Annotated in this window: 46 protein-coding genes, 2 tRNA genes, 1 other RNA gene and 1 pseudogene (1 of these 50 running past the window's edge); 19 read left to right on the plus strand and 31 right to left on the minus strand. The window is 69.7% G+C overall.

Annotation, left to right across the window (positions count from 1 at the left end):
- The 3 genes from OO69_RS38430 to OO69_RS52650 all read right to left on the minus strand — a co-directional run.
- Positions 1-139, minus strand: the 5' portion of a protein-coding gene (locus tag OO69_RS38430; RefSeq protein ID WP_033285559.1) for an RNA polymerase sigma factor SigF. It extends 710 nt beyond the left edge of the window; the window shows 139 of its 849 coding nt (coding positions 1-139); the start codon lies at positions 137-139; its stop codon lies off the left edge, out of view.
- Positions 140-301: 162 nt separating this feature from the next.
- On the minus strand, positions 302-595 hold the full coding sequence (locus tag OO69_RS38435) for a Dabb family protein (RefSeq protein WP_033285560.1): 294 nt from the start codon (positions 593-595) through the stop codon (positions 302-304).
- Between the two features lie 25 nt (positions 596-620).
- On the minus strand, positions 621-797 hold the full coding sequence (locus OO69_RS52650) for a hypothetical protein (RefSeq protein WP_033285561.1): 177 nt from the start codon (positions 795-797) through the stop codon (positions 621-623).
- A gap of 381 nt (positions 798-1,178) precedes the next feature.
- Here OO69_RS52650 and OO69_RS38445 point away from each other — a divergent pair, with 381 nt between their 5' ends.
- Positions 1,179-1,751: a Uma2 family endonuclease gene (locus OO69_RS38445; RefSeq protein WP_033285562.1), complete on the plus strand. Its 573-nt coding sequence runs from the start codon at positions 1,179-1,181 to the stop codon at positions 1,749-1,751.
- Between the two features lie 125 nt (positions 1,752-1,876).
- A pseudogene (locus OO69_RS49060) lies at positions 1,877-2,464 on the plus strand (site-specific integrase); the annotation flags it as partial.
- A 59-nt stretch (positions 2,465-2,523) separates the two neighbouring features.
- Here the strand turns inward: OO69_RS49060 and OO69_RS52180 are convergent.
- The 5 genes from OO69_RS52180 to OO69_RS38470 all read right to left on the minus strand — a co-directional run bounded on the left by OO69_RS52180 (position 2,524) and on the right by OO69_RS38470 (position 4,958).
- Complete coding sequence (locus OO69_RS52180) at positions 2,524-3,333, minus strand: DUF6082 family protein (RefSeq protein WP_158713474.1); 810 nt, start codon at positions 3,331-3,333, stop codon at positions 2,524-2,526.
- A 7-nt stretch (positions 3,334-3,340) separates the two neighbouring features.
- Positions 3,341-3,425 (minus strand) — tRNA-Ser (locus OO69_RS38455).
- A 67-nt stretch (positions 3,426-3,492) separates the two neighbouring features.
- A complete protein-coding gene (tadA, locus tag OO69_RS38460; RefSeq protein ID WP_033285563.1) occupies positions 3,493-3,924 on the minus strand; it encodes a tRNA adenosine(34) deaminase TadA in 432 nt (143 codons plus the stop codon).
- A gap of 56 nt (positions 3,925-3,980) precedes the next feature.
- Positions 3,981-4,520, minus strand: a complete 540-nt coding sequence (locus OO69_RS38465) for a hypothetical protein (RefSeq protein ID WP_033285564.1) — start codon at positions 4,518-4,520, stop codon at positions 3,981-3,983.
- A 243-nt stretch (positions 4,521-4,763) separates the two neighbouring features.
- Positions 4,764-4,958 carry a hypothetical protein gene (locus OO69_RS38470; protein ID WP_033285565.1) on the minus strand — a complete coding sequence of 65 codons (195 nt, stop codon included), beginning with the start codon at positions 4,956-4,958 and terminating at the stop codon, positions 4,764-4,766.
- 96 nt (positions 4,959-5,054) lie between these two features.
- On the opposite strand from OO69_RS38470, the gene upp reads away from it, so the two are divergent.
- Positions 5,055-5,690 (plus strand): uracil phosphoribosyltransferase, encoded by a 636-nt coding sequence (gene upp / locus OO69_RS38475; RefSeq protein ID WP_033285566.1) that lies wholly within the window; start codon positions 5,055-5,057, stop codon positions 5,688-5,690.
- A 113-nt stretch (positions 5,691-5,803) separates the two neighbouring features.
- Here upp and OO69_RS38480 read toward each other — a convergent pair whose 3' ends face one another.
- Both OO69_RS38480 and OO69_RS38485 read right to left on the minus strand, forming a co-directional pair.
- Positions 5,804-6,436: a LytR C-terminal domain-containing protein gene (locus tag OO69_RS38480; protein ID WP_033285567.1), complete on the minus strand. Its 633-nt coding sequence runs from the start codon at positions 6,434-6,436 to the stop codon at positions 5,804-5,806.
- A 124-nt stretch (positions 6,437-6,560) separates the two neighbouring features.
- Positions 6,561-6,857: a type II toxin-antitoxin system VapB family antitoxin gene (locus OO69_RS38485; protein ID WP_003999914.1), complete on the minus strand. Its 297-nt coding sequence runs from the start codon at positions 6,855-6,857 to the stop codon at positions 6,561-6,563.
- Between the two features lie 105 nt (positions 6,858-6,962).
- Here OO69_RS38485 and OO69_RS38490 point away from each other — a divergent pair, with 105 nt between their 5' ends.
- Complete coding sequence (locus OO69_RS38490) at positions 6,963-8,471, plus strand: helicase HerA-like domain-containing protein (protein WP_033285568.1); 1,509 nt, start codon at positions 6,963-6,965, stop codon at positions 8,469-8,471.
- 21 nt (positions 8,472-8,492) lie between these two features.
- On the opposite strand, the gene OO69_RS53640 is transcribed toward OO69_RS38490, so the two are convergent.
- From OO69_RS53640 to OO69_RS38510, 5 genes are all read right to left on the minus strand, one after another.
- Positions 8,493-8,615 (minus strand): hypothetical protein, encoded by a 123-nt coding sequence (locus OO69_RS53640; RefSeq protein WP_267885236.1) that lies wholly within the window; start codon positions 8,613-8,615, stop codon positions 8,493-8,495.
- Positions 8,616-8,667: 52 nt separating this feature from the next.
- Positions 8,668-9,003: a hypothetical protein gene (locus OO69_RS38495; RefSeq protein WP_033285569.1), complete on the minus strand. Its 336-nt coding sequence runs from the start codon at positions 9,001-9,003 to the stop codon at positions 8,668-8,670.
- A 78-nt stretch (positions 9,004-9,081) separates the two neighbouring features.
- On the minus strand, positions 9,082-9,741 hold the full coding sequence (locus OO69_RS38500; RefSeq protein ID WP_033285570.1) for an HdeD family acid-resistance protein: 660 nt from the start codon (positions 9,739-9,741) through the stop codon (positions 9,082-9,084).
- Positions 9,742-9,924: 183 nt separating this feature from the next.
- Positions 9,925-10,521, minus strand: coding sequence for an HhH-GPD-type base excision DNA repair protein (locus OO69_RS38505; protein WP_033285605.1), 597 nt, complete (start codon positions 10,519-10,521; stop codon positions 9,925-9,927).
- Between the two features lie 53 nt (positions 10,522-10,574).
- A complete protein-coding gene (locus tag OO69_RS38510; RefSeq protein WP_234444639.1) occupies positions 10,575-11,156 on the minus strand; it encodes an ATP-binding protein in 582 nt (193 codons plus the stop codon).
- A 595-nt stretch (positions 11,157-11,751) separates the two neighbouring features.
- On the opposite strand from OO69_RS38510, the gene OO69_RS38515 reads away from it, so the two are divergent.
- Both OO69_RS38515 and OO69_RS38520 read left to right on the plus strand, forming a co-directional pair.
- Positions 11,752-12,621, plus strand: a complete 870-nt coding sequence (locus OO69_RS38515; RefSeq protein ID WP_033285571.1) for a helix-turn-helix domain-containing protein — start codon at positions 11,752-11,754, stop codon at positions 12,619-12,621.
- Positions 12,618-12,842 (plus strand): DUF397 domain-containing protein, encoded by a 225-nt coding sequence (locus OO69_RS38520; RefSeq protein WP_033285572.1) that lies wholly within the window; start codon positions 12,618-12,620, stop codon positions 12,840-12,842. The genes OO69_RS38515 and OO69_RS38520 overlap by 4 nt, the downstream gene beginning before the upstream one ends.
- A gap of 538 nt (positions 12,843-13,380) precedes the next feature.
- Here OO69_RS38520 and OO69_RS38525 read toward each other — a convergent pair.
- The gene (locus OO69_RS38525; protein WP_033285573.1) at positions 13,381-14,094 is read right to left on the minus strand and encodes a siderophore-interacting protein; all 714 of its coding nucleotides are present in this window, start codon (positions 14,092-14,094) and stop codon (positions 13,381-13,383) included.
- An 88-nt stretch (positions 14,095-14,182) separates the two neighbouring features.
- Here OO69_RS38525 and OO69_RS38530 point away from each other — a divergent pair, with 88 nt between their 5' ends.
- The 4 genes from OO69_RS38530 (at position 14,183) to OO69_RS38545 (ending at position 20,058) form a co-directional block, all read left to right on the plus strand.
- The gene (locus OO69_RS38530; RefSeq protein WP_033285574.1) at positions 14,183-16,867 is read left to right on the plus strand and encodes a GNAT family N-acetyltransferase; all 2,685 of its coding nucleotides are present in this window, start codon (positions 14,183-14,185) and stop codon (positions 16,865-16,867) included.
- 18 nt (positions 16,868-16,885) lie between these two features.
- A complete protein-coding gene (locus OO69_RS38535) occupies positions 16,886-17,359 on the plus strand; it encodes a cupin domain-containing protein (RefSeq protein ID WP_199811112.1) in 474 nt (157 codons plus the stop codon).
- A complete protein-coding gene (locus OO69_RS38540; protein ID WP_033285576.1) occupies positions 17,347-18,126 on the plus strand; it encodes an SDR family NAD(P)-dependent oxidoreductase in 780 nt (259 codons plus the stop codon). The genes OO69_RS38535 and OO69_RS38540 overlap by 13 nt, the downstream gene beginning before the upstream one ends.
- 147 nt (positions 18,127-18,273) lie before the next feature.
- Positions 18,274-20,058 carry a copper resistance CopC/CopD family protein gene (locus OO69_RS38545; RefSeq protein WP_033285577.1) on the plus strand — a complete coding sequence of 595 codons (1,785 nt, stop codon included), beginning with the start codon at positions 18,274-18,276 and terminating at the stop codon, positions 20,056-20,058.
- 5 nt (positions 20,059-20,063) lie between these two features.
- Here OO69_RS38545 and OO69_RS38550 read toward each other — a convergent pair whose 3' ends face one another.
- Genes OO69_RS38550 through OO69_RS38560 form a run of 3 tightly spaced genes read right to left on the minus strand, consistent with a single transcriptional unit; the run spans position 20,064 to position 23,442 of the window.
- On the minus strand, positions 20,064-21,650 hold the full coding sequence (locus OO69_RS38550; RefSeq protein WP_033285578.1) for a DUF4041 domain-containing protein: 1,587 nt from the start codon (positions 21,648-21,650) through the stop codon (positions 20,064-20,066).
- A gap of 59 nt (positions 21,651-21,709) precedes the next feature.
- The gene (locus OO69_RS38555; RefSeq protein ID WP_267885237.1) at positions 21,710-22,624 is read right to left on the minus strand and encodes a haloalkane dehalogenase; all 915 of its coding nucleotides are present in this window, start codon (positions 22,622-22,624) and stop codon (positions 21,710-21,712) included.
- Positions 22,621-23,442: an SDR family oxidoreductase gene (locus tag OO69_RS38560; protein ID WP_033285579.1), complete on the minus strand. Its 822-nt coding sequence runs from the start codon at positions 23,440-23,442 to the stop codon at positions 22,621-22,623. The genes OO69_RS38555 and OO69_RS38560 overlap by 4 nt, the downstream gene beginning before the upstream one ends.
- A gap of 95 nt (positions 23,443-23,537) precedes the next feature.
- Between OO69_RS38560 and OO69_RS38565 the strand changes: the two genes are divergently transcribed.
- Positions 23,538-24,128, plus strand: a complete 591-nt coding sequence (locus OO69_RS38565; protein ID WP_033285580.1) for a TetR/AcrR family transcriptional regulator — start codon at positions 23,538-23,540, stop codon at positions 24,126-24,128.
- Positions 24,129-24,135: 7 nt separating this feature from the next.
- Here OO69_RS38565 and OO69_RS38570 read toward each other — a convergent pair whose 3' ends face one another.
- The 3 genes from OO69_RS38570 to OO69_RS38580 form a co-directional block, all read right to left on the minus strand.
- Positions 24,136-25,140, minus strand: coding sequence for a cytochrome c oxidase assembly protein (locus OO69_RS38570; RefSeq protein ID WP_033285581.1), 1,005 nt, complete (start codon positions 25,138-25,140; stop codon positions 24,136-24,138).
- A 112-nt stretch (positions 25,141-25,252) separates the two neighbouring features.
- Complete coding sequence (locus tag OO69_RS38575) at positions 25,253-26,656, minus strand: alpha/beta hydrolase-fold protein (RefSeq protein ID WP_063744487.1); 1,404 nt, start codon at positions 26,654-26,656, stop codon at positions 25,253-25,255.
- A 264-nt stretch (positions 26,657-26,920) separates the two neighbouring features.
- Positions 26,921-28,357, minus strand: a complete 1,437-nt coding sequence (locus tag OO69_RS38580) for an alpha/beta hydrolase-fold protein (protein ID WP_033285583.1) — start codon at positions 28,355-28,357, stop codon at positions 26,921-26,923.
- A gap of 158 nt (positions 28,358-28,515) precedes the next feature.
- Here OO69_RS38580 and OO69_RS38585 point away from each other — a divergent pair, with 158 nt between their 5' ends.
- Positions 28,516-29,166 carry an O-methyltransferase gene (locus OO69_RS38585; RefSeq protein ID WP_033285584.1) on the plus strand — a complete coding sequence of 217 codons (651 nt, stop codon included), beginning with the start codon at positions 28,516-28,518 and terminating at the stop codon, positions 29,164-29,166.
- A 54-nt stretch (positions 29,167-29,220) separates the two neighbouring features.
- On the opposite strand, the gene OO69_RS38590 is transcribed toward OO69_RS38585, so the two are convergent.
- The 6 genes from OO69_RS38590 to OO69_RS38615 all read right to left on the minus strand — a co-directional run bounded on the left by OO69_RS38590 (position 29,221) and on the right by OO69_RS38615 (position 35,164).
- Positions 29,221-30,480: an ABC transporter permease gene (locus OO69_RS38590; RefSeq protein WP_199811109.1), complete on the minus strand. Its 1,260-nt coding sequence runs from the start codon at positions 30,478-30,480 to the stop codon at positions 29,221-29,223.
- Entirely contained in the window at positions 30,477-31,205 is a 729-nt protein-coding gene (locus OO69_RS38595) for an ABC transporter ATP-binding protein (RefSeq protein ID WP_234444640.1), read from the minus strand. The genes OO69_RS38590 and OO69_RS38595 overlap by 4 nt, the downstream gene beginning before the upstream one ends.
- The gene (locus OO69_RS38600; protein ID WP_234444641.1) at positions 31,202-32,659 is read right to left on the minus strand and encodes a peptidoglycan-binding protein; all 1,458 of its coding nucleotides are present in this window, start codon (positions 32,657-32,659) and stop codon (positions 31,202-31,204) included. Before OO69_RS38600 ends, OO69_RS38595 begins: the two co-directional genes overlap by 4 nt.
- On the minus strand, positions 32,656-33,603 hold the full coding sequence (locus OO69_RS38605; RefSeq protein WP_033285585.1) for a hypothetical protein: 948 nt from the start codon (positions 33,601-33,603) through the stop codon (positions 32,656-32,658). Before OO69_RS38605 ends, OO69_RS38600 begins: the two co-directional genes overlap by 4 nt.
- Positions 33,604-33,674: 71 nt before the next feature.
- Entirely contained in the window at positions 33,675-34,562 is an 888-nt protein-coding gene (locus OO69_RS38610) for a hypothetical protein (RefSeq protein WP_234444642.1), read from the minus strand.
- A gap of 2 nt (positions 34,563-34,564) precedes the next feature.
- Positions 34,565-35,164, minus strand: a complete 600-nt coding sequence (locus OO69_RS38615; RefSeq protein WP_033285587.1) for a SigE family RNA polymerase sigma factor — start codon at positions 35,162-35,164, stop codon at positions 34,565-34,567.
- Between the two features lie 242 nt (positions 35,165-35,406).
- Here OO69_RS38615 and OO69_RS38620 point away from each other — a divergent pair, with 242 nt between their 5' ends.
- Positions 35,407-35,949: a hypothetical protein gene (locus tag OO69_RS38620; RefSeq protein ID WP_234444643.1), complete on the plus strand. Its 543-nt coding sequence runs from the start codon at positions 35,407-35,409 to the stop codon at positions 35,947-35,949.
- A 72-nt stretch (positions 35,950-36,021) separates the two neighbouring features.
- Complete coding sequence (locus tag OO69_RS38625; RefSeq protein WP_234444644.1) at positions 36,022-36,483, plus strand: PH domain-containing protein; 462 nt, start codon at positions 36,022-36,024, stop codon at positions 36,481-36,483.
- Positions 36,484-36,515: 32 nt separating this feature from the next.
- On the opposite strand, the gene OO69_RS38630 is transcribed toward OO69_RS38625, so the two are convergent.
- A complete protein-coding gene (locus tag OO69_RS38630) occupies positions 36,516-36,800 on the minus strand; it encodes a glutaredoxin domain-containing protein (RefSeq protein ID WP_033285588.1) in 285 nt (94 codons plus the stop codon).
- The gene (locus OO69_RS38635) at positions 36,793-37,743 is read right to left on the minus strand and encodes a LysR family transcriptional regulator (protein ID WP_051801524.1); all 951 of its coding nucleotides are present in this window, start codon (positions 37,741-37,743) and stop codon (positions 36,793-36,795) included. The genes OO69_RS38630 and OO69_RS38635 overlap by 8 nt, the downstream gene beginning before the upstream one ends.
- Before the next feature lie 81 nt (positions 37,744-37,824).
- On the opposite strand from OO69_RS38635, the gene OO69_RS38640 reads away from it, so the two are divergent.
- Genes OO69_RS38640 through OO69_RS38650 form a run of 3 tightly spaced genes read left to right on the plus strand, consistent with a single transcriptional unit; the run spans position 37,825 to position 41,097 of the window.
- Positions 37,825-39,246, plus strand: a complete 1,422-nt coding sequence (locus OO69_RS38640; RefSeq protein ID WP_051801526.1) for an acyclic terpene utilization AtuA family protein — start codon at positions 37,825-37,827, stop codon at positions 39,244-39,246.
- Positions 39,243-39,575, plus strand: coding sequence for a hypothetical protein (locus OO69_RS38645; protein WP_033285589.1), 333 nt, complete (start codon positions 39,243-39,245; stop codon positions 39,573-39,575). Before OO69_RS38640 ends, OO69_RS38645 begins: the two co-directional genes overlap by 4 nt.
- Before the next feature lie 4 nt (positions 39,576-39,579).
- Positions 39,580-41,097 (plus strand): carboxylesterase/lipase family protein, encoded by a 1,518-nt coding sequence (locus tag OO69_RS38650; RefSeq protein ID WP_033285590.1) that lies wholly within the window; start codon positions 39,580-39,582, stop codon positions 41,095-41,097.
- Between the two features lie 417 nt (positions 41,098-41,514).
- Here the strand turns inward: OO69_RS38650 and OO69_RS38655 are convergent.
- Positions 41,515-41,602 (minus strand) — tRNA-Ser (locus OO69_RS38655).
- Between the two features lie 71 nt (positions 41,603-41,673).
- Here OO69_RS38655 and ffs point away from each other — a divergent pair.
- Together ffs and OO69_RS38660 are read left to right on the plus strand one after the other, a co-directional pair.
- Positions 41,674-41,772, plus strand: an RNA gene (ffs, locus tag OO69_RS49835) — signal recognition particle sRNA small type.
- 93 nt (positions 41,773-41,865) lie between these two features.
- Positions 41,866-43,317, plus strand: a 1,452-nt coding sequence (locus OO69_RS38660) for a DNA polymerase III subunit gamma and tau (protein ID WP_033285615.1), incomplete at its 3' end; no start/stop codon positions are given.

Here is a 43,317-nt window from a genome sequence, read left to right on the forward strand (position 1 = left end):
CCTTGAGCTGGCCGAAGAGCACCTGCGTGAGGGCCCGGGTGTCCGCGCCGCGGCTGCGCGGCGGAGCGGCCGCCACCGGGGGCTGGGCGGGCGCCTCGTCCTGGGGCGGCGCTGTACTGGCCGACACGGTCAACGCCACACCTCTTCAATAGGTCAACTCATCCGTCAAAAGCGGTCATAGCATCACAAGACATGTGCACTGTGTGCAAGCACCGCCTAATACCGTGTTATGCCGTGTTGAGCAACAAAAGCCCCTTGCCGTGACGGCAAGGGGCTCTGCAAAAGGCTGTTGGGGGTGGGCTCAGAACTCGTAGTCGGCGACGATCCACGTCGCGAACTCGCGCCACAGCGCGACACCGGCCTGGTGCGCGGGGTGTTCGATGTACCGCTTCAGGGCGTCGGGGTCGTCGACCGCCGAGTTGATCGCGAAGTCGTAGGCGATGGGGCGGTCGCTGATGTTCCAGCCCAGCTCCCAGAAGCGCAGTTCCTCGACCAGGTCGCCGAGCGGGCGGAAGGCCTCGACGCCGGCCACGACGCGCGGGTCGTCGCGCTCGACATCCTCGTCGAGCTTGAAGAGGACGAGGTGGCGGATCATCTGCGCGCTCCTGATGGGTAGTCGGCTACTTCGCCCCGTCGGCCAGCCAGGTCATGAAGTCGCCGATGGCCTTCGCGGCGTCCGATATGCCCTCGAAGCCTATCTGGACGTAGTCGGCCGCCTTGGACGGGTCCGTGATGATCACGTACAGCGCGAAGACCACGAGCAAGTAGACGACGATCTTCTTGGCGTTAACCGCCATCGCGGCCTCCCCTGTGACTCCGTGCCCGTGGGCCCCCTGTTGCCGGCGGTGAGTGTAACCTTCACGGCCCCTTTTTGGATCAATCAGGGATCAACCAGAGATCAACCAGGGACCCAACGGCCCGCAGGTGAAGGGCTGTTGGGTCCCGTCGCGCAATCCTGACCGAGCCGGCTTCAGCCGAGGGACTGTCCTTGATCACCGGGGTCGAGGCCGGAGACGCCCTGACGCGCTGCGTGTCCGGGGGCTCCCGCCCGTGACGAGGCACTACATGCCGCTCGCCGAGGAGGGGTGTCAACTACGCTGAGGTCAGGTACATGGCCCGTGTCCGTGATCCGGGATCAAGGCCCCTGATCGCTTCTTACGCAGCGCTTGGAGGAAGCTGTGACCGCCGAACTCCCCGACTGGATGATCCCGCCCAGGCCCAGCGGCTGGGAAGCCGATGACCTCGATCACCTCCCCCAGGCACCGCGGCACACCGAACTGATCGACGGAGCCCTGATCTTCATGATGTCGCCGCAGCGGTCCTGGCACTCCCGGCTCGTGGAGAACATGACGTTCGCGCTGCGTCAGGCGGCTCCCGCGGGGTTCGAGGTCGAGCGGGAGATGACCGTCCGCCTCGACAAGAAGAGTCGTCCCGAGCCCGACATCCTGGTCACCACCGCTGCGTATGAACCCGACCGCACCTGGTACGCACCCGACGACGTCACTCTCGTCATCGAAGTCGTCTCGGAGGAATCAGCCGACCGGGACCGATCCCTGAAGCCCTTCAAGTACGCCCAGGCCAAGATCGCCCACTTCTGGCGCATCGAGGACGAGGGCGGAGCGCCCGCCGTCCACACCTACGAACTCGATCTCATGACCAGTACCTACGTGCCCACCGGCATCCACCGAAACCGCCTGAAGATCTCCACCCCGTTCGACCTCGACATGAGCCTCACCGGCCTCGTGCCCTGACGGGGAACACTGGAGGCGAGCCGGGCAATGAGCCAGGCCGGACCAGTCATCTGGCGGCGGGCCGATACGGGTGCCGTCGGCAGGCTTCAGGAACGGTCAGTCTGAGTTTCGGGTACCGCAGGCCCCGTCGGAACTCCGCACGCCGAGCCGTGGTGCTCGCCCTCGGACTTCGCCAGGGCGAGGTGCTCGGACTCAAGTGGTCGGACGTGGACCTTGAACGCGGGGTGCTCATGGCCCGGCGGAGCCCTCGTTGGCCGCGCTACACCCGCGGCTGCGGTGACCCCTGCGGGAGGAAGCCGGGTTACTGCCCTCAGCGTCAGCGGACCAACCCGGAGACCGCCGATACCAAGTCCCGCGCGGGACTGCGGGCGGTCGGACTGCCCGCACAACTCGTCGACCTGTTGCGGACCCACCGGACCAAGCAGGGGGTCTAACGCGCGGCGGCGGGGGACGCCTGGATGGATGAGGGCTGGCTCTTCGCGGCGCAGACCGGTCGGGGCACGTCGCCCCGTACGGACTACGACGACTGGAAGGAGTTGCTTGACCACGCGAAGGTGCGGGACGGTCGCCTCCACGACGCTCGCCATACCGCCGCCACGGCCATGGCTGCGCGGTATCAGCACATGGTCGACTCAGTCCGGAGTGACGTCGCCAGACAGGTCGACGGGCTCATCTGGAAGCCCGACGGCGCAGTCGACGGGGGCAGTACCTGATCCTGAGGTTGTGTCGGTGCCTTCGGGCAAGGGTGCGCTGACCGCAGGCACCGACGCTACTAAGAGGTGAAGTAGGTACTGGAAGGGAGTGGAGGACCTGAGGCGACGGCCTCCGCATAGGCCCTATCCATCACGGAGACGAATTGACGAAGCCGCGGCTTCTCGAGAGCTTCGGCGTACTCACGCCAGCTCACGCCGGCGTTCTCCCAATGCTTTCGGGCTATCTCGCCTCGGAAGTGTGCCTGACAGACCACACGTAGCACGGCGTCGTTGGATCGCTTCAGGACGTAGTCCGTAGACCAGTTGTTCACGATCAGGTTCGTGAACGTGATCTGTTTGGCTTCCAGTGCTGTCACAGGGATCCGGGGCGGTTCCCAGGAAACCATCAGGTCAGGGTCTTCGACCGACATGATCACAAGCTGCCGGTGAGAAGCACGTTGTGCTTCCGCATACGTGATGGCTGTTTGACGGGATTGATGGGCCAGCGACAGCGCCACTCCTATGAGGGCAGCTATGGACAGCGGGGTGCCGTAAGTCTGGCTGATGTCGCTCAGCCTTCCCCAGTTCGTCCCCTCAGGCGCCAGTGCTCCGAGTAGCTGCGGCGCAGCGACGACTGCGGCGCCCCCCGCTAGGACTCCCGCAATCCACTTGAGGATGCTGCGATCTACTGTGAACGACCGGGCCACGGTTCCCCTCTCTGGTTCCACTCGTTTGGTCAGGCAGTGCATACCCGCCGCGACCGACATGTGTGCGACGTGTTTGACCTGAAGCCAGTCACTTTCGATCAGCGACTGCTGCTGAAGCCAACTGAGACGGAAACTGAGACGGAAGCCGATGAGGCGCCCGGTCCAACGGACCGGGCGCCTCATCTACCTGCGGTAGCGGAGGGATTTGAACCCTCGGTGACTTGCGCCACACTCGCTTTCGAGGCGAGCTCCTTCGGCCGCTCGGACACGCTACCGAGAGAGACCTTACAACAAGGTGGGGCGTGGTTTGAAATCGGTAATCGAGCACCGGCATTGATCCCGCTACCGGTCCCGGAAGAACTCCGTGAGCAGTCGCGCGCACTCGTCCGCGAGGACGCCCTCGATGACCTCGGGGCGGTGGTTGAGGCGCCGGTCGCGGACGACGTCGAAGAGGGAGCCGGCCGCGCCCGCCTTCTCGTCGCGGGCGCCGTAGACGACCCGGTCCACCCGGGACTGCACCAGCGCGCCCGCGCACATCGTGCAGGGTTCGAGGGTGACGACGAGTGTGCAGCCCGAGAGCCGCCACTCACCCAGGTGAGCGGCGGCCCGTCTGATCGCGAGGACCTCGGCGTGCGCCGTCGGATCGCCGGTGGCCTCGCGTTCGTTGTGCCCGGTGGCGAGCACGGTCGTACCGTCCGGGGACAGCACGACCGCGCCGACCGGGACGTCTCCGCCCCGGGCGGCCGCTCCGGCCTCGTCCAGGGCGAGCCGCATCGCGGCCCGCCAGCGGTCGCGTACCGGGTCCCGAGGCCCTTCTGTGCGTGCTGTGGTCAGCGGACGGTCTCCAGGACCTCCGAGGCCCCCAGGGCCTCGGCGATGGAGCTCAGCGCGTCGTCCGCGTCCAGAAGACGCAGCTCCTTCTCGCCGACTCCCAGGTCGTCCAGGATCTGGCTGTCACCGACCGGGCTGTGCGGAACGGCCTCGGCCGAGGAGGTGCCGTCCTCGTCGTCGTCCTCCTCCTCGGTGTCACCGTCCTCGGTGCCGTCGAGGTCGAGGGAGTCCAGATCGACGACGTCGTCGTCGTCCGGATCCCGTCCGAGCAGCTCGTCGGTGAGCAGGATCTCGCCGTACGAGCTGCGGGCTGCGGCAGCTGCGTCCGAGACGTAGATCCGAGGGTCGTCCTCGCCGTCGATGCGGACGACGCCGAACCAGGCGTCCTCCTGCTCGATGAGCACCAGCACCGTGTCGTCCTCGGGCGAGGCTTCACGGGCCAGTTCGGCCAGATCCGACAGGCTCTCGACATCGTCGAGCTCTGTGTCGCTCGCTTCCCACCCGTCTTCGGTGCGCGCGAGCAGTGCGGCGAAGTACACCGTGACTCTCCCACTGGTCATAGGTGTGCCGGTTGGGGGTCCCCCCGGCTGAGGCTGCGGGCGGGGAGAGCTCGTGCTCCGAGCCCCACCCACTCGGAATCGTGGCAGAAACAAGGCGTTCAGGGGACGTCTTCGGCTCCCTGTGTCCGCCCGTTTTGATCGACCACCAGCGGGATCGTACGCGGCGATCGCCGTACACACGCACCCGGTTGGCCTTACAAAGTGCTGTGAGACAGGTCTCGACTACCAGCGGAACGTGCGCATACGCATGGCGTGGCGCAGCCGCGCGGTCTTGGCGCGGCGGGGCTGGACCCGGTCGCGCAGCTCGCGCGCCTCGGTCAGCTCGCGCAGGAACTGGGCCCGGCGCCGCCTGCGCTCGGCCTCGGTCTCGCTGCTGTTCCGCTGTGACGGTTCCTCGTGGGACTCACGGTCAGGCATCGGTTCACCACCCCGTTCCGTCCCTCCCACTTTCCCCCGGACGGGCGGTTTGATGCCAGCGCGAGCAGGGACGCGGCGGCGGCTACTGTTGTGGACATGCGTCTCCACGTCGTCGACCACCCCCTGGTCGCCCACAAGCTCACCACGCTGCGCGACCGGCGCACCGACTCCGCGACCTTCCGCCGCCTCGCCGACGAGCTGGTCACCCTGCTCGCCTACGAGGCCACGCGCGACGTGCGCACCGAACAGGTCGACATCGTCACGCCGGTCTCCCCGACCACCGGCGTCAAGCTGTCCTACCCGCGCCCCCTGGTCGTGCCGATCCTGCGGGCGGGCCTCGGCATGCTGGACGGCATGGTCCGCCTGCTGCCCTCCGCCGAGGTGGGCTTCATGGGCATGGTGCGCAACGAGGAGACCCTCCAGGCCTCCACGTACGCCACGCGCATGCCGGAGGACCTCTCCGGCCGCCAGGTGTACGTCCTGGACCCGATGCTGGCCACCGGCGGCACCCTGGTCGCGGCGATCCGCGAGCTGATCAAGCGCGGCGCCGACGACGTGACGGCCGTGGTCCTGCTCGCCGCCCCCGAGGGCGTCGAGGTCATGGAGCGCGAACTCGCGGGCACCCCGGTGACGGTCGTGACGGCCTCGGTCGACGAGCGCCTGAACGAGCACGGCTACATCGTCCCGGGCCTGGGCGACGCGGGCGACCGCCTGTACGGCGCGGCGGAGTAGGACGCGGTCAACACCCGATTCCCGTACGGCTCTTACCTGCCGTACGGGATTTTCGTACGCCCTTCCTACGGTCGTTCTCCTACGGCTGTTCTGCTACGGCCGTTCCCGTACGCCTACGAGCAGCTCTTCGGTGAAGCGCTGGCCGTCGGCTCGGGTCCGGCGAGCGCGGCCAGGGCCTTGTCGGCGGCCGCCTTCGCCGTGAGGTTCTTGAAGGCGGTGCCGATGACGAGGTCGACCGCGGTGCCCTTGCGGGTGGCCTCGGTACGGCGCTCGGCGCCGGTGAGCTGGGTGGCGAGGACGGGCAGCGAGGTGTCGAGGGCGGAGGCGGGGCCGAGCAGGACGCCGGTGCCCTTGACCTTCTTGTCCCACTGCGCGGACGCGTTGCCCACGTCACCGATCTTGAAGCCGCGCTTCTTGAGTTCGTCGGCGGTCGACTTGGCGAGGCCGCTGCGGGGGGTGGCGTTGTAGACGTTCACGGTGATCTGGGCGGGCTTCGGAACAGCGGAGTCCGTGGTTGCGCCCGTACTCGCCGAGGGGCTCGCCTTGGTCGCGCAGGCGGCCTTGGGACCGGCCGCCGCGGCCTGCTTGCCGCCACCGGTGAAGACGTCGATGAGCTGCAACGTGCCCCACCCGCCCACACCCAGTACGGCGACGGACGCGACCACCATGAGGACGAGCCTCCCGCGGCGCCGCGGACGGCGCATACGCGGGTATTTGTCCCCCGTGATCCGGTACTGGCCGCCCATGCCTGGGGGAGTCAGCATGCTCATGAGCGCAGCGTAGTGCGCCCGGGCGACGATGCCTACTAGATGATCATTCGACAGCGCCGAGACCAACCCGAAAGGGTCAACGCACTAGTGGACCGGCGTCTCAGTCGAGCTCGAGCACGCGCGCGTGGAGCACCTGGCGCTGCTGCAGCGCGGCGCGGACCGCGCGGTGCAGGCCGTCCTCCAGGTACAGGTCGCCCTGCCACTTCACGACGTGCGCGAAGAGGTCGCCGTAGAAGGTCGAGTCCTCGGCGAGGAGCGTTTCCAGGTCGAGCTGGCCCTTGGTCGTCACGAGTTGATCGAGGCGGACCGGGCGCGGCGCGACATCCGCCCACTGCCGGGTGCTTTCCCGGCCGTGGTCGGGGTACGGCCGGCCGTTTCCGATGCGCTTGAAGATCACACGGAAAGCCTACCGGTCATGACGTTCCGGGCGCAGCCATGGAGACGGAGTGCGACGCTGGAAAAGATGCCGTAAAGCCGGGCAAAACGGGAACAGAGGTCTGATATGAGTGACAGCGAGACGATCGCCGCCGGGTACGCCTTCACAGGACCTGCACTCGACCTGGGGGCCCTGTTGTGGGACGGCGCCTGTCTGCCCGACGCGCAGATCCGCATCCCTCTCCCGATGCTCAACCGCCACGGCCTCGTCGCCGGCGCCACCGGCACCGGCAAGACCAAGACCCTCCAGCTCATCGCCGAGCAGCTCTCGGCGCAGGGCGTGCCGGTGTTCCTCGCGGATGTGAAGGGCGATGTGTCAGGCATCTCGGCGCCCGGCGTCACGAACGACAAGGTCGCGGGCCGGGCGGCGGAAGTGAAGCAGCAGTGGACGGCGACCGGCTTCCCGGCGGAGTTCTACGCCCTCTGCGGCATCGGCCACGGCATCCCGGTGCGGGCCACGATCACGGACTTCGGCCCGGTGCTGCTGTCGAAGGTCCTGCAGCTCAACCAGACCCAGGAGCAGTCCCTCGGCCTGATCTTCCACTACGCCGACACCAAGGGCCTGGAGCTGATCGACCTCAAGGACCTGCGCGCGGTCGTCACCTTCCTGACCTCGGACGAGGGCAAGCCGGAACTGAAGAACATCGGCGGCCTCTCCACCGCCACGGCCGGCGTGATCCTGCGCTCCCTCACCGCCTTCGAGGCACAGGGCATGGCCGACTTCTTCGGTGAGCCCGACTTCGACACGAGCGAGCTGCTGCGCACGGCGTCGGACGGCCGGGGCATGGTCTCCGTCCTCGAACTCCCGGCGGTCCAGGACAAACCGCAGCTCTTCTCGACCTTCCTGATGTGGATGCTGGCCGACCTCTTCCACGACCTCCCGGAGGTCGGCGACGCCGACAAACCGAAGCTCGTCTTCTTCTTCGACGAGGCGCATCTGCTCTTCAACGACGCCTCCAAAGCCTTCCTGGACTCCATCACGCAGACCGTCCGCCTCATTCGCTCGAAAGGGGTCGGCGTCTTCTTCGTCACGCAGACCCCGAAGGACGTACCCGGCGACGTCCTCGCCCAACTCGGCAACCGCGTCCAGCACGCGCTCCGCGCCTTCACCCCCGACGACCAGAAGGCGCTGAAGGCCACGGTGAAGACCTTCCCGAACTCCTCCTACGACCTGGAGGAGATCCTCACGGGCCTCGGCACAGGCGAAGCGGTCGTCACGGTCCTGAGCGAGAACGGCGCCCCGACCCCCGTCGCCGTCACCCGCCTCCGCGCCCCCGAGTCCCTGATGGGCCCGATCGACGCGGCGACCCTCGACGCGGCGGTCAAGTCCTCGTCCCTCTACGGCCGTTACGCACAGGCTGTGGACCGGGAGTCGGCGTACGAGAAGCTCACGGCGGAGGCGCCGAAGCCCAAGGAAGCTGCGAAGGCGGCCTCCAAGCCGGCGAAGGAGGACGAGTCGATGGTCCAACAGGTCGTCGGCAGCGGGATGTTCAAGTCCCTGGCACGTTCTGTCGGCACCCAGATCGGCCGCGAGATCACCCGCTCCCTCTTCGGCACGGCCCGGCGGAAGCGCTAGCCCCCGCCGGGCCGTACTGGCTCAGCGCCCCTGTTCCTCCGGGGGCCGCTGCGGCTCGGGCCGGCGGACTTCCGGCTTGGGCGCGTTGCGGACGGCCTCCGCGCGCAGCAGGGCGCGCAGGACCGCGTACGGGTCGATGGGCATGGCTGTGTTCCTAGCGTCGTGGTGACGGTTGACCTGGGGGGAGGTCGGTCCGTCAGCAGCGCAGGACCACGGTGCGCAGGGCGCGGAGGGTGTACGGCGGGGAGGGCGGCGCGGGGAAGGATCGCACCCGGGAGGCCCGGGACGCCGGTGCGGGCGCGGGCCGCAGGGGTGCGGCGGGTCGGTGGACGGTGAGGGAGACGGGCCGTAGGGCAGCGGCCGTATCGAGGACGTCGTACTCGACGGTCGTCTCTACGGACGCCACCGCGACGGGCATCGCGCGCATCTCGGCGTGCGTGCCGGGCACCAGCAGGGCGAGCAGCAGCACGAGGCCCCGCAGCCAGGCGCGGCTGCGGGGGAGGTTGTGTGCGGGGCGCACCCTCGTGCTCATGGAAGGTCATCTCCCAGCGGCCGTACGGCGTTCATCGCGGCGGGCGCGTAAACCGCCCGCACGGCCTACCAACGAGGCTCACAGGGCCTGGGGCACCTTCTTGGCGTGGCTTCTCATCCGGATCGCGGTGACGATCTCGACGACGCCGACCGCGACCAGCCAGATGCCGCAGACGAGGGTGAGGACGGCGACCGAGCGGAACGGGGAGTCGATCAGCACGATGCCGGCGATGAAGGTGACGATCCCGAGGAAGATCTGCCAGCCGCGGGCGGGCATCGTCTGGTCGTGGATGGCGGCCAGGGTCTGCGTGATGCCCCGGATCAGCCAGCCGATGCCGATCCACAGGGCGAGCAGCAGGATCGACTGCATCGGCCCGCGGAAACAGAACAGGCCCAGCACGATCGACAGCGCGCCGCTGATGAACGCGAGGACGCGCAGCGAGGTCGCCCGGTGTGTGCCGAAGGCGGCGACCAGCTGGAAGATGCCGCTGACCAGCAGGTAGAGGCCGAAGAGGATGCCGGCCGCGAAGAGGGACGCGCCGGGCCACACGAGGACCAGCACGCCGAGGATGAGGGACGCGACGCCGGTGAGCAGGACCACCTGCCACGCGGCTTTGGACAGGGCGAAGAGGGGCCCTTCGAATTCCGGCTCGTCTTGCGGGGGCCGCGGGTCGCGTGGCGCGTGGGCGCGGCGGTCGTCGTACTCCGGGCCCCAGGGGCCGCTCGGTGCCTCGGTCATGGTCCATGTTTTGACCGGGGGCCTACGGGGCGCCACCGGGGCGGGCCACCTGGCTGACGGGGTGGTCGGGCGCGCTGGTTGTGTGTGGAGTGCGGGTGGGTGGGGGCCCGCGCGGCGGAGCCGCATGTCGACACGGCCCCGCGCCCCTGGGAGGTCGGGGTGGGGCGGGGTGTAGAGGCCGGGCTACTTGCCGCCTGCCGCCTTCGCTGCCTTGGCCGCGGCCTTCATCTCCTGTTTGTGGGCGCGGACCTTGGCCAGGGACTCGGGGCCGGTGATGTCGGCGACGGAACGGTAGGACTTCGCCTCGCCGTACGCCCCGGCGGCCTCGCGCCAGCCCTTCGGCGTGACCCCGAGCTGCTTGCCGAGCAGGGCGAGGAAGATCTGCGCCTTCTGCTTCCCGAACCCGGGCAGCTCCTCAAGGCGCTTGAGCAACTCGGCACCCGTGCCGACGCCCTCCCAGACACCGCTCGCGTCCCCGTCGTAGTGCTCGACGAGGTACTGGCAGAGCTGCTGGATCCGCTTGGCCATGGACCCCGGGTAGCGGTGCACGGCCGGCTTCTCGGAGAGCAGCGCCGCGAAGGCCTCGGGGTCCTGCGCGGCGATCTCCTGCGCGTCCAGATCGGCGGCCCCGAGCCGGTCGGCGATCGTCCGCGGCCCCTTGAACGCCCACTCCATCGGCACCTGCTGATCGAGCAGCATCCCCACCAGCGCGGCGAGCGGGGAACGGCCGAGGAGTTCGTCGGCGGCGGGGTCCTGGGCGAGGTGAAGGGTTGCGTCCATGACCCCGATGATGGCGCGTTCGGGCGGGGGACGCCTGCCGGTGGGCGGGTGCGTCACCTTCGCCTCCGCTCCAACGTCGTCACCATCAGGTGGTCGAGCAGGGCTTGACGTGCTTGGAGCTCGACGGGTCCTTGTGGTGCGCGGACGCCGTGGGGCAGGAGGAGTGGTTTGTGCGGGGGATCGTGAGGGGGCGGTTCCGCGGACGGTTCAAGGGGCAGCTCGGCCCACACGACTTTGCCGCCCACCGGTGGGCCGTAGACGTTCCACTGTTCGGCGAGTGCCTCGACGAGAAGCAGACCTCGGCCGCTAGTGGCGTTGACGCCCGGATGCTGGAGTACGGGCATCTCCGGCGTCCGGTCCCACACCTCGACGAACAAGCTCCCGTCGAGAACGCGGAGTTGTATGGCGATGACGTGCTCGGCCTTGATCTGCCAGGGCTTCGGGTCGGGTTCGGTGAGGCCGCCTGCCTTGACGGCGTTGGTGACCAGTTCGCTCATGACGAGCGTGGCGCTCTCCTGCTGGTCCTGGAGGTTCCAGCGGCTCAGCGTGTGCCGCACGAACATCCGGGAGCAGGCGACGGCTGTGGGTACGGCGACCAGGCGGAGGGAGGCGGCGAGCAGGGGGACGGGGTGCACGTTGTCAGCGCCCCTCGTGTCACCAGCCATACCGACCTCGCTTCGCGGAAACGCCGATCTCGGCCCACACGCTCTTTCCGATGACCCTCGGGGTCACGCCCCAGTCGTCGGCGAGCGCGGCGACGATCTGTAGACCCCGGCCGCGATCAACGCATGGCATGCCGTCGGCTGCGTCGCGGACTTCGACGCGGAGCAGATCGTCAGCAAAGTTGGTAGGCCACCAGGACGCGGCTTCCCCGCATTGTGCGGCCATGGATTACGGCGTTGGTCACGAGTTCGGTGACTACCCACTCTAGGAAGTCAGCGGCGTATCGCGGTAAGCCCCACTCCTTGGCCAGGGTTTTGGCCCCGGTGCGGGCGACTGGCACGGATGGGCGATACCTCCTGTATCGCACCTGCAAAGACCTGGGTTCAGCCATACTCGGTCCCCTCGGACGGGATCGCGGTCACGTCGCCATCGGCAAGTACTATGCAGGGCAGAGTCCATGAAGTGTCAAGTCACTACTTTGAGTACATGTGAATGCCTATTGCTCTCACCTTGAAGCTCACGGCACACTTGACCTGCAAGAAGGAGTGAGGAGAGGCGGCTCAACCTGTGCCCACCAACAACCATCCGACGTTCCGTCAGAAGCGACTCGCGCGTACCCTGCGCGAGTTGAGGATCGCTGCGGGGCTGACGCACGTCGATGCCGCCAAGGTGCTCGGCTCCGCGGAGTCCAAAGTCGGACGTATCGAGAACGCCCTGTCAGGTGTCCGACTGCCTGATCTGCGGGCCCTGTTGGACGCGTACAACGTCACCGATCCGCCCAAGCGCGCGGCCATCGAGAAACTGGCCCGCGAGGCCAAGCAGAAGGGCTGGTGGAATCAGTACAGCAACGTGCTTGAGCCGGCCTACCTGACCTACGCCGCTGTCGAGGCGGACGCCTCGGAGATCTACAGCGTGGAGACCAGCTTGGTACCGGGGCTGCTGCAGACTCCCGAATACACAGAGGCGCTCTTCGACCTCCAGGCACCCGATGCCGCCCGGGAGATGCTCGCGGCGCAGCTCGATGTCCGACGGGAACGCAAGAACTTGCTGGCTGGAGACAATCCGCTGCAACTCTGGGTCATCATCGCCGAGAGCACCCTCTATCACCGGGTGGGCGGCACGGACGTCATGAGCGGCCAGCTCAAGTCCCTGATCGCCGACAGCCGGGAGCGGAACATCGAGCTTCAGGTCCTGCCGCGCGAAGACCCCATGAACGCCTGCTTGTTCGGGCCGTTCAACATCATGAGCTTCCCCACTTCGACGGAAACTGACGTCGTGTACACCGAGTCGCCCACCAGCAGCCTCTACTACGAGGACGTGACGGACGTAGAGAAGTACACAACGCTGTTTCGTCGGCTCAACGTGGCCGCAGCCAATGTCAGCAAGTCGCGCGTGCTCATCCAGAACGCTCTTCACGAAATGGAGCAGGATCGATGAAGCCGAACACACAACCCGCTTTGACCTCACTGGTGTGGGCGAAGTCGTCGTACTCCGGAAACAACGCCAACTGTGTCGAGGTCGCCGTCCTGCCCGACGGAAGCCGAGTGCTCCGCGACAGCAAGGCCCCCTCGGGGCAGACACTGATGCTCTCGGACTCGGGGTTCGCCGTGTTCATCGCGGGCGTGGGTGTCGGCGCTGGTGAATTCGGCTGGGCGTGACGGTCGTATGTGAGGCGGGTGTGGCGTCGATGGCCGGTGTCCAACCGGTCAGGGTGAACTCATGCGCTCGTCCTGCTGACCCTGATCACGTCTGCGTCAGTCCTCGCTGCCGAGTGCCATTCGTCGCCTGAGGCGGCTTCGAAGGAGCTGGTCCGTGATGACCATCAGGGCATAGAAGGCCCCCGACACGGGCCCGGCGATGAGCGCAACCATCACTGATCCGGGGTTCTCGGCTATCAGCAGGCCTCCGATGGTCACGGGAGCAGCGATGTAGACACCGAGGCGTACTGGATGCCGCGAAGCCCACTTCTGGAGGCGGGTCCGTGGGCGCCCGGCTCCCGCTACGCGTTCGACCGCCAGATATCTCTCCGTCAGGGCCTCACGCCAAGTCCTCATCCCACGCATGCTATGCAGACGAACGTCTGTACTCCGGAATCGTGGTGCGCGGGGACGCCCGGTCCCCCGGGAGAGGACAGCCCCAGAAGTGTGTCACTTCGCGCGGAAGTGTCACACTTTTGCGAAGAGGGTCCCCCCGCCCTCAGGACGCCCGCCAGTACCCCAGCGCGTGCACCCGTTCCCGCCGCACGCCCAACTCCCTGCGGACGTACGACGACAGCCCCCGCGTCGTAGACGTGTCGCAGGTGATCCAGACGTACGGGTCGGTGCTGCCCTTCAGCAGGTCGGGGAGTTGCGCGCGTACCCGGTCGGACAGTTGGCCCCGGGGGTGGTGGCGGACCTCGTGGAGGGACGGGTCGGTGCGGAAGGGGAGGCTGTCGGAGTCGCCCTCGAACCAGATTGTCGCCGGGACCTTCGAACCGACCGTTCCCAGAAGGGAGTTGATGGCGGGCAGTGACGCCGGGTCGCCGATGGCGAAGAGGTGGGAGGGGGCGGGGTCGGGGGTCTCGAAGCCCGTGCCCTGGACGGTCGCCTCGATCGTGTCGCCGGGCTTCGCGCCCCGTGCCCAGTCGCTCGCGCATCCTTCGTGCAGGGCGAATTCGAGGCCGAACGTGCCGGCCGCCGGGTCGGGGTCGACCAGGGTGTACGCCCGCTGGTGGGGCTTGCCGGCGTTGTCGAACCAGAGGCGGACCCACATCGTCGGGTGGACGCCGGTCGCCGCGAGCATGCCGCCGTCGGTGAGGCGGAGGCGGCGGTAGCGCGGGGTGACGTCCTCGGCCCGGGTCACCGTGAACTCGAAGTCCTTCGCGCGCAGCAGCCTGAGTACCGCGCCCTCCCAACCGCGCCCCTGCGCCATGGTCTCTTCACCCTTCGCGTACGCTTTCCCACCAGTAACTTAGGCAAGGCTAACCTAAAAATCAGCCTCGAAACAGAGGGGTCACCGGGTGACGACCCAGATCTACCGCGACACCTGGGGGATCCCCCACCTGCGCGCCGACAGCGCCGACGAGCTCGCCCGCGCCCAGGGCCGTGTCACCGCCCTCGACCGCGCCTGGCGGATCGAGGTCGAACGGCACCGCGCCCAGGGCACGTCGGCCTCCTTCCTCGGCGTCTGCGCCCTGCCCTGGGACCTCTTCGCGCGGCGCGTGCGGCTCGACGACACGGCGAGGCGTTGTTTCGAGGCCCTGGAGAAGCGGGACCCGGAGACCGCGCGGTGGGTCCGGGCGTATGTCGACGGGGTCAACGAGGGCTTGGCCGCGGGGACTTCGGCTCCCGAGTTCGCCGACTCCGGCCTGGAACGCGGCCGTTGGAACCCCTGGACCCCCCTCGGTATCTGGCTGGCCACCCACATCCTCTTCGCCGGTTTCCCCGCCAAGCTCTGGCGCGAAGAGGCGATACGGCACCTCGGGCCCGACGCGGTTGGGCTGTTCGCCACCGACGGCCCCGGTACCTCCGGCAGCAACGGCTGGCTGGTGAGCGGGGAACGGACCACGACCGGGCAGGCCCTGCTCGCCGGGGATCCGCACCGCTTCATCGAAGACCCCGGCGTCTACCAGCAAGTACACCTCTCCTGCCCGGAGTTCGACGTCGTCGGGCTCACCGTGCCCGGTGTCCCGGGTATCGCCCACTTCGGGCACACCGGCACGGTCGCCTGGGCCATCACCAACGCGATGGCCGACTACCAGGACCTGTACCGGGAACGGCTCCGCCGCACCGGCGCCGGCGTCGAAGCCCTTGGCCCGGACGGAAGTTGGCGCCGCGCCGCCCGCCACACGGAGACGATCGACGTGGCCGGTGAGGACCCCGTCGAGGTCGAGATCATCGAGACCGAACGCGGGCCGGTCGTCATCGGCGGGCCGGAAGGACTCGACGCAGGCATCAGCACCTCGCTCCACACCCCACCCCTCGCCGTCAGCCTCCGCTACCCGCCCCGCGTCACCGAAGACCTCGGCTTCACCTCCCTGCTCCCCCTCCTCCGTGCCCGCCAAGTCGCCGACGTGGACCGGGCGTTCGACGACTGGGCCGAACCCGTCAACGTCGTCCAGGCCGCCGACACCGAAGGCGGAACGCTGCACCGGGTCGCCGGCAAGGTCCCGCTGCGCGCCGACGCCAACCGCACCCGGCTCGTCCCCGCCTGGGAACCCGGCCACGAGTGGCACGGCTGGCACGAACCGCCCCGCGCCGGACTCACCGACGACGGCATCGCCGTCATGGCCAACCAGCGCGGCCCCGCCACCCCGCTCGGCGTCGAGTTCGCCCCGAACCACCGCGCCGACCGCATCACCGCACTGCTCGCCGAGCGCGATAAGTGGTCAGCCGCCGACCTGCCCGCGATCCACATGGACACCCATCTCGGTTCCGCCACACCCCTGTTGGACCACCTCGCCGCACTCACCGACCTCACCCCCGAAGCCTCCGCACTCCGCGAACGGCTGCTCGCCTGGGACCGCCGCATGGACGCCGACAGCACCGACGCCGCCGCCTACGCCGCCGTGCGTGGCGCGGTCGTACGACGGCTCGCAGCCCACCCCACCTTCGCCGCGCTGGCCGAACCACCCGCGTACCCGGAGGTCTTCCTGCCGTGGCTCGCGCTGCTCCCGCGTGTTGCCTTCGCGCTCGAACACCTCCTGAGCGCAAGGGAGTTGTACGGCATCGACCGGCCGGAGACCGTACGGGCGGCGGTCGAGGAGGCCGCCGCGAAGCCGGTCGGCACGTGGGGCGACACCCATCGCCTCACCCCCTGGCGAGCGTTGGGCGAGACCGCCCCAACTCCCGCTCCCGGCCTGTCCGGTGACCACGACTGCGTGCTCTGCACCTCCTCGGTCCCCGGGCTCACCGACCTCAGCGCGCGCGGCCCCGCGGCCCGTTTCGTGTGGGACCTGGCCCGGCGGGAGGACAGCCTGTGGGTGGTGCCGTTGGGGGCGTCAGGGGTGGCCGGCTCAGCCCATCACCGCGATCAACTGCCCTTGTGGCTCAAGGGAGATCTGGTCCCGGTGATCACCGACTTCACCCGCCTCGAACTCCACGAAGAGACCGCCCCCATCCGCCAACCCGTCCACGCACAACACATCACCGGTTTCGGCATCGTCCGCGTCCTCCCCCTCGACCCCGTCGCCGACGCCCCGACGATCCACCGCTGGGTCAGCGAGCAACGCGCCGCGTTCTGGGGCATGAACGGCCTCACCCAGGCCCAAGTCACCGAGATCTACGCCCACATGGACACCCTCGACAGCCACCACGCCCACCTGGTCACGAGGGACGACGAACCCGTCGGGCTCCTCCAGACCTACGACCCCGCAGCCGACCGCGTCGGCGACTGCTACGCCGTAGAACCCGGAGACATCGGCATCCACCTCCTCCTCGCACCAGCCGGACCGGACGGCGACCGGCCCGGCTGGTCGGCAACGCTGATGGGCGTTCTCGCCTCCTACGTCCTGCTCGGTCTGGACCGGCGCCGGATCGTGGTCGACCCGGACGTACGGAACGAGAAGGCGATCGCGCGCTTCCTGCGCCAGGGGTTCGTGGCGGGCCCGAGGGTCGTCCTCCCGGAGGTGGACATACCGGATGTCTTCATCCCCGAAAAGCACGCTCAACTGGCGTTTCTCCCTCGCGAGGTGGCCTTCCCGTAGCCTGCCGAAATGACCGGAGTGACCCCAGAGGACCTCGTCGCCCACTACGGGCTGGAGCCGATCCCCCGCGAGGGCGGCCTGTTCCGCCAGATGTGGGCGGGCCCGGCGCGGCCCGACGGCCGCCCGGAGGGCACCGCGATCGTCGCCCTGCTCACGGCGGACGACTTCTCCGCGCTCCACCGTCTCCCCGCCGACGAGGTCTGGCACTTCTACCTCGGCGACCCGCTGGAACTCCTGCTCCTCGCCCCGGACGGCACGTCGAGCACGACGGTCCTCGGGCCGGACCCGCTCCACGGCCGGCACCTCCAGTTCACCGTGCCCGGCGGCACCTGGATGGGGGCGCGGGTGGTGGCGGGCGGCGCGTGGTCGTTCTTCGGCTGCACGATGGCCCCCGGCTTCACCTACGACGGCTACGAGCACGGCGACGCGGGCGAGTTGACCGCCCGCTACCCCTCTGAGGCCGCCCGCATCACCGGGCTGTGCCGCCCGTGAGCCGCCTGCTGGAGGGCCGGTTCGCCCTGGTCACGGGCGCGAGCGGCGGCATCGGCCGGGGGATCGCGCTGCGGTTCGCGGAGGAGGGCGCGGCAGGGGTCGTACTCCATTGTCGTACGGCGGTGGAGGCGGCCGGTGAAGTGGCGGATCGCGTACGGGAGTTGGGCGCCCGTGCCCTCGTACTGCAAGCCGATCTGGCCGACGAGGACGCCTGCCGCGGACTGGTCCGCGAGGCGGCCGAGTGGAGCGGTGGACGGCTCACGGCACTGGTCAACAACGCGGGCGTCCAGCCCACCCAGCCCCTGCCCGGGATGACGGCGGCCGACTGGCGGACGGTCGTCGACACCAACCTGACCAGCGTCTTCGCGTGCACACAGGCGGCGGCCGAGGTGATGAGGGAACACGGTGTCGGTGGCACGGTGACGCACATCGCCTCCATCGAGGCGAGCGCCCCCGCCGCCCTCCACGCGCACTACTCCGCGTCCAAGGCCGCCGTCGTCATGCACGCGCGGTCCGCCGCCCTGGAGTACGGCCCGTACGGCATCCGCGTCAACACGGTCTCGCCCGGTCTGATCGACCGGGAGGGGTTGGCGGAGGCGTGGCCGGACGGGGTGCGGCGGTGGCGGGCGGCGGCGCCGACGGGGCGGCTGGGGCGGCCGGAGGATGTCGGGGACGCGTGTGTGTTCCTGGCGTCCCGTCTCGCCTCCTGGGTCACCGGGCACGACCTGGTCGTGGACGGCGGAGTGTTGGCGCGGCCCACCTGGTGAGCGAGACGTGTGTTTCCCCCGTACATAACCGCAGACCTGCAAGTCCGAAGACGGAGATGTGACGTGCGCCGACGACGGAATGAGGGACAGGGTTGTGGACACGGAGGAGGCGGCGGACGGGGCCGACGGCGAGGAGTTCAAGGGCTGGTGCTGCTGGGCTCCCTGCTGGTCCTGCTCCTCCTCGGCACCGCGGGCACCGCGTCCGCGCACGCCGCCCTCGAATCCACCGACCCCGCCGACGGCAGCGTCCTCAAGTCCGCCCCCCGCACCGTCACCCTCACCTTCTCCGAGTCCGTCGCCCTCCTCGACGACTCCTTCCGCGTCTACGACCCCGACAACCGGCGGGTGAAGACGAGTTCCGCGCACCACGCGAAGGACGCCGGTGACACGGCGAGCGTGACCCTCCCGGCCAAGCTCGGCACCGGCACCTACACGGTCGCCTGGCGCGTAGTCTCGGCCGACAGCCACCCGGTCTCGGGCGCCTTCACCTTCTCCATCGGCAAACCCTCCGCCACGACCACCCCGGTCAGCACGGCCCCGGTCGAGGACCCGCTGACCGGCAGCCTGTACGACATAGCCCGCTACTTCGCGTACATAGCCGCGGCCCTCCTCATCGGCACGGCAACCTTCGTCACCCTCTGCCGCCCCCCGAACCCCACCGTCCTCAACAAGCCGATCCTGATGGGCTGGTGGACCCTCCTGGCGGCCACGCTCGCCCTCCTGATCCTCCGCGCCCCCTACGAAGCGGGCACCAGCCTGGCCACGGCCTTCGAACCCTCCGCGATCCCGAAGACGCTGACTTCCCGCCCGGGCCTGGCACTCGCGGCCCGTCTCCTCCTCCTCGCCGCAACAGCCGCATTCCTCCTACGACTTCGGGGGCGCGAGCGGTTCGGACGGGTGGCCCTGGGGACGGGTGCCGTCCTCGCGGTCGGGCTGGCGCTGACCTGGGCATCGGCCGAGCACGCCTCCGCCGGGATCCAGGTGCCGGTGGCGATGACCTCGGCGGTGCTGCATCTGCTCGCGATGTCGGTGTGGCTGGGCGGCCTGACGGCCCTGCTCACCGTCCTCTACCGCTCGTCGGACCTCGACGCGGCCCCGGTGGCCCGCTTCTCCCGCCTCGCCTTCGCCTCGGTGACCGTCCTGGTCGTCACCGGCGTCTACCAGTCCTGGCGCGGCCTCGGCTCCTGGAACGCCCTCACCGAGACGTCGTACGGCCGCATCCTGCTCGTGAAACTCGGCGCGGTGACGCTGCTGCTCGCCGTGGCGGGGTGGTCGCGGCGGTGGACGGGGCGGATGGTGGGGGAGGAAGTGCGGCTCCAGGTACCGGAGTTGGTGCGGACGGGGGCGGACGGGGCGGCGGCGTCCGGGGGCGAGGGTGCCTCGACTTCCGGTGCCGATTCCAAGGGCGGGGGCGACGGTTCTCCGGACCGGGGCGACGGCTCCCAGGACCGTTTCCGGCGCGGTCTGCGCCGCTCGGTGCTGTTCGAAGTCGGCGTCGGTGTCGTGGTGTTGGTGATCACGACCCTGCTGACCAACACCCTCCCCGGCCGCGCGGCGGCGGACGCGCAGCAGACGGCGACTTCGGCCGGCATCCCGGCGGCCTCCGTCACCATCGTCCCCTTCCGTGTCGGCAACGCGGGCGGCAAGGTGCAGATCACCCTCGACCCCGGACGCGTCGGCGAGAACTCCGTCGAGGCGGTCGTCTACGGCCCCGACGGCGGTTTCGCCACCGTCCCCGAACTCCGGCTCTCCTTCACGCTCCCGGCCCAGAAGGTCGGCCCCCTCGACGCCAATGTCAAGGACGAGGGCGGCTATTGGGGGACCAACACCCTCAACCTGCCGATCGCCGGGACCTGGACGATGAAGGTCACGGTCAGGACGTCCGACGTGGACCAGGTGAGTGTGTCGCGGCAGGTGCGGATCGTGCGCTAGCCGGTTCAGGCGGGCTGCTTGCTGGCCCGCCACTCCAGTGCCTGGGGTTCCTCGGTGAACTCGATCAGGTGCTGGCCGGTGAACGGCCGTAGCGCGTCCCGTACTTCGGTCGGGGTGGCGTAGAAGAACTCCTTGCGGCTGTTCACCTGGTTCACCCGGCGCGGGGCGAACCGCCGGTGGAGTTCCGACTCCAGGCCGACCGCGTCCTTGCTGAAGATCAGCGCGTGGACGTCGAAGCGGAACGGCACCGCGGCGCCGCTCAACTCGTAGATCCGGTCCAGGGGTTCGAGCCTGCGGGTCATGCCGATCTTCACGACGCGGTCGCCGAAGGCGCCGACGTTCGAGATGACGTAGACGTAGCCGGTGCGGATGTTCGCCGCGCGGGTCTCGACGTCCTGCAACGCGCCCTCGATCTCGGCGAGTTTGGCCTCCATCTCCGCGACGGCCGCCTCGTCACCGCGCTCGCGGAGCCGGTCGAGGGCCACCTGGTAGTGGCCGAGTTCCTTGTTCAACTTCTCCCGCTGGCGGTCGAGTTCGCGCTGCACGGCCGCCTCCTCGCGCTCCTTGGCGCGGGCCTCGCGCTGGGCCTCCTTCTCCTCGTCCTTCTTCTGCAGGAAGTCGGCGGTGAGCTCCAACTCCCTCACCCGCGCGTTGTGGTACTCGTCGCTGATCCGGATGTGCATGGTGGCGCCGAGCTTGGCGATCGTCTCGCGGCTCTTGTAGAGCCGGTCGACGAGCGAGCGCAGCCGGTGCGGGCGCATGGTCCGCACCGCGTAGTCGGCCTCGGCGTTGTAGGCGCGCAGCATCAGCTTGGAGAAGTCGCGGACCATCTTCTGGCCCTCGCGCGTGGAGCCGTTGACCGTCCAGCCCGTGATCGCGAGCACGGCCCGGTCGGTGCGGGCGAGGTTCTTGATCTCGGTCTGCAGGGTGTCGAGCCGGCTGCGGTAGGCGATGGCGTCGTGCAGGGCGTGCCGGTACGCGTAGACCCCGGCCTCCTGCAGCATCGCGGTCTCGTCGGTGACGACGATCCGCGCCTGCAGCTCGGCGAGCCGCCGCTCCCCGTCGAACACCTCCTTGCGCTGCCGGTCGGCGTCCTTGCGCGTCCGCTCGGTCTCCTTCGCCGTCCGGCGCGCGTCGTCGAGGATCTCCTTCGCCGTGTCCCGGGCGTCCTTCAACACCCCCTGCGCCTCCGCCGCGGCCTCGGCACCGAGCCGCTCGCGCAACTCGGCCGCCTCCAGCTCGGTCCGCCGCACCAGATCGGCCACCTGTACGGCGTCCAGCCCCTGCGTCCGGGTGATCCAGGCCCGCAACTCGTCGGCCTCGGAGAGGGCGTCGGCCCGGCGACGGCCGAAGAGGCCGCTTTTACGGGGCGCGGGTACGGCGGGAGCGGTGGGAGCGGTGGGGGAGGCGGGTGCGCCCGGCTCCGGTGCGGCCGCCGTGACGGTCCCGGGAACAGCCCCCTCCGGCACCCACAACTGCCAGCCCTCCGGAGGCGTCGGCCACGTCGGGTCGGGCACCCACTCCGGCGGCGGCGCCCACCCCGGCGGCGGCACGGGCCAGCCGGGCGGCGGATTGAACCGGTAAGCGCTCATTGACCATCCCCCCTGAGCCCCGTCCCCCTGACGGAGGGTCACATTCTGTCGCCGATCCGCTACCCGTTCACCTGGGAGTCCCTCGTCGTGATCGTTCTGTGACCGTGCGTGAGTCCGAGCCGCTCCACCCAGCCCGATATCGCGGCCGCGATCAACTCGGGCCGGTCCTCCGGTGTGTGATGGCCGGCGACGGCGTCCGAGTGCTCGATCTCCAGGGCGGAGATGTTCGCCGCGCACCAGGCGATGGTGTCCTCGTCCATCATCGTCCCCGCTCCGGGCGCGAACGTGAGCAGCAGCTTGGGTACCTCCGGGCTGGCCGCCAGCCACCGGTCGTAGGCCTCGACCCTGGTCACGACGTCGGCGGGCTCGCCGCCCAGCGGCATCGAGCGCGCCCAGCGCAGGAGGGGGCGGCGGCTCTCGCGGGTGGGGTACGGCTCGCGGTAGACCGCGAGGTCGGCCGGGGCGAGCGGGGTCGCGGAGGCGGCGGGGAGTGCCTGCTCGATGAAGGCGTTCTCGTCGAGGATCATGGCCTCACCGACCCCCTCCGTCTTGATCGCGCGGAACAACTCCCGTCCCCCTTCGGGGAATTCGGCCCAGCTCAGCGGCTTGACGATGGTCTCGGTGAACGCGATGCCCCGCACCCGGTCCGGATGGCGCGCGGCCCGGTCGAAGGCCAGGGCGCCACCCCAGTCGTGTCCGACCAGCACCACGTCCCGCAGCCCGAGCGCCTCGAACCAGGCGTCCAGGTACCGGGCGTGGTCGGCGAAGGAGTACGCGATCTCCGGCTTGCCCGAGTCGCCCATGCCGATGAGGTCGGGTGCCAGCAGCCGCCCGGAAGCGACACCCGGCATGACGTTCCGCCACAGGTGGGACGAGGTCGGGTTGCCGTGCAGGAACACGATCGGCACCCCGCTGCCCAACTCCCGGTGGGACATGGTCGAGTCGAGGACGCGGGTGGAGTGGGTTGTGGTCACCGGAACGCCACCACGTTCCGCTCGGCCCATCCCGCGAACGTGCCCGGCGCCCGCCCCAGCACCCGCTCGACGTCGGGACTCACGCGCCGCTCCTCCTCGGTCGGCTCGCCGAGCAGCGCCAACGTGCCCTCGACCACGGGCAACGGCATGAACCGTGCCATCAACTCGTGGGCCTCCGCGCGCGTTTGCTCCGCGAAGGTCACCGGCTCACCGAGCGCGGTCGCTATCGCCGCCGCCCGCGCGCGGGGTGTCGTCGGCGCGGGGCCGGTGAGGGTGTAGGTCGCGCCTGTGTGAGCGTGGGTGAGCAGCGCGGCGGCAGCGACCGCGGCCACGTCGTCGGGGTCCACGAAGGGCAGCCCCACGTCACCGAAGGGCGCCGCCGCGGTCCGTCCCGCCCGGATCGACCCGGCCCAGGCGAACGCGTTGCTGTCCAGCCCGCCCGACCGCAGGATCGTCCAGTCGAGCCCCGACTCCCGTACGGCGGCCTCGAATCGGCGCGGATGCGCGTACGCCTCCGGACGGGTCCCGGCCCCCTGCGAGGACAGCAGCACCACCCTGCGGACACCGGCGGACTTGGCCACGTCCAGAATGTCGTACGGCCGCTCGCCCGCCACCAGCAGGAACAGCGCCTCGGCCCCCTCGAACACGCCCCGCAGGCCGTCCGGTTCGGCCAGGTCGGCGGCCACCGTGCTTACCCCGGGCGGCACTTGGGCCTCGCCGATGTGCCGGGCCACGGCCGTCACCGGCACGCCCTCCTTGTCGAGCAGCCGCACCAGCGCCCGCCCCACGTTCCCGGTCGCACCCGTCACCGCGATCATCTCGCCACCCCCGTCATGTATGAGTTAGTTGGCTGACTAACTCCATCGAGAAGACGCTAACACGACCGACCCGCAGTTTGTCTATAGTTAGTCAGGTGACTGACTCAAAAGATTCCCGGCCCGCCCCGCGCGGCAAGCGGGAGCGTCTGACCACCGCCACCGCCCGGGTCCTGCACGAGCAGGGCGTGGAGCGCACGACCATCGCCGACATCGCCCGCGCCGCCGACGTCCCGACGGGCAACGTCTACTACTACTTCAAGACCAAGGACGAGCTGATCGAGGCGGCCCTCTCCGAGCACACCGGCAACCTGGAGACCCTGACCGCACAGCTCGACCACCTCCCCGACCCGCGCGAACGCCTCAAGGCCCTCATCGGCGGCTGGGTCGAGCAGAAGGACACCGCGGCCCGCCACGGCTGCCCCATGGGCACGCTCGCCGTAGAGCTGGACAAGCGCTACGAGGACGGCCTCGATCTCGCCGCGGGCCAGGTCATACGGCGGTTGGTGGACTGGGTGGCGGAGCAGTACCGGCAGCTCGGCGCGGTCGATCCCGAGGGTCTCGCCCTGACCCTGATCGGCGCCTACCAGGGCATGTCGTTGCTCTCCAACGCGTTGCGCGACCCGGAGATCATGATCCGTGAAGGGGCCCGGCTCATAAGGGAGTTGGACGCCCTGGACGTGGTGTGAGGAACGCCTACCGCTGACCCCGGATGCGCTCCGCGACCTCGCTGTTCTCGGTCTCCCACCAGGGGCGTACGAGATCGGGCCCTTCAGTAGAAGTCCCCGTTTCAGTAGAAGTCCCCGTTTTCGTCTCTGTGGGCGTCGCCCGGACCACTTCCAGCTCCGCGTCCAGCCGCCGGTCCAACGCCACCGTCTCGGCCCGCTCCGTGCGCGCCCACTGGACGAGGATCGCGAGGAGGAAGGGGAGGGCGACGAGTTCGGCGATGCTGACCATCGCGCCGCCGCCGAGCTGCTGGTCGTGCTGGACGTCGGGGGCCCAGGACGGGGAGTGGCTGAGGTACCAGGCGCCGGCGATCAGGGTGCCGTGGGTCATCACCACGATGCCTGGGATCGCGTCGATGATCCCGTCGACGAACACCAGCCCCGCCCGCACCGGATGCGTGCACCAGGCGGGCAGCGCCTCCTCGCGGGTGAGCACCGGGAGGACGAACAGGCTCCCGGCGAGCAGCAGTTGGAGATACATCAGCTGGTGCAGCCAGTTGTCGGCCAGCGCGGTCTCGAAGTACGGCGTGAAGTAGATCGTCAGCTCGGTCGCGAGCACCAGGGCCGTACTGACCAAGGGGAACGTGAGCAGTCGTACGACTCGCCCGGTCATCGCCCCCTGCGCGCGAGCCGCCGCGCGTTCGGGCAGGGCGCGCAGGGCCAGCCGTAGCGGATCGCCCAGGGCCAGGCCGAGCGGGGCGATCAGGTCGAGGAGGACGTTCTGGACGGCGGCGGGCCAGAACAGGACGCGGTCGTAGACGGCGAGCGCCGACATCGTGGCGACCACGATCGTGCCGAGGCCGAGCAGCGCGAACGCGGCGGTCCGCGCCACCGGCCAGGCCTCGCCGCGCCGCCGCAGGCGCAGGACGCCCCAGCCGTACAGGCCGCCGAGGAGTACGACGACCAGCAGCGCGGGGACGTCCGCCTGCCACGAGGAGAACAGCCGTCCGTCGGTGAGCTGCGGCGGGGTCTCCATCGCGATCTACCTCCACGGGCGGGCGGGCGGTTCCGCCGGTTCTGTCGGATCTGCCGCAGCACTCTATGCCGCCGAGTGCCGCGGCGAGGACCCGCCCCCGCGCGTCCGTCCGCTACAGCGACTGGCGCATGATCCAGTCCCGGATGCCGGGGATCGTGTACGCGATCTGCCAGGTGCCCATGTGCGCGCTGGTGGTCGAGCCGGTCGGTACGGTCGTGCCGGTCTTGAACGCGGCGAAGTTCACCGGGGTCCGCTGGGCCTTCATGGTGCGGACGTCCGCCGCGAACTCGGCGGCGGTGGACTGGCCGTCCCACAGCGCGGTGCTGACCTTCGTGCCCTGTTCCTGGATGACCTCGGTGATCGCCTGCTCACCCGGGTACGCCTTGGTGTCGTCGGCCGAGACGAGGATCCAGAGGTTCTTCTTGGCGAGCGGTACCGCCTGCGCCTCCGGCCACTGCCCGGCCACGATGAACGCCGCCGCGAAGAGGTCGGGGTACCTGATGTTCAGGCCGAGGGACATCATCGCGCCCATCGACTGACCGGTCGTGTAACGGCGGTCGGGGTCGATGCTGTACTGCTGCGTGACGGACTCGACGAGGTTCGCGGTGGCGTCGAAGAGGGTCGACGGTTCGTAGTTGTCGTCGATCACGACCGCGCCGTACTCGGGAGCGAGGACGAAGGCCTCGTGCCGGGCCTGGTCCTCCGGGCTCGCCCAGCACACCGCGCCGAGGCCCTGCACGAGCGGCCCCTCGGTCGCGACGTTGACCACGCTCGCGTCGTGCATGAACAGCACCAACGGGTAGCTCTTGCGCGGGTTGTAGTGCTTGGGGACGAAGAGGTTGTACTTCAGGGTCTGGCCGGTCGCGGGGTCGGCGAAGGTGAACTGCTGGAAGTCGTCGACGATCAGGTTCTTCACCGCGTCCGTCGTCAGCGCCGTGGTACTCGCGGCGTACTGCCTGCCGCGCGTGGTGGTGACCGTGCCGGCCTGGGTGAGCGTGGCCTTCGCGGCGACGATCGTGCCGCCGGGGGTGGTGTCGCCGACCTGCGGGCCGCCCGCGCCGACCCCGCCGCCGGAGTCACCGGTCCCGCCGGTCCCGCCGCCGGTGGGCGGGGTGCCGGACCCCTGTCCCGTCACCCACAGGGCCGCCGCCGTGTCGTCCGGCGACAGCTCGACGATGACGTAACGGCCGTTCCGCGACCGCTCCGTGAGGTCGGCGGAGCGGTTCGTGTAGACCTTCGTGACCGTGCGGTCGGTGACGGTGAACGTCGAGGTCGACAGCGTCCGGCCGTCGATGTCCCGGTCGTACTCGACGGCCACCGCGACGAGCTTCTGCCCGGCGCCGAAGACCTGGGTGATGGCGGTGAGGCCCTTCACATGGTCCCCGCCGGAATCCGCCGAACCCGTCCCGCCGACCTCGCTCGTCCCGCTCGCCGAGCTGGGAGTCGCACTGCCGAACACCGTCAGGGCCCCGGCCGTCGCGGTCGCGGTACCGGCCATGAACCTACGCCTGTCCATGAAGGTGAGCTCCTTCGATCGAGGTTTGTCAGGGCTGCCGAGCGCCACTGTCCTGCCTCAATCTGTGAAGCGAAAGGAGAAAGGAGACCCCTTTTCACAGGTTACGCAGAAGTTTCCTGGTGGTGTTGGTTATTCGCGTCGTGCAATCTTAGATAACGCGGCGCATTGAGTCTGAATTGTTGACCTTTATTCCCCTTCTCGCCGCCACCCGCTTTATCGCTGGCGGAAATTCTACGGCGAGAACGAGCCGAATTCAGAGCGAACTCAGAGGGACTGGTCCATGACCCACTCCCGGATGCCGGGAATCGTGTAGGCGACCTGCCAGGTGGCCATGTGCGCGCTGGTCGTCGACCCGGCCGGTACGACCGTGCCGGTCTTGAAGGAGGCGTAGTTGACCGGCGCTTTCTGGGCCTTCAGGCTCCGCACGTCGGCGGCGAACTGGGCCGCGGTCGACCGGCCGTTCCAGACCGCGGTGCCTACGGCCGTCCCCTGCTCCTTGACGACCTTGGTGATGGCGTTCTCGCCGGAGTAGGACTTGTCGTCGTCCTGCGAGACGACGATCCAGAGTTTCTTTTTCGCCAACGGCTTCGCCTGGTCCGACGGCCACTGCCCGGCGACGACGAACGACGCCCCGAACAGGTCCGGGTACTTGATGTTCAGGCCCAGCGTCATCATCGCGCCCATCGACTGACCGGTGGCGTAGAGCCGTTTCTCGTCGAGGTTGTACTTCTTGGTGAGTTCCTGGACGAGATGGGCGGTGGCGTCGAAGAGCGGCGACGGTTTGTAGGTGTCGTCGATCACGACGGAGTCGTACTCGGGGGCCAGTACGAAGGCCTCGTGGCGGGCCTGGTCCTCGGGGCTGGCCCAGCACACGGCGCCGAGGCCCTGGACGAGGGGGCCTTCCGTGGCCACGTTCACGACACTCGCGTCATGCATGAACAGGACCAGCGGGTAGCTCTTGTGGTGGTCGCGGTCGTAGCCCTTGGGGATGAACAGGTTGTACTTGAGGGTCTTTTGGGTCGCCGGGTCGGTGAACGTGAACTGCCGGAAGTCGTCCACGATCAGGTTCTTCACCGCGTCGGTCGTCAGCCCCGTAGTACTCGCGGGGTAGCGCGTGCCGCCGGTGGTGGTGACGGTGCCGGTCTGGGTGAGCGTGGCTTTCGCGGCGACGATGGTTCCGCCGGGGGTGCTGTCGCCGACCTTCGGGCCGCCGCCACCGGGGGCCTGACCGGAGCCGGACGACGAGGACGCCGTAGGAGACGAAGACGCCTTCGGGGATGTGCTGGGTGAGGAGCTGGACGCGTTTCCGGAACCCTGCTGGGTCACCCACAGGGCCGCCGCCTTGTCGTCCGGCGACATCTCGACGATGACGTAGCGGCCGTTCCTGCCCTGCGCGGCGAGGTCGGGCTCACGGTTCGCGTAGACCTTGGTGACGGTTCGGCCGGCCACCTTGAACGTGGACGTCGACAGGGCCGAACCGGTGATGTCGGTGTCGTACTCGACCGCCACGGCGATGAGCTTCTGGCCGTCGCCGTAGACCTTGGTGATCGCGGTGGCGCCCCGGATGTGACCGGCGGCCGACGACGTCTCGCTCACGGCCTCGCCCTCGGCCTCCTTCGCCGTGCACGCGGCCGTCGCGCCGAGCACGGCCAGGGTGCCGACGGCACCGGACCCCACGATGAACCTGCGCCGGTCGACCACGACGGACTCCTTCTGCGGTGCCTGAATTGCCTGTGTTGCCCCTCTTTCCTCGCCCACCTCACCCCGGTCCCGGGTCGCTCGCAACGGGAGCCGTCGACAGCAATCGATATATCGTGATAGGGCTGGAACGTATCGGCGATACAACAACTGGAGTGACGATGCCCGCGCAGAATTCCCCCAGCCCCTTGCAGGACCCCACGGTCACAGCCGTCCTGGACCGGCTCCAGGCCGAACGCCGGCGCCCCGCCAACGGCGGCCCGCGCGGCGGCGCGGACACCCGCGATCCGCACGCGTACGCCGACATCGGCTTCTCGATCCACGCCGATCAGGGCGATCTCATCTATCTGCTCTGCCGGGCGATCGCCGCGACCAGGGTCGTCGAGTTCGCCACGTCCGTCGGCGTGTCCACGATCTACTTCGCCGCCGCCGTGCGCGACAACGGCGGCGGGACGGTGATCGGCTCCGAGATCGTGCCGGAGAAGGCGGCCACCGCCCAACGCAACCTGGCCGAGGCCGAGTTGGACAAGTACGTCGACCTGCGCGTCGGCGACGCCCGGGAGACGCTGCGCGATCTCGGCGGCCCCGTCGACTTCGCGCTCATCGACGGCTGGCCGATCAGCGACGGCGGCCCGACGCTGGCCCGCCAGGTGATGGAGCTCATCGCGCCCCAACTCCGCACCGGCGCCTTCGTGATGAACGACAACGCCGAACCCGACTACCTCGACTACATCCGCGACCCGGCCAACGGCTTCCGCTCCGTGACCCTCCCGCTGAAGGGCTCAACCGAGCTGTCCGTGAAGGTGGGTTGAGGACTCTGGGCGACAACTCACCTCAACCGAACGTGATTTCTACGGCCGTGGTTTCTACGACGGCGCACGCAGCGCGTCCACCGGCTCCATGCGGGCGGCCCGCAGCGACGGATACAGCCCCGCGAGGAGTCCGACGAGGGCACCGGCGAGCGGCGCACCCAGCGCGAGCCGGAGGTCGAGCACCGGCGTCCACTCCTTGAACACGGCGACGCAGACCACGACCGCGATGCCCAGGGCCGCGCCCACAACTCCCCCCAGCAGCCCGATGGTTGTCGACTCCAGTAGGAACTGTCCGGCCACCTGCCGCCGTGACGCGCCCAGGGACCGCCGTAGCCCGATCTCGCCGACCCGTTCCATCACCGTCACCAGGGTCACGTTGGCGATGCCGATCGCGCCGACCACGAGGGAGACGAGGCCGAGGACGAGGAAGAGGCTGTTGGCGTCGTTCTGGACGCCGGCCCGGGCCTTGGAGAGGTCGGGCGGTGCCACGACGGCGAGCGAGTCCTGGTGCCCGGGCGCGAGCGCGATCGGCGCCTGCCGCGCGACCTGCTTCGCCGCCCCCAGCGCGGTGTCGACCAGCACGCGGGTGATGTTCCGCAGCCCGATCCGGTCGGCCGCGGTGGTGGGCGGCACCATCACGGCGGTGGACAGCCGCGCCTCGCGCCGGATCCCGCCGAGGATGCCGATGACGGTGTACGACTGCCCGCGGAAGAAGACCGCCGGCGCGTCCTCCACCCTTTTGATACCGAGGAGTTGGGCCGCCTGGTCGCCGAGTACGACGACGTGGTCGCGCCGGGCGATGTCCCCGGCGTCGTAGAACCGTCCCGCGGTCATCCGCCCGTGCACGGCCGCGGGCAGCCCCGCCGAGGCGGCGACCACGGCGAGGGTCTGGCCGGACAGATCGCCGGGCGCGGTCACGTCGTTGGCCCGCACCAGCACGCTGTCGGTCGCGTCCGAGTCGGCGAGCGCCGCCACCGACTCCACCCCCGCCAGCCGGGCCACGGCGTCGGTGCCCGACCAGGGCACCAACGGCCCGGCGTCCTCCGCACCGGGCAGCGGCTCCGGCACGGTCACGGTCACCGAGGTCGCGGTGAGCGCGTCGAAGCGGCCGACGATCTGGTTGCCCGCGGTGGACGCGACCCCGATGGTGATGACGAGCGTGGTGATCCCGAGGACCGTGCCGAGCGTGGTCAGCGCGGACCGCACCGGCCGCGCGAGCACCCCGGCGAGCGCCTCCGTCCACAGATCCCGGGGATCCATCCAGGGCCGCTCCACCCGCGCGGCCGCCTCCATCTCCCTTTCTACGACGCTCACTTGACCTCCTCGGCCAGGCGCCCGTCGGTGATGCGGACGCATCGCCCCGCCCGGCGGCTGACCGCCTCGTCGTGGGTGATGACGACCAGGGTCATGCCCTGGGCGCACAGGTCGTCGAAGAGTTCCAGCACGGAGAGGGTGTTCTCGGTGTCCAGGTTGCCGGTCGGCTCGTCGCAGAGCAGCAGCGCCGGATCGCTGAGCAACGCCCGTGCGATGGCGACCCGTTGACGCTCACCGCCGGACAGCCGGTCGGGGCGGAAACCCACCCGGTGCCCCAACCCCACCTGCTCCAGCGCCTGATGGGCCCGCGCGAGCCGCCCGCCCCGCCCGCGTTCGGGCCGCGGCCTGCGGTACGCCTCGGCCAGCATCACGTTCTCGTCGACCGTCCGGTACGGCAGCAGGTGGAAGGACTGGAACACGAACCCGATCCGGCTTCCCCGCAGGGAGGTTCGCTCCAAGTCGCCGAGCCCGGTGGTCTCCACCCCGTCCAGCAGATACGACCCCGCCGTGGGCCGGTCCAGCAGCCCGAGGGTGTTGAGCAGCGTCGACTTCCCCGAACCCGACGGCCCGACGATGGCCAGGTGTTCGCCGCGCCGTACGGTCAGGTGGACGTCGCGCAGGGCGTGCACGGGCGGGTCGGAGGGGAACGTCCGTTCCACACCGATGAGTTGGATGACGGCGTCGAGCGCGGTGCCGACCGCGGGACCGGCCGAGGTGTCGATCACTCGCCCACCACCACCTTCTCGCCCGCCTTCAACGCGCCCCCGTCCGGCTTGACTTCGACGATCCCGGCGGCGGAGAGCCCGACGGTGACCTGGACGTCGCTCACGACGTCGCCGCGCTGGACCTTGACCCGGGCCCGTCCGTCGGACGAGGTGTGGATCGCGGCCATCGGCACCGTGAGCACCTTGCCGTCCGAGGCGCCGACCTTGATGGTCACCTTCACGGCGGCCTCGGCCTCACCGGCGAGCGGACCGGGGTCCGGGACGGTGATCCGCACCTGGACGGCGGCGGTGGAGTCGGCGGCGGAGTTCGCGTCGTCGGTGGTGGAGGGGGCCGTAGCGGAGGTGTCCGCATCCGACGAGGAGTCGGAACCGTCCGCCACGACGTCCACCGTGCCCTGCGCCGACTTGCCGTCCGCCGTGGTGAGTTGGGCGGTCATGCCGTGGCGCAGGAGCTGGGCGTCGGTGCCGGGGACGGCCGCCTGCACCACCACGTCGGAGCTGGTGACCGTACCGATCTGCGCGGACGGGGTGTCGCCGGTCTTCACGGTCACCTTGTCCAGCCGCGCGGGCAGCTTGGGCAGGAAGACGACCTCGCCGGCCGGGACCTTCGTGCCGTAGGTGGCCTTGAAGCTGCTGAGCGCGCCGTTCGCCAGGTCCAGTGCCTTCTGGGCGGACTTGACCTGGATCTCGTGGACCTGCTTGTCCGTGCTGGACTGGGGGTTGGGGCTGCTGGACGACCCGGTCTCACTCGAACTAGCCGTACCGGTAACGCTGTTGGTGGTGAGGAGCGTCTCCTGCGCGGCGGAGACGGCCTGTTCGAGCGAGCCGAGCTGCTGCTGATCGGCGGGGCTCGGCTCCTGGGCGTCGTACCCCTCGCTCTTGTACCAGTCGGAGACGGCGGTGGCGGTGCCCTGTCCGTACGTCCCGCCGGTGCCGCCGGGGTCGAACCCGAGCCGTTTCAGGGCTTTCTGAAGCTGTGTCACATCGTCGCCCGAAGTGCCGGGCCCCAGGGCGCGGTACATGGGTACGGAACCGCCGAGCGCGAACACCGGACGGCCGTTGACCGTCATCAGGACGTCGCCCTCCTTGATCTTCGTCCCGGCCACCGGCGCCTTGGTGACCCGCTGTTCGGCACCCTCGCCGTCCGCTCCGGCGGCCGCCCCGCTGCCGACCGGCCCGGCCAGCGACAGGGGCCGCGGTGACGCGAACTCGACCGACCCGGTCGCCACCACGCTCGCGGTGAGCGACTGCCGTACGACCGAGACGGTCACCGGTCCGGCCTTCGGCGCCTGGTGCGAGGCGGCGGCGTCCGCGGGCGACTGCACCTGCGTACCGGCGAACCATCCGCCCGCCCCGACCAGCACGACCGCCGAGACGACGGCCCCAAGTCGCCTGCGCCCGCTGCCGAGTCGGCTGCTGACGCGGGTCGTGCCTGCTTCCTCCGGGTGGCTCATCCGTTCTCCCCGTAGTAGGGCTTGGCCTTCTCCTTGGGGAAGTAGGCGGCGCGGAACTTCTTGCCGCACTCCAGGTCCTTCATGGCGATGCCGATGTCCTTGTTGAGGAGGGGCAGCGCGGCGTCCTTGCTCAACGACATGAAGTTCTCCGGCAGTTGGCGGGAGATGTCGAGGCGGACCATGGAGACCATGCCGGTCGGCTGGGTGGTGCTGACCGAGATGCCCTGGCCGGTCAGGCAGGTCGCGAACTGCTGGGCGAGCTGGACGAGTTGGGCGTCACCGTTGAGCGCGAGGCCGTTGGCGTGGTTCTGGTCGTCGCGGGCCTTCTCCGCGTTCTTCTCGGCCGACGCGCTGAGCGCCGGTCCGTTCGCCGCGACCCGCCCCACCTCGGAGCATCCGGCGAGCTTCTCGTCCGCCTTGGTCTTGGCCGGGGGACCGGACAGCGCGACGTCGTACGCCTTCTTCTGCGCGTCGGTCAGACCGTCCTCGTCCTGGTCCTGGGGCGCGGTCCGCTTGGCCATCGCGGCCTTGCTGAACGGGACGTTGGCGTCGTTCGGGTAGACGGCACCTGCGTAGTACCCGAAGCCGTACTTCTGCCGGAACTGCTTCGCCCGCGCGTAGTCCTCCCCGTCGACCGCCGCGAACGTGTCGGCCGTGGTCGAGGACTCCACGTGCGGGGTGTAGGTGAAGCCCTGCTTCTTCATGCAGACCGCGATGGCGTTCTCCTGGATGTACTGCTTCTTCGTCGCGTCGTCCACGCCGTCGGGGACGGTGAGCTGGGTCGCACCGTTGACGGTCGTCGTGGCCGCGCTCGAATCCGAACTCCCGCTGTCGGCCGCCGACTTGCTGTCGGAGCCGCCACCGCAGGCGGCGAGGAGGGGGACCAGGCCGAGGGCCAGGGCGGACATCCGTATTCTGGGCGTGCCGAATTTAGGCATGCTCATGCCATGCACTCCTTCAGGGTTGATCAAGGTGTGGGTACTGGGGTGTTGAACTCAGCCGGTGCTGTCCCGGCTCAGCCGCCGTTCCCCTTCGCGGTCTTCTCGGCCTTCACGGCGTCGAAGATCCGGGGATCGGTGGCGAGTTGGGTGAGTGGCCCGGTCCGCGGGGTGCCGCCGCCGCTCCGGCCGGCCGCGGCCTCGTCGAGCGAACCGGCGATCACCTGCACCGTCCAGCCGCCCGCGGTCAGATAGGTGACGCCGACGGCCAGGGTTCTGTCGGCCACGTAGTAGAACAACAGGCTGCCGGAACCGTGCTCGGTCCGGGAGCACCGGGTGATCAGGCCGTTCCACGGGGAGGCGAGCACCCGGCCGTTGCTGTCCAGGCAGGCCCGGGACGGATGGGCGTACAACGGGTCCGTGGCGGTCCGGCCGACGCTCACATAGAGGTCGTTCACGCCGCCGTCGGCGGTGGTCATCCTGAAGTACCGTCCGGGCCGCAGGGGTTGGCGCGGCTGCTCGGCCGAGACGGTCGTGCCGGTGCCCTTCCCTGCGGAGAGGATCGACCGCACCAGCTCCAGTGACGGGGACCAGGCCGAGGGCTGGACGGCGGGGAGCGTCGGCGCGGGTTCCGGCCGGGGCGAGAGCAGCGCGTGCCCGCCGAGGGCCACAACTCCCGCCATGACGACGGCACTTACCGTCGCCCCGACCCGCCGGCGCCGACGGATCCGCACACCGCGCGCGACGGCGCCCGGCACCAGGTCGGGCATGGGCGGTTCGGCCCCGGAGCCCAGCCCGCCCAGGGCGTCCGCGAGCGCGGACTCGTACACGTGCTGGCCGATCGGGCCCGTCCGGTCCATCTGTTCCGACCGCTCCGGCTGTCCCGACTGTTCCGACCGCTCCGGCTGTCCCGAACGGCCCGTCTGGTCCGTGAAGTTGTAGTTGTCACCGGCCTTTCCGTCCATGCTCACCACTCCGCCTGCAGATAGCCCGTTCCGGTCCCCGTGTTCCCCGGTCCGAAGTCCTTGCCGAGATCCTTGCCCGAGTCGGCGAGGATGCGCCGCAGGGTGCCGAGACCCCGGGAGGTCTGGCTCTTCACCGTGCCGACGCTGCACCCGAGCGCCGCCGCCGTGGCCTCCACGCTCTGGTCCTCCCAGAACCGCAGCACCAGCACCGCCCTTCCACGGGGCGGCAGTTGCCGTAGCGCGTCGAGCAGGGTCAGCCGGAGATCCGGATCCGAGACGGGAGCCATGACATCCTCCTCGTGCGCGCCCAGCCGCTCCCGCCAGCGCCGACGCCGGGTCTCGTCGATGAACGTCCGGTACAGCACCCGCCGCGCGTACCCGTCCGGCGACTCCAGCTGCCGTACCCGGCGCCACACCGCGTACAGCTTCGCCAGCGCCGTCTGCGTCAGGTCCTCCGCCAAGTGCCAGTCCCCGCACAGCAGATGAGCCGTACGCCGCAGATGCGCCTGCCGGCTGCGCGCGAAGTCGTCGAAGTCGAGCCCGACGTCGACGACGCCACCGGGATCAGCGGAGACGCCCTGTCCGGGGGACGTCCGGATCACAGGCCACCTCCACCCGGCACCGGCGCGGCGCACGGTGAGAAGTACTTCATGCCTGAGGAACGGGGCCACGGGCCAGTGAGGTTGTCACGTCCCGGGAAAATTCTTTGACGACAAGCACAGCGGCGACAGCGACAATGAACGACCGCGCGGAATGGGCGGAACGGGCGGGACAGCGGCTCAACAGATCAGCAGCACAACGGGCCGACAGCACAACGGGCCGACAGGACAACGGGGTGGCAGTGATGGACAGTTCGCCGAGCGGGAGACCGCAGCCGGCCGAGGTGCGCATCCACATGGCGGTGTGGCAACGGACAACTCCCCTCCTGCCTCTGGCAGTTCTGACAACCGTCCTCTTCACCACAGCCGGGACCGAGTTCCCCCCGCCGGGCGGAGTGCCGGGCGTGGTGGCGTTCTGGGTCGCCGTGCTGGTGCTGGGCAACCTCCTCCCCGCCCGCTTCGGCATCACCCTCACCCCGTCCGCGGCCGTGGTCCACAACGTGCGCCGCCGAACCATCCCCTGGTCCGACATCCAGGCCGTCCAGCGTCAGTCGACCATGGGCGTCAGGACGATCGTCCTCCACGAGGCGAACGGTCGCAGCACCGAACTCCGGGCGCCCACCACGGGATTCCTCTCCTGGGACCGCCACTTCGAGAAGAAGTTCCACACGATAGAAACCTGGTGGCAGACCCACCGAGGCCCCACCTGGACCCCGATCCCACCCCCACCGGCCTGGTGGAACACCCCGCAGCCCCCGGACCGGGACCCGCTCGCCCCACCCAAGTAGCCCAGCCGCAGAACGAACAAGGCGATGAGAACAGAGCGACGCCCCTGCCCCCGGTCGGGCATCATTCGTACCGTGGACGGTGTACGAGACGGTGTCATCGGTGTCTGGCGGGTCAGCCGGTCCGGGCGGCTCGGGGGGTATCTGCTGGCTGTCGGCCCGGCGTGCGGGGCGCTGTCCGCCTGGTGGGGTGCGCTTTCTCACCCGGACAGGGAGAACGTGGACTCCGCCGGCATAGCGACCGCCTTCGCGCTGGGTCTCGCGCTCTTCGCCTGGTGGGTGCTGCTGCGCGTACGCCTGGAACTCACGACGGACGTGATCGTCATGGTGAACCCCTGGGGCACCCAACGCCTGCCCTGGTCGCGGGTCAGCGCCGTGACCCACGGCAACTGGGGAGCCCAGTTCCACACGACGGACGGGTTCACGTACACGGCGTACGCCCTGAGCGACCTGGCAGCCGGAACTCGCCAGGACGACCGGTTCGCCGACGTGAAGCGCATGTCTGATATCCAACTCCGGCGCGGACAAGCGCAGTAGGCGTCCGAGGCGCCGATGCGGGAACCGGACGGTCAGCCGCTCTTCCCCTTCGACAACAGGTGAGGCGCGTAAGCCGCCACCGCGTCCAACAGCTCCCGCTTCGACGGATTCACCATCGCCCGCCCCGCCACGGTCACCGTCGGCACGGTCTCGTTCCCGTCCGCGACGGACCGGACGAACGCCGCCGCGTCGGGGTCCCGCCAGATGTTGACCTTGGTGAACCGGAGCCGGGTGAAGAGGAGCTGGGTGAGCAGCTTCATGCAGTACGTGCACATCGGCCGCCAGTAGACGACGACATCCCCGGGTTCCTCAGGCACGTCTCTCCCCCTCGTCTCGGCGCTCATCGTGCTCAGCACCCGCGGTATGCAGAAGCCGGTGCATGAAGTACGCGGACGCCGCCGGCAGCACGGGCGTACGCGGCGTGTAGACCGCCAACTTCCGTACCGTACCGGGGTCGTTCAGCGGCCGTGTCACCAGCCGCCCGAATGCCATCAGCGGCAGCACCAGCCGAGGTACGGCACTGACACCGAGCCCCGCCGAGATCATCCCCGCCGCCGTCCCCACCTCCCGGGTCTCGATGACGTTCGTCGGCCGGACCCCCGCCTGCTCGAAGGACAGATCGGCGAGCCGCCGCACACTGCTGGACGGTGTGAAGGCGACGAAGGGCTGCTGGGCCAGGTCGTTCCAGGTCACCGCCGCCCGCTCGGCGAGCGGATGACCGGTCGGGAGCACGGCCAACACCGGTTCCTCGCACAGGAGTTGCCCGCGCACCTGCGGATCCGCGTTCCCGCCTTCCGCGATCGCCAACTCCGCAGCCCCCGAACGCACGTACTCGATCACCTCCCGCGTGGTCCCGTCCAGGATCCGCAGCTGCATCCCGGGATGCTCGGCCAGCACGGCCCGGAAGACACCGGGCAGCATCCCCGCGGCCACCGAGGGCAGCGCGGCCACCGTCACCGTGGCCCGCTCCCCGGCCCGGATCGCCGCGAACCGTGCCATGCCCTGGTGATACGTCCGGAGGATGTCCCGGGCGATACCGAGGAACTCGGTGCCCTCCGAGGTGAGCGCCAGCGACCGCGTGGTCCGCTCGAAGAGCTTCGCACCGACCGCGTGTTCGATCTGCTGGACGGTCCGGCTCAGCACCGGCTGGCTGAGGAGCACCTCCTCGGCGGCCCCGGTGAAGGACCCGGCTTCGGCGACGCTGAGGAACAGTTCCATCTGCCGCAGGGTGACGTCCATGCCGTAGAAGTACCAGATCACCACACATTCATGCGCACACCACATGAATCAATACGCAATCGATCTTTGCCCCGGCCCACCCCACGGACCCACAGTGGTCCCATGAGCCGGACACGGACAGGCACACGCACGGGGACGGCACCACGGGTACAGCCCCGGCGACGGATCCGCATCGGCTGCGGCGCGGGCTTCGCCGACGACCGTATCGACCCCGCCGTGGAACTCGCGGAACACGGCCGCCTCGACTACCTCGTCTTCGAGTGCCTGGCCGAACGCACCGTCGCCCTGGCCCAGTTGGACCGCCTCCGTGACCCGGACGCCGGCTACAACGAGTGGCTGGAGGAGCGCATGGAAGCCGTACTCGAACCCTGCGCCCGCCAGGGCACCCGCATCATCACCAACATGGGTGCGGCCAACCCGACCGCCGCCGCCCGGGTCGTCACCGAGGTGGCCCACCGCCTGGGCCTCGACGGCCTGCGCGTCGCGACGGTCACCGGCGACGACGTACTCCACCTGGTCAGGGGCGCCCAACTCCCGCTCCTGGACGGCCCGCACGGGTCAGCGACGGCGAACGACCTCGGAGAAACGGTCGTATCGGCGAACGCCTACCTCGGCGCGCCCCCCATCATCGAGGCCCTCGCCCAGGGCGCCGACGTGGTCGTCACCGGCCGGGTCGCGGACCCGTCGCTCTTCCTCGCCCCGCTGATGCACGAGTTCGGCTGGCCCCCGACCGACTGGCCCCTCCTGGCCCGCGGCACCGCCGTGGGCCACCTCCTGGAATGCGCCGGCCAACTCACCGGCGGCTACTACGCCGACCCCGGCACCAAGGACGTCCCCGACCTCGCCCGCCTCGGCTTCCCGCTCGCGGAGGTAGCGGAGGACGGCTCCTTCACGGTCACCAAAGTCCCGGGCTCGGGCGGCCAGTTGACCCCGGCCACGGTCACCGAGCAACTCCTCTACGAGGTCCACGACCCGGCCGCCTACCTCACCCCCGACGTCACCGCCGACTTCTCCCACGCCCACCTCACCCACCTCGCGGAGGACCGGGTCGCGGTCACCGGCATCACCGGCCGCGAACCCCCCACCACGCTCAAGACCTCGGTCGGCTACCGCGACGGCTTCCTCGCCACCGGCGAGATCTCCTACGCCGGCCCGGGCGCCGTGTCCCGGGCCCGCGAGGCGGCACGGATCGTAGAACAACGCCTGACGGCAGCCGAGTTGAGGGTCACGGAGGCGCGCTACGACCTGATCGGCGTCGATGCGGTACACAGAGGGGCCGACGCAACTGCCGTAGAACCGCCCGAGGTTCGCCTACGCGTGGCAGCCCGCGCCCCAACCCACGTCCAGGCACGCCGGGTTGGCAGAGAGGTCGCGTCCCTGTGGCTGAACGGCCCCTACGGAGGCGCGGGCGTCACCCGCGAGACCCGCGAGAACATCGCCATCACCTCGGTCCTGCTGCCCCGCGAACTGGTCATGCCCAGCACGGCAGTTCAGCTGACGGTGGCGGGAGCGGCGACGCCATGAAACTCCATGAACTGGCCCACGCCCGCTCCGGCGACAAGGGCTCCACGGCCGACATCTCGGTCATCGCCTACCATCCCGCGCACTACCCTCACCTCCGCACACACCTCACCCCCGACCGCATACGCGCACACTTCCCCGACCTCCCTCCGGGCCCGATCGACCGCTACGAGATCCCGTCCCTCCACGCCTTCAAGTTCGTCCTCCACGGCGCTCTCGACGGCGGCGTCACCCGTTCCCTCCGCCTGGACGCCCACGGAAAGAGCCTCGCGGCCTGCCTGTTGGAGATGGACGTACCGGCCCCCTTCCCTGCCTCTTTTCCGAAGGACTGACCCGATGACGACGAAACCCCCCGCCGCGCCCAGCGCCCACACCACACACGGCATTCTGCGCGGAATCCGTACGGACGACGGCCCGGCGGCACTGTTCGCGGGCATCCCGTTCGCCGCCCCGCCCATCGGCCCGCTCCGCCTGCGCCCACCCCAACTCCCCACCCCCTGGGAGGGCGTACGCGAGGCGACCGAGTACCGCGCAGGCCCCGCACAGCGAGGCGCGGACGGCCCCGGCGGCTGGGAAACCTCCGAGGACTGCCTCTACTTGAACGTATGGACGCCCGAACTCGAAGGCAGGCGCCCGGTGTTGGTGTGGATCTACGGCGGCGGCTTCGAACTCGGCACGGCCTCCCCGCCGACGACGGACGGCGCGGCCCTCTCCCGCCTGACCGGCGCGGTGGTGGTGGCCCCCAACTACCGCGTGGGCGCGCTGGGTTGGCTCCACCCGGCAGGCCCGGACGCGGCGGAATGGACGGCCAGCGCCAACCTGGGCCTCCAGGACCAGACCGCCGCGCTGCACTGGATCCACGACAACATCGCCGCGTTCGGCGGCGACCCGGCCAACATCACCGTCGCCGGCCACTCGGCGGGCGCCTTCTCCATCGGCGCCCTGCTGGCCCACCCCGCCGCCCGAGGCACCTTCCACAAGGCGATCCTCCACAGCGGCAGCATCGGCCGCCTCTACCCACCGGACATCTCCACCGCCATCACGGAAGACCTCATGAAGCAGGTCGCCGCCAAGACGATGAGCGAGCTACAAGCCGCCCCCCTGCCCCGCATCATCGAGGCCCAACACGCGGTGATCGACCAGGACTTCGGCGCCCGCAACCTCCCCGGCGGCCGAGCCTGGGGCCTGGTCCACGACGGAACGGTCATCACCGAGGACCCGGCGACGTCCATCGCGGCGGGCGCGGCGACCAACATCCCCCTCCTCATCGGCGCCAACCGGGACGAGTTCCGCACCTTCCAGTACCTGTACGCCAGCGAGCACTACCAACACCCTTCGGACGAAAGGTCTTTGCTGGCCGAGATGGAACTGGCGGGAGTACAACACCCGCGAGACCTGCTGGAGGCGTACCGCAGCCACGAAGCACGGGACGCCCAGCCCAACAACCACTCCAACAACCTCTCCGACCTACGAACCCGCTTCCTCTCCGACGCCGTATACCGCCGCCGGGCAACTCACCTGGCCAACCTCCAGACCAAGGCAGGCGGCCCCGCCCACACCTACCTCTTCGCCGCCGAACCCCTGGGCCCCCACTACGGCGCCTTCCACGGCTGCGAACGCTTCTACGCCTTCGACCAACTGGCCCTCCTGAACATCGACACCCCGGAACACCGCGCTGCCCGCGACACCCTGATCGGCGCGTGGACGGCATTCCTCACGGATGGCGCCCCCGGTTGGCCGGCGTACGACCCGGACGATCCCCAGGGCGCCCACACGCGGCAGATCGGCGGGGAGACGGCCTTTGTGGAGGAGCCGCCGGGGTGGGTGTCGGCCTGGTGGAATCCGGGGGCGTGACGAGCGAGACGCCGGGTGCCGGAGGCGCGGGTACGGCACCTGTGCCAACCAGTCACCGCGCACTCCCGACGTCGGCACGCATCTGCCTGTGGGAACCGCCGGAACGCGCTTCACTGGTCTCGTGGAACTCCTCGAACCACCCATCGAATGGGACCAGTTGAATCATGCCCCCAGCACGGAGTCGTATCAGCGGCATTGCGCTTGGAACGCTCCTTGCGGACGCGAAGCGAGATGGAGCGTTCATGTGCGGAGCAAGGGCGGCGACAGCTGGTGGGCTGTCTGCGAGGAACACCGCGTGTCTTCAACGGTCCTGAACGCCATGCCTCCTGTCGTACGTCCATGAAGAACTCCACGGCGAACGACGAAGGGCCCCGCTGCGAACAGCGGGGCCCTTCGACATCGTGCCCGGTGAGGCACTGGCGGAGGATACGAGATTCGAACTCGTGAGGGGTTGCCCCCAACACGCTTTCCAAGCGTGCGCCCTAGGCCACTAGGCGAATCCTCCGCGGCAAACAATACAAGACGTTGAGGAGTGCTCGCGAACTCGTTCCCCCCGCTCAGATCCTGTAGCCTGTGCGGAGCCCCTCACGCGGCGCTATCTGACTGAACTCCCCCAGGGCCGGAAGGCAGCAAGGGTAGGTTGGCTCTGGCGGGTGCGTGGGGGGCGCTTGCGTTCCCGGGGTGGGAAGCGCCCCCGTGGACGGGGAGCGCCTCCGTGGATCTTGTCGGCGGCCCCCGTTGTCAGTGGGCGCCTATAACCTCGTACGCGTGTCGTCTCTCGCGCTCTACCGCCGTTACCGCCCGGAGTCGTTCGCCGAGGTCATCGGGCAGGAACATGTCACCGACCCGTTGCAGCAGGCGCTGCGGAACAACCGGGTCAATCACGCGTACCTGTTCAGCGGGCCGCGGGGCTGCGGCAAGACCACGAGCGCGCGCATCCTGGCCCGCTGTCTGAACTGCGAGAAGGGCCCCACCCCGACCCCCTGCGGCGAGTGCCTGTCCTGCCGCGACCTCGCGCGCAACGGCCCCGGCTCCATCGACGTCATCGAGATCGACGCCGCGTCGCACGGTGGTGTGGACGACGCCCGTGAGCTGCGCGAGAAGGCGTTCTTCGGGCCCGCGAGCAGCCGTTACAAGATCTACATCATCGACGAGGCCCACATGGTCACGTCGGCCGGCTTCAACGCGCTGCTCAAGGTCGTCGAAGAGCCGCCGGAGCACCTCAAGTTCATCTTCGCGACCACCGAACCCGAGAAGGTCATCGGGACGATCCGGTCGCGCACCCACCACTACCCATTCCGGCTCGTGCCGCCCAGCACCCTGCGCGAGTATCTGGGGCAGGTCTGCGGGCAGGAGAACATCCCGGTCGAGGACGGCGTCCTGCCCCTCGTCGTGCGCGCCGGCGCCGGTTCCGTGCGTGACTCCATGTCCGTCATGGACCAGTTGCTCGCGGGGGCGAGTACCGATGGTGTGACATACGCCATGGCCACCTCCCTCCTCGGCTACACCGACGCCTCGCTCCTCGACTCCGTCGTCGAGGCCTTCGCCACCGGTGACGGCGCCGCCGCCTTCGAGGTCGTCGACCGCATCATCGACGGCGGCAACGACCCGCGCCGCTTCGTCGCCGACCTCCTGGAGCGCCTCCGCGACCTGGTGATCCTCGCGGCCGTCCCCGACGCCCTCGAAAAGGGCCTCATCGACGCCCCCACCGACGTACTCGAACGTATGCAGGCCCAGGCCGGCACCTTCGGCGCCGCCGAACTCAGCCGCGCCGCCGACCTCGTCAACACCGGCCTGACCGAGATGCGCGGCGCGACTTCCCCCCGCCTCCAACTCGAGCTGATCTGCGCCCGCGTCATGCTCCCCGCCGCCTACGGCGACGAGCAGTCGGTCATGGCCCGCCTCGACCGCCTGGAGCGCGGCGTCAACTTCGCGGGCGGTGGCGGCGCCCCCGCCATGGCCTACGTCCCCGGACCCGAGGCCCACACCCCTGCCTACGGGGGACCCGCAGCCGCCCCCGTCCCGCCCGGCGGTGGCGCCGCCGCCGCCCGCGCAGCCGTACGAGGTCCAGGGGCGCCCGGCGCCACCCCGGCACCCGTTGCGACCCCGCCCGCGATGTCGGCGGAGCAGCCCCCCGCGCCCGTCGCCTACGCGCAGCCGGCCCCGCCCACCCCGGAACCCCAACAGCCGCAGCCCCAGGCCCAGCCCGCCGCCCCCACC

Source organism: Streptomyces sp. NRRL F-525, from assembly GCF_000716605.1.
Taxonomy (GTDB): domain Bacteria; phylum Actinomycetota; class Actinomycetes; order Streptomycetales; family Streptomycetaceae; genus Streptomyces.

What these genes read in the sequence shown, in the direction of transcription:
- upp (WP_033285566.1), top strand. Translation starts at nt 5,055, where the DNA reads ATGCGTCTCCACGTCGTCGACCACCCCCTGGTCGCCCACAAGCTCACC.
- OO69_RS38575 (WP_063744487.1), bottom strand. Translation starts at nt 26,656, where the DNA reads ATGGACAGGCGTAGGTTCATGGCCGGTACCGCGACCGCGACGGCCGGG.
- OO69_RS52180 (WP_158713474.1), bottom strand. Translation starts at nt 3,333, where the DNA reads ATGAGGCGCCCGGTCCGTTGGACCGGGCGCCTCATCGGCTTCCGTCTC.
- OO69_RS38495 (WP_033285569.1), bottom strand. Translation starts at nt 9,003, where the DNA reads ATGAGCACGAGGGTGCGCCCCGCACACAACCTCCCCCGCAGCCGCGCC.
- OO69_RS38645 (WP_033285589.1), top strand. Translation starts at nt 39,243, where the DNA reads ATGAAACTCCATGAACTGGCCCACGCCCGCTCCGGCGACAAGGGCTCC.
- OO69_RS38435 (WP_033285560.1), bottom strand. Translation starts at nt 595, where the DNA reads ATGATCCGCCACCTCGTCCTCTTCAAGCTCGACGAGGATGTCGAGCGC.
- OO69_RS38500 (WP_033285570.1), bottom strand. Translation starts at nt 9,741, where the DNA reads ATGACCGAGGCACCGAGCGGCCCCTGGGGCCCGGAGTACGACGACCGC.
- OO69_RS38470 (WP_033285565.1), bottom strand. Translation starts at nt 4,958, where the DNA reads ATGCCTGACCGTGAGTCCCACGAGGAACCGTCACAGCGGAACAGCAGC.
- OO69_RS38570 (WP_033285581.1), bottom strand. Translation starts at nt 25,140, where the DNA reads ATGGAGACCCCGCCGCAGCTCACCGACGGACGGCTGTTCTCCTCGTGG.
- tadA (WP_033285563.1), bottom strand. Translation starts at nt 3,924, where the DNA reads ATGCGGCTCGCCCTGGACGAGGCCGGAGCGGCCGCCCGGGGCGGAGAC.
- OO69_RS38560 (WP_033285579.1), bottom strand. Translation starts at nt 23,442, where the DNA reads ATGATCGCGGTGACGGGTGCGACCGGGAACGTGGGGCGGGCGCTGGTG.
- OO69_RS38550 (WP_033285578.1), bottom strand. Translation starts at nt 21,650, where the DNA reads ATGAGCGCTTACCGGTTCAATCCGCCGCCCGGCTGGCCCGTGCCGCCG.
- OO69_RS38525 (WP_033285573.1), bottom strand. Translation starts at nt 14,094, where the DNA reads ATGGCGCAGGGGCGCGGTTGGGAGGGCGCGGTACTCAGGCTGCTGCGC.
- OO69_RS38585 (WP_033285584.1), top strand. Translation starts at nt 28,516, where the DNA reads ATGCCCGCGCAGAATTCCCCCAGCCCCTTGCAGGACCCCACGGTCACA.
- OO69_RS52650 (WP_033285561.1), bottom strand. Translation starts at nt 797, where the DNA reads ATGGCGGTTAACGCCAAGAAGATCGTCGTCTACTTGCTCGTGGTCTTC.
- OO69_RS38480 (WP_033285567.1), bottom strand. Translation starts at nt 6,436, where the DNA reads ATGGGCGGCCAGTACCGGATCACGGGGGACAAATACCCGCGTATGCGC.
- OO69_RS38610 (WP_234444642.1), bottom strand. Translation starts at nt 34,562, where the DNA reads ATGGACGGAAAGGCCGGTGACAACTACAACTTCACGGACCAGACGGGC.
- OO69_RS38650 (WP_033285590.1), top strand. Translation starts at nt 39,580, where the DNA reads ATGACGACGAAACCCCCCGCCGCGCCCAGCGCCCACACCACACACGGC.
- OO69_RS53640 (WP_267885236.1), bottom strand. Translation starts at nt 8,615, where the DNA reads ATGCCCATCGACCCGTACGCGGTCCTGCGCGCCCTGCTGCGCGCGGAG.
- OO69_RS38520 (WP_033285572.1), top strand. Translation starts at nt 12,618, where the DNA reads ATGAAGCCGAACACACAACCCGCTTTGACCTCACTGGTGTGGGCGAAG.
- OO69_RS38600 (WP_234444641.1), bottom strand. Translation starts at nt 32,659, where the DNA reads ATGAGCCACCCGGAGGAAGCAGGCACGACCCGCGTCAGCAGCCGACTC.
- OO69_RS38620 (WP_234444643.1), top strand. Translation starts at nt 35,407, where the DNA reads ATGGACAGTTCGCCGAGCGGGAGACCGCAGCCGGCCGAGGTGCGCATC.
- OO69_RS38640 (WP_051801526.1), top strand. Translation starts at nt 37,825, where the DNA reads ATGAGCCGGACACGGACAGGCACACGCACGGGGACGGCACCACGGGTA.
- OO69_RS38605 (WP_033285585.1), bottom strand. Translation starts at nt 33,603, where the DNA reads ATGAGCATGCCTAAATTCGGCACGCCCAGAATACGGATGTCCGCCCTG.
- OO69_RS38505 (WP_033285605.1), bottom strand. Translation starts at nt 10,521, where the DNA reads ATGGACGCAACCCTTCACCTCGCCCAGGACCCCGCCGCCGACGAACTC.
- OO69_RS38490 (WP_033285568.1), top strand. Translation starts at nt 6,963, where the DNA reads ATGAGTGACAGCGAGACGATCGCCGCCGGGTACGCCTTCACAGGACCT.